The sequence below is a fragment of the Bacillus sp. LQ01 genome, from assembly GCF_057624735.1.
On the sequence record NZ_JBYEZL010000002.1, the window covers coordinates 1,377,184 to 1,434,854 of the forward strand.

Here is a 57,671-nt window from a genome sequence, read left to right on the forward strand (position 1 = left end):
GCTATGATGGCAACGATTGCCGCTTCATCTGCAGCAACATCTTCTGCTAGTAGTAGTTCATAATGTGTAAATCCTTTAATAAGGAAGGTAAAAAGCCCATCACTTTCTAATTAGTGATGGGCTAACTATTTTTACATAATCAGCATTATTTTTTCGACTCTTTCAAATGTTTGAGTTGTGTAACAATCATAATGCTAATAACAACGAGTAAAAACCATGAGCTGATTTTACTTAAGTGAACGAGATTCCAAGCTTCCCGTTGGTTTGGATATTGCCATGCACCGAAAAATGTTGCGATGTTTTCTGCAATCCAAATAAAGAATCCGATAAGAAAAAAGGAGAGAACGAGCGGCATTTTATATGTAACGCCTCGTAATGAAAATTCCACAAATGTTCGAAAGAAAACGATGAATAGAAGTAACGTTAAGAACCATCTAAAATCGTATAGAAAATGATGTGTGAAAAAATTGAAGTAAATCAGTGCTCCTAGAGGTATTACAAAAATAGCTTTCGGCCAATGATGCATTTGTAAATGCAATCTTCTCCACGCTTGGCATATGTAACTGGCAACACTTGCATACATAAAGCCGCTGTAAAGTGGAACTCCAAAAACCTTTGAATATGCCTCTTCCGGATAACTCCATGAACCGAAATGAACTTTATATATTTCTAGTAAAAGGCCGATGAGGTGGAAGACAGTAATTACTTTTAATTCGTCTTTCGTCTCAAGGCCAGTCTTGTACATAACCCACTGCATAAGAAGGCATACGATGAATATGAAATCGTAGCGGTATAACCCTGGGATCGAAACGATTTTTGAAAGGGCTAGTGTTAAGAAAATAACGACTGGGAATAAGCAGGATAATGCTTGTTCATAAGTAAAATAGAGTAGTTGTTTTATATATAACATTGCATCACCTTGGATGTTTTTATTTGAAAACTCAAAATAATGATTAAGTATACTACACTTTTAAAAATAAGCTAGTATTCTATTTTGCGTGTATTTGTAAGTTTTGGAAGGGAATTGTAATAAGTATTTTAATATTTAACGAAGTAAAAAAATAGTTTGCTATTTAAAAAAAGTGAGGATATAATATCTAAATGAAAATGATAATTATTATCAGTAATGGTTATAAATTAAAAATAATTATAAAAAACAACTGCATATAAAGGATGAAATGAAACATGTTACATAAGTCTACTATACATGCTGGCAATAACCGCTGGATACATATTAAGTTCATATGTTTTATGAGCTTAACAATTATATGTTTAATTGGATCTATATTTTTGGCCGTCGCATTTGGTGCAAAGGATATTCATTTGCAAACGGTGTGGACAGCGGTTTTTGATTACAATCCGAAATTAACGCAGCATCAAATCATTTACGAATTAAGGCTCCCAAGGGTAATTGGCGCAGCAGTTGTAGGAGCGGCTTTTGCGGTCGCTGGGGCTGTTATGCAAGGAGTAACACGAAATCCTTTAGCTGATGCAGGTGTACTTGGCATAAATGCAGGTGCGATGTTTGTAGTAGCACTTAGTTTTGCCTTTTTTCCGCATATGCCGTATTCCTATTTAATGATTGTCTCCTTTATTGGAGCGGTCTTAAGTACAGTACTCATTTTTATTATCGGATCGGCCACATCAGGCGGATTAACACCGATGAGATTAACGATCGCTGGGGCAGTTATGGCTGCGCTTTTACATTCGTTAAGTTCAGGTGTCGCGATTTATTATGACTTAAGTCAAGATTTAGCTTTTTGGTACGCTGGTGGTGTTGCAGGGGTTAAGTGGGAACACTTGAAATTTTTAGTTCCTATTATTCTCATAACAATTGTTTTTGCGACAATTTTAGGGCGGTCTATTTCACTCATATCAATGGGGGATGATGTCGCTACGAATTTAGGAGTAAAAACGAACCGAACGAGAATACTAGGGATGATTATAGTAGTCATTCTTGCAGGTGTAACTGTTTCAGCTGTTGGCTCTATTGGATTTGTAGGACTAGTTATCCCGCATATTGCTAGAAAATTAGTTGGTGTGAATTATCGACTCATTATTCCTATGTCAGCATTATTAGGTGCTATGTTATTAGTTTTAGCTGACCTAGGGGCAAGAACAGTAAACCCTCCTAAAGAACTGGCGATAGGAATTATGGTGGCTCTTGTTGGAGTTCCGTTCTTCCTCTATATAGCACGTAAAGTTGGGAGGGAGTTGTAAGTGAAGAAGATTTTAAACACAGATAAAACGAGAGCCGTTACTGTAACTACAATATTTGGTTGTATTAGTATCGCTGTCATTTTGCTTAGCTTAAATACGGGGACACTTAGCATTGCACCGCTCAAAGTAATTCAAACGCTTTTCGGTCATGGTGATTTTGAGAGTGCAACCGTGCTGTACGATTATCGTATGCCAAGAATTATAATCACAATGTTAGCTGGTATTGGCCTTGGGATTTCCGGTGCGATTTTGCAAGGGTTATCAAGGAATGCGTTGGCCGATCCTGGTATTCTTGGACTGCATTCAGGTGCATCTTTCGGGCTAATTATATTCGTTACTTTCTTTCATTCTATTAATGAGAATGCATCGATATTAATACCGTTATTTACATTTGGCGGAGGAGTATTAGCTGCATTTCTTATTATTTTACTTGCGAGTGATCGATCAAAAGGTTTACTTCCCATTAGACTTATTCTCGTTGGTATCGCGGTTTCAGCTGGCTTTAGTGCAATTTCGTTATTTTTCTCTCTCAAGTTAAATGATGAGACATATACATTCGCTTCTAGATGGTTAGTTGGTAACGTGTGGGGAAGGGATTGGATTCATGTCCTTGCATTATTACCTTGGATTTTCATACTAACTCCGTATGCATGGCTAAAATCTAAAACGTTAAATGCATTGTCACTCGGTGATAGTGTGGCAGCGGGACTTGGTGTTTCTGTTCAAAAAGAACGGTTACTCCTTTTAGCTACAGCGGTTGGATTATCTTGCGCGAGTGTATCGATGGCAGGAGGGATTGGTTTTATTGGTTTAGTTGCTCCGCATATTGCAAGAAAGTTAGTAGGTACTACGTATCAACATTTCCTTCCACTAGCTGGCATTATCGGAATGATTATTTTAGTGCTAGCAGATACGATAGGTCGTTCTATATTTGAGCCAAACTCTATTCCAGCTGGTGTAGTAGTGGCAGCTTTAGGAGCGCCGTATTTTCTTTATTTACTTACAAAAACAAAATAAATACTTCAAAGAGGAGAACATATGAAAAAGAAACTTACTATTTTATTTAGCATCATGTGTATTTTAGTACTAGCAGCATGTGGTCAAACGAAATCTAATGAAGAGGCAACGAAAAAAACGAAAAAAAGTAATGACCCAAAAATCGCCTCTATGTCTATTCATTTAACGAATGATTTACTTGCATTAGGAATTACACCAGTAGGTTCTGTTATTGGTGGAGATTTAAAAGATTTCTTACCGCACGCTAAAGAGAAGTTGAAAGATACGAAGAAGCTTGGTGTTGTAACAGATCCGAATATGGAAGCGTTACTTCAATTAAAGCCAACTGACATTTATGTTGATGAAAAATATGCTGGTAAAGATGTAGCGAAATACGAAAAAATTGCAAAAACGCATACTTTCAATTTAGATGAAGGTACATGGAGAGACCATTTAAAACAAGTTGGTAAACTTGTAAACCGTGAGAAAGAAGCGGATCAATATATTCAAGATTACGAAGAGCAATCAAAACGAGTAAAAGGTTTAATAGATAAAGAGCTAGGTAATAACGAAAAAGTAATGGCAATTCGCGTTACTGCAAAAGAATTACGTGTATTTAGTACGAAAAGACCGATGGGACCAATTTTATTCCAAGACTTAGGATTACAACCTGCAAATGGTGTAGAGAAAATCAATGGAAAACGTCCTTTCGAAGTCATTTCACAAGAAGTATTACCTGACTTTGATGCAGATGCGATTTTCGTTGTTGTAAATAGAGATGATAAAGCAAAAGCTGCATTTAAACAACTTCAAGAAACACCAATTTGGAAAGACTTAAAAGCTGTTAAAGGCAAGCATGTATATATTATCAATGACCAACCATGGCTTGACTATTCTGCTTTAGGTAACAAAATGGCAATGGATGAAGCAGAGAAAATGTTTACGAAATAATATAGTTTTGCTATTAGGAAAGGCCCTCTAAATTTGGAGGGCTTTTTATTATTGTTAGAATAAATGAAAAATTATACAATGAAGTTAATTTCGTGTAGAGGAGATGTGCCAATGTCAGCGCTTATTGTAAGTATCCCGTTTATAAAGCAGTTTATGGAACAAGGGGATAAATAGGCTAAAATAAGTATCCCCGTTATTAAAAAAGGGGGAGTTTGAAATGACGATGAATCTTTTTCAAAATAAAATTGTAAAATTATCCGCTATTAGAGAATCAGATGCTGTAGTAATGGTTATGTGGCAAGAGGATAGTGAGTATTTAAGAAATGTCGATACAGATGTAGCGTTTCCGCAATCGTTACAAGAAATAGCAAGTGATGAGTTATTAAAAGGACGGAGATCGAATAGTGTTTCTTTCATGGTAAGGACAGTTCAAGAAGATCGCTTAATTGGTTTTGTGGCGATTCATGGTATAGAGTGGAATAACAAAACAGGTTTATTAGCCATTGGTATAGGAGATGCGAATGATAGAGGAAGAGGATATGGGAAAGAAGCAATACATCTTATTCTAAAGTATGCTTTCTATGAATTGAATTTACACCGCATCGGTCTCGATGTTATTTCGTATAATAAACCTGCCATTGCATTGTATAAAAAGATGGGTTTTCAAATGGAAGGCTGTATGAGAGAAGCGGTTCAAAGAGATGGGAAGTGTTTTGACCGTATGATTATGGGGATATTGCGGGATGAATGGATAGAGCTGCAAGGTTAGAAAGTACATTCGAAATTATATATGTAGTATGCAGGAGATATAATGGTAATTGGCGAAAATTTACAGTGTGTTGATTGAATTTATAAGGAGTCATGTAAAATGAATTTAGAAAAGGCAAAACCAGTAAATGAAGAGGTCGCCGAATTAAAAGAACTTATTAAAGAGTTACACGGAAGTGTGCACCAACTTCAAAGTGAAGTGCAGCAACTAAGGCACGAAAGACCAGTTGTTGAAGTGAGAAAAGGTGTTCAATTATCACCAACAATTGTCGGACAAATTGGTGGTATGATTTTAGGTGGTTTAGCAATTATCGGTATATTTTGGTGATGAAAAAAGGTTTGCAGCACGGATGCTGCAAACCTTTTGTATTTGACGATATAATTTCATGCAATACAACTTTTACATTAAATAACGTAAATATATATAAGCATGTGATAACAAGAGTGCAACAATAGTTAATGGTAAACCAATTTTTAAGAAGTCCATATAAGAGAAGCCATGTCCTTCACGTTTTGCAATACCAGCAACGACTACGTTTGCAGATGCACCGATTAGTGTTCCATTTCCTCCTAAGCAAGCTCCAAGAGATAACGCCCACCATAGTACTTCGATTTGCGGAGAATCGACAGATAGTCCGAGTCCTGTAGCTAAGTCTTGAATAAGAGGAATCATCGTTGCGACAAATGGGATGTTGTCGATTGTCGCAGATGCGATGCCAGATACCCATAAAATAAGTATAGCTGCGAATCCGATGTCACCGTTTGTTACGTCGATTACTTCTCTTGCAAGTGAAGAGATAAGTCCGATATCAATTAACCCGCCAACGAGAACAAATAATCCGGCGAAGAAGAAAATGGTTACCCATTCAACATGGGCAAATACATCTTCAATATCATGTTCTTTCACGCCGATTAACATAAGAAGTGTAGCGCCTGTCATCGCGATAACAGCAGCGTCTACATGAATAATCGAATGAAGTACGAAGCCTAAAATAGTTAGTCCTAAAATCGAAATAGATTTTAAAAGGAGGCTTTGATCTTTAATGTAATCTTTTTCGTTTAATGCCATTAGTTTTTCGATTTGTTCAGGTGTTGTTTTTAGTTTGTTACGATACATGAAGTAAATAATGCCAAGTGTCACGATAGAAATAATAATTACGATTGGAGCTAAGTTAAGTAAAAAGGCGTTAAAGTCTAAATGCTTGTTTGCTGATCCAATCATAATATTAGGTGGATCACCGATTAATGTTGCTGTTCCGCCTATATTTGAAAACAGCACTTCTGAAATCAAATAAGGCACAGGATTTACTTTTAAAATACGTGTAATGGATAATGTAACAGGAACGATTAATAAAACAGTCGTTACATTGTCCAAAAATGCTGATCCGACAGCAGTTAATAGGGATAGTAATAATAAAATGCGAATCGGTTTTCCACCAGCTGCTTTTGCCGCTTTAATGGCCACAAATTCAAAGACGCCTGATTGACTCGTAATATGTACGAGAATCATCATCCCAATTAAAAGGGTAATCGTTTCCCATTGAATATGTGATGTGAAAGCAGTATGTAAATCTACAACTCCAAAAATAATCATAATAGCAGCACCGAATAGTGCGATTACAGCACGATTCAATTTCTCAGAAATAATAAATCCGTACGTGATTAAAAATACGGCAATTGCAAAATAATATTGCCAATTTGCTACTTCATGTGCTGACTGTTCCAATCATGTCACCTTCTTTAAATTATGTATTCAATTGTCGAAATGTATCTCGCTGCAATAATACGGGATAAAATATATTGTAGCAAATTCAAAAAAGAAAGAAAACTATTTAACAAAGTGAAGGAAAAAATGTATTTTTTACATATCATATAAAAAATATAAAAAACACAGTGCAAATTATTAGGAAAAGTGAGCGTTGTCCTCTAATATAGAGATAGCAATTTACATTATTTTTGCGTAAAATGGTTTAAAGAGGTGAATTCCGATGGAAATAGTAAAAGATAGTTCTCTTATTCAAAATGAAATTGAACGTTTTGTAAATAAAGATGTATATATTCATTTAGAAACGACAAACGGAGCGTATGCATCACACATAAATGAAAAGATGATGACAGTTGGTGCTTTCATTCGAAATGCGATTATCCGTTTTGAACGCGGGAAGATAACTGGAACAAATCCATACCGAGTTGGTTTGAAAATGGATCACGGTTGGGTATATGCTGAAGGTATTACGCACTGGGAAGTAGACGATCAAGAGCGTTTATTATTAGCTGGACATGATAATTTAGGTCGTCTAGCAGTTGCACTTGAGTTAAGCTTAACACCATTTAAGTAAGAAGGAGGGAAACTTATGGAGAGACATGTACTTGTTGTATTTCCGCATCCAGATGATGAAGCATATGCTGCGGGAGGAACAATTCGCTTATTAACAGATCAAGGAGTACCTGTAACGTATGCATGTGGTACTCTAGGACAAATGGGACGTAACATGGGTAAGAACGTATTCGCTAACCGTGAAACGATTCCACATATCCGTAAGAAAGAATTGAAAGATGCTTGTGAAGCGATGGGTATTAAAGATTTAAGAATGCTTGGCTTCCATGATAAAACGTTAGAATTTGAAGATGTTGATTTCGTTGCTGACAAAATTGAAGCAATTATTCAAGAAGTAAATCCATCTCGAATTATTACATTTTATCCAGAGCACGGTGTACATCCAGATCATAATGCATTTGGCCGCGCTGTCGTTCGCGCTGTATCACGTATGCCAAAAGAGGAGCGCCCAGTTATCCATGCTGTTGCGATTACGAAAAATCGTGAAGCAGTATTAGGAGAACCGGATGTTGTAAATAACATTAGTGAAGTATTTGATCATAAATTAACTGCATTAGGTGCGCACCGTTCACAAACAGAAGCAATGCTTGAAGACACGCATGCAAAAATAAAAAACAAAGATGCAGCAACATTAAAATGGCTGCAACTTGAACAGTTTTGGACTTATAAATGGGAGTAGGCTAGAAGGATACCTTCTAGTTGCTCTTACATAGAAAAAGCGCCGTCACTTGTGATGGCGCTTTTTCTTGTTGAAGACTATATATTTCTTAGGGTGCTTCAAAATTTTTAAATTAACGTGCAGTATAGCCTCCATCAACAAGAAGTGTTGTACCGTTAACAAAACTAGCATCATCACTTGCTAAAAATAAGACAGCTTTAGCGACTTCTTCTGGTGTTCCAAGTCTGCCTTGTGGATGAAGTGAAGCTAAATATTCTTTCTGTTCAGGATTAACACTACCAAGTAAAGGGGTGTCAATATAACCGGGGCACACCGCATTAATACGTATTCCATATTTAGCGTAGGCAGTACATAAATTTTGAGTTAATAGTTTCACACCACCTTTTGCAGAGGAGTATGCTGTTGGGGTAGGTAATGAAACAAAACTATGAATCGAACCAGCGTTAACGATGACACCACCTGTACCTTGTTTAAGGAATTGTTCAATCGAATATTTATCAGAAAGGAATACCCCAGACAAATTAATATCAATAGTTCTTTTCCACTTTTCATAGGATAATTCGTTTGCTGGTGCATCATCAGCAACGCCGGCATTGGCATACATAATATCTAATTTACCGTATGTACTTACTGTCTCATGAATTAGCTGTTTAATATCTGCCTCTTTTGTTACATCAGTTTTAATAAATAACGTATTATATCCATGTGCATTCAATTCATCTGATAGTTCTTTTCCACGTTCAGAAAAGTCAGCAATAACTACTTTTGCACCTTCTTCGATAAAAAGACGAACAGTAGATTCGCCAATTCCACTTGCACCACCAGTTATGATTGCTACTTTGTCTTTCAATTTCATATAAACCTCTCCATTCATCAATGAATTTAAGTCGAATTTTTAAATCTGGTTATATCACTATTAACCTTAAATAGTAAGTAGATCGAAGAAAAAGCTCGCGTTTACTTAATTGTGAGAGTGCTATTTTTTCTTTAGTGTACTTTTTGATACAGTTATGGACGAAAATATTAATTTGGTCAATTTTATCATTAGATTGAATATTTGGTAAAGAGCTCTCGAACAGAGCGAGTACGGATGCTGAAAAATTAAAATAAACATGCAGTATTATTTGTAGGGTAAGGAACAAGGGGGGAGAGAAGCATAACGAAAACTACTACTCTAGTTAAATAGGAAAAAGCCTTGCAGGGGGGCAAGGCTTTAAACAGGGTATTAAAAATTATTGATTTATTAAGAATAACTTCTTCTTGTGAATAAACTAATTTTAGCATGATAACTCATATGTATGTGTTACGAATTTGTGAATAAAAACTCAATGATAAAAGTATGAGTGAAAGGAAATAATGTATTTGAAATATGTATTATTACAGAAAGTTCAGTTGAAATAGTGAGGAAAATAAAAAAGTGCAATGAGCAAAATGATTAAGAGACGAATTATATGAAAGATTAGTTGAACGCCTAATATTTAATTTGTTTTACTATATTATTAATTCCGATGATACAAAATTCAAGAAATGACTTATCAATATAAAAACAAAAAGTCCTTAGAATCTACGGCTTTAATATGAAAAGATTTTAATCATTGGGCATAAGGGAATTCTATATTGATTGGTTGAAAGAGGGGATTTGTATATGTAATTTCTTTTTTCATTTAATTCTTTAGAACCTATTTTTAATAATGTATATAAGAAGCGTATATTTTGAATTATTTAATAGAATAATATATATTTATATTGATTTAGTGATTTTAGTTTGTTAAAAATGGGGAAATCGATATGAAGGTTAAATTTGCCGTAATAAAAGATGAGAGCTTTGATTGTAGTTTATTGGAAACAAAATTATTGAAAACTTTTAAAGAAGTAGATTGTGAAGCAGATATTGTAAAGGTTGAGGATGAAATTTTTGAAAACAATGATGTACAAACGCATTTATCAGAAATAACCATTCATGTTACTGGAAAAAATATTGGATATAGATCCGTTTCAGCCAGTATATTTATTGTTCTAGAGAGTTTATCAATACAGCTATTTCGTATTCATATTAGTATACTTTAAGCAGTTCAAAAATTGGCTTCTTCAGAAAATCATACTGATTATATGGAGTTGTAAATATGAAAACAATAGAAATTATCGTAGGTGCTCCCGAATGGTGGATTGCACCTTGTTTGTTGTTAAATAAACAAGGGATTCCTTTTCTAATTTTAATGTATCTCAACGCTAATTTATAAATAGAAGAATGGAAACATGTGAGTAATTCAATTAGATTGTACAAAAAATTTGGTACGCGGATATACGCAATGTATTCACAGGTAAGAGGGTTGTCTCATAATATATATAGATTTTTCTATTAAGATGAACAGAGGGTGTGAATATATGGAAGATGTTTACGCTAAAATTGACAATCTCAAGGCGGAGCAAAAAGAAATTATGAGAGACATTCGAAATTTAGAAACGCGTACCACTATTAATGAGAAAGACATAGCAACAATCAATAAGCAATTAGAAAAAATAAGTACAAACACTACTTGGATTTTGCGAATTATTATTAGCGCGATAATAATGTCAGTTTTAGGATTAATATTAAAAGGAATGATTTAGTCTTGTGAAATAGGACGATATAAAAGAAAGAGGGGAACTCCCTCTTTCTTTATGTAAATGAGAAACTATACCTTTTCCGTTTCCTTTTCGTCTGCATACTTATCCTCTAAGGAAATTAATAGAGGGATTGATATAGTTACTAGAATGATTAAAGTAGTTATAAAAGATTTAGAAAGAGAAAAAGAACCTTCAATTAAAGGTGATAAAAACTTGAATGAAAGTATACTTGTTATGAAGGAAATTACTAAAAAGCTAAAAAGAGAGATATTTTTATTCTTTATAGATGTTTCTATAAAGTCTTTAACACAGGTTATTACAACAAATATAGTTAATATGATAAGAGAAACAAAATAATGTGTTAAATTCGTCATACTAATAGTAGGATCGTCTATTATGTAAGCAAGTAACTGAGATACTAATATTCCTCCAAACAATAAAATAATAAAAGCAAGTAATCCTTCCGATATATAAGTGCTCAAATTGTCTTTCTTGTTAAAGAGTTTATAGTTTAGAGTAGATTGGGTTATTTGAATTAGGAATAGGCTAATAATCCATACATAATATACAATTGGTAATTCTCCTGAGAATAGAGAAATTAGAAAGTTTACTACTGTCCTTAAAATTTCAATCATTACGAAAGTCCTCCTACTTGTTCAACTTTATGACATTAGGAATATATGAGTCTATCATTTTATAATCAGGTTCATTAATTCAAACTATTTCTAATTATTCCATAATAAGGCGTTCATATCAAGTTGTTATCTTTTATGGCGTTTATTATTTGTTCACTAATATAAAAAGAGCATTCGAAATGATAATACTAGAAAAATAAAATTAATATGTAATATAATTGAAAAAGTATATTTAAAAATCAATGTTAATATTACCCTCCTATAAGTATTAACATACGTAATTGAGGTGTTTTCTTTGTTGTTTTATGACCGGATTTCTATAATGGCCCCTCCTGTTCCGTAGCTTAGGAAAGTCTTTTTACTTCTGAGATTTTCAAAGTTATAGGAGGGTATGAAAAATGAAAAAAGTCTCAGTACCATCACTTTTGTTAATGATTGTTCTTGTCGCATTTCCGCAAATTAGTGAAACGATTTACACACCGTCTTTACCGGACATTTCAAAGGCGTTACATGTAAGTAATAATGAGGTGCAGTTAACGCTTAGTGTGTATTTTGCTGGATTTGCTTTAGGTGTATTTTTTATTGGATGGCTATCAGATATAATTGGCCGTCGCTGGGCAATGTTATTTGGAATTGTTGTATACGGCGCTGGGAGTTTCTTGTGCTTTATTGCAAATTCCATTGAAGTTTTATTGGTAAGTCGTTTTATTCAAGCGTTTGGAGCAAGTGCAGGATCAGTTGTGACGCAAACGATTCTTCGTGAAAGTGTAGAAGGGCATAAGAGGCATGTTATGTTTGCTCAAATCTCGGCAGTCATTGCTTTTACACCAGCGATAGGACCGTTAATTGGTGGCTTTCTTGATCAAATGTTTGGATTTAAAATAGTATTTTTAAGTTTAGTAGTTATGAGTATCGGTATTTTTCTGTATACGTTTGTTTCTCTTCCTGAAACAAAAACGGGCTCAGTAACGAATAAAATAAATGTATTTTCAGTCTTGAAGAGGTTAATTACAAATCCGAAAGTGGTAACATATGGGTTGTTAATTGGAGGAGCAAATGGTGTTTTATTTAGCTATTACGCAGAAGCGCCGTTTATCTTTATTGAATATTTTCAATTATCGCCTAGTATGTATGGATTTCTAGGAATTGTTGTAGCGTCTGCTTCTATTGTTGGAGCGAAAATTTCAAAACGTTTACTTGCTACTTATAAACCAGAGAAAATTATATATATCGGTTGTCTCGTAATGACAGGAGGAGCTATCTTTTTATCTGTTATTACGTTTGTGGGATCAAATCCGAATGTAATATATATGGTTGTATTTTTAATAGCGATGTTTATATTGTTATTAGGGATTGGAGTAGCGTTACCTAATTGTTTAAGTTTAGCGTTAGTAGATTTTCAAGATGTCATTGGTACAGCTGGTGCATTGTTTAGTTTAGGGTACTATGTAATTGTAACGATGACAATTTGGGGAATGAGTCAGCTGCATACAGGCTCGTTAATGGTGATGCCACTTTATTTTCTAGTTATAGTAGTTATAATGGCAGTGTTTACTAGGGTGTTTATCTTTTGTAAGCAAACTTCGAAATCGATTTAAATATGAAATCATAAAAGAGTCTCATTTTTTAATGAGACTCTTTTATATTTTATCCCGTTGTTTTGAGGCAGAAAGGTTTCTGCCTCAAAATTTGGCTGGGGTAAAGAAGTTAGTAGTTTATTAATATATTAAATTTCTCATTGGTATATAAATTGAATGTGTGGGAAATTACGTTATTAACTATAAAGGTTGAAGTATTTGAGATATGAAACCGAGGAAGATAGCATCTCCTCGGTTATTTATATTGTAATAATATACATACCGGAATCATATTGAACAGATGTATTTTATTGTTAATTTAGTTAAAAATTAATCTTACTTATGTATAATAATTTATTGAAAAAATAATTGAATTTTTCAGATTAATGAATTAATATAAGGTAAGTAATTTTAAGATTTATAGAATATTGGAAGATGAAAGGTTTTGAGAATTTTATTAGGAGCGCAAAACGATTTTAGGATAGCTTTAAAGCTAGTGTAAAATGACGTTTGCTTCATCATTTTCAGGGCCGAAAGGAGTTAGGGGAAAGCATCTTGTGTTAAAATGCGGCTATGAATCATCTAAGAGGGGGAAGTGAAGTGGCAAACAAAGAATTGAAAAGAGGTTTAGAAGCACGTCATATTCAAATGATTGCTTTAGGCGGAACGATTGGTGTTGGTTTGTTTATGGGATCAGCCAGCACAATTAAATGGACAGGTCCGTCAGTAATGCTTGCTTATGCAATTGCAGGTATTTTCATCTTCTTCATCATGCGTGCCATGGGAGAAATGTTGTATATGGAGCCAAGTACAGGCTCATTTGCGACATTCGGTCATAAGTATATTCATCCACTAGCTGGTTATATGACAGCGTGGAGTAACTGGTTCCAGTGGGTTATCGTTGGGATGTCAGAAATTATCGCGGTTGGAGCGTATATGCAATATTGGTTCCCGGATTTACCAGCTTGGATACCAGGTATAATTGCAATGGTTATTCTTGGTGCAGCTAACTTAATTTCTGTGAAGTCATTTGGTGAATTTGAATTTTGGTTTGCGATGATTAAAATCGTTACGATTCTATTAATGATTATTGCAGGATTTGGCCTTATTTTCTTCGGAATTGGTAACGGCGGAGAAGCGATTGGCATATCTAATCTTTGGTCAAATGGCGGTTTCTTTACAGGTGGTTTTTCAGGATTCTTCTTTGCATTATCACTTGTAGTTGGAGCGTATCAAGGTGTGGAATTAATCGGTATTACTGCTGGTGAAGCGAAGGATCCAAAGAAGACACTTACAAGAGCGATTCAAAGTACAATTTGGCGTATTTTAATTTTCTACATCGGTGCTATTTTCGTTATTGTAACTGTGTATCCGTGGGATCAATTAAGTACAATTGGTAGCCCGTTCGTAGCAACTTTTGCGAAGGTTGGTATTACGGCAGCAGCTGGCCTTATTAACTTCGTTGTTATTACAGCAGCAATGTCTGGTTGTAATAGTGGTATTTATAGTGCTGGACGTATGCTGTATACGTTAGGTGTAAATGGACAAGCACCGAAATATTTCACGAAACTTTCTGGAAATGGTGTACCTTTATTCGGTACAGTTGGTGTAATTATCGGTTTAGCGGTTGGTGTTGTTTTAAGTTATATCGCACCGAAAAACTTATTCGTATATGTATATAGTGCGAGTGTACTTCCTGGTATGGTACCATGGTTCGTCATTTTAATTAGTCAAATTCGTTTTAGGAAAGAAAAGGGAGCAGAGATGAAAGATCATCCGTTCAAAATGCCATTTGCTCCTGTAACAAACTATTTAACAATTGCCTTTTTAATTATGGTATTAATCGGAATGTGGTTTAACGATGATACACGCATTTCATTAGTTGTAGGTATTATTTTCTTAGCTATCGTTACAATTAGTTTCTATGCTTTCGGAATAGGAAAGCGAGCTCCGTTAGACGTTCAAAATAATAAAGAAATTTCAAGTAAATAAAGAAGAGGCTGTTCATCTGGAACAGCCTTTTCTTATTGTTGTTATTTGTCGATAAATCGATATACCTTGTCGAATCGTTGATATAATTTGATTTGTGATAGATATATTCGAAAAATCGTTGATATATTGTACGTTATGATAGATATATTCGAAAAATCGTTAATATAATTTCACATACTACCTATCACTATCATGATTAAAATTTCTCTAATACGATTTTCCCAATGGTGTGCCCGCTTTCAAGTAGTGCATGTGCTTTTTTTAGTTTTCAGCGTTAATCGGTGTTAATGTTTCATTTAAAGTAAGAATCCTTTACTTCTATATTATAGTTGGTGAAATACTGCTATGTAAAAAAATACCCTCTTTTTTATGCAAGCTGCACTGATAGTCTAGAAGGAGTTTATTTCTAAAAAGAAGAATTTTTTAATGTATTACTTTATCCAAAACTAAATGTAAAGGTGGATACATAATGACAGTAAAGAAACTTTATTTCATCCCAGCAGGTCGTTGCATGTTGGATCATTCGTCTGTTAACAGTACGTTAACACCGGGAAAACTATTAAACTTGCCGGTGTGGTGTTATCTTTTGGAGACGGAAGAAGGTCCTATTTTAGTAGACACAGGTATGCCAGAAAGTGCAGTTAATAATGAAGGGCTTTTTAACGGTACATTTGTTGAAGGACAGATTTTACCGAAAATGACTGAAGAAGATAGAATCGTGACTATATTAAAGCGTGTAGGGTATGAGCCAGACGACCTTTTATATATTATTAGCTCTCACTTACATTTTGATCATGCAGGAGGAAACGGTGCTTTTACAAATACACCGATTATTGTGCAGCGAACGGAATATGAGGCAGCACTTCATAGAGAAGAATATATGAAAGAATGTATATTACCGCATTTGAACTACAAAATTATTGAAGGGGATTATGAAGTGGTACCAGGTGTTCAATTATTGTATACGCCAGGTCATTCTCCAGGCCATCAGTCGCTATTCATTGAGACGGAGCAATCTGGTTCAGTTTTATTAACGATTGATGCATCATACACGAAAGATAATTTTGAAGATGAAGTGCCGTTCGCAGAATTTGATCCAGAATTAGCTTTATCTTCAATTAAACGTTTAAAAGAAGTTGTGAAAAAAGAGAAACCAATTATTTTCTTTGGTCATGATATAGAGCAGGAAAAGGGTTGTAGAGTGTTCCCGGAATATATATAGTGCAAAAAAGTCATGAGTTCGCGTGCTCATGACTTTTTCGTTTAAATAATTTTTTTAAATAAATTATAAACTTTTTGTGAACTATCTTCGTTTAACTGATAGTACGTAAGGTTTACATCATCAGGAGTATCTTGCTGCGCAATCATCACTTCGCTGCTGTGATGATCAACTATCCATATGAAATATTTTTTATAAGTTCCATCCTCGAAAGTAATCCACATATCACAATCTATTAAATCTGATCCTTCTTCATCCAATGTTAATTTGCCTTTTTTTGCGGTATTCATACTGTTAATAAATGTTTTTAATTCATCTGTTTTTGTGAGAAAGATATCCTTTTTTGTTTTAATTGATTCTACATGTATATCTTTTATTTCCTGCTTTCCTAAAAAAACAGGGGGCTCATTTGGATCTCGCGAGCTTGAAATAATAGTAGCTTTCTTTTTCGGTTTGTTTGCAGTATAGAGATCTTGAATAGATTTTCCCGAGTTTACAAACCATACAATTCCACAAATAATTAATACGCTACCTAGCAATAAAATAATTTTTTTAATAGAGTTTTCTCCTTTCTATTATTTCGTGTGAAGAGCTTTTCTATTAATATATGATAGGTAAGCGTAAAGTATTATAGTTGAACTTGGTTATGCTTCACAGTTTTTATCGGGCGATCTATGAGTAAATTGTAAGTGAGCCCAATTAATACGAAAATGCCACCGATAACTTTACCGATTGAGAGTTCATTTGTCAGGAAGAAATCAATAATAGTCCCCGCAAATAATTGTCCGATAAAGATGAGTAATGTTAAATAAAAGGCTGATATTTTAGGAGTAATATAGTTGGATAATGAAATAACGATAACGCCTACTAATCCGCCTAAGTACACAGCAATAGGAATAGATTGTAACGTCTGCATTGGAATATACAATGAATCTGAACTGAAAATTAAAAATAACATAGAGAAAAATAATCCAGTAATATAATTAAAAAACGTGCCTTCCCAATTTCCGATTTTCGCTGCTAAATTCGCGTTAATAATTCTAGCAACAACGATAGAAACACCAGCTAAAATAGCGATCGTAATATATAACATTTTCTTGCCCCCATTAATAAATTGTCATGATTATAATTCCAGAAGAGATGAAACATAATCCAATTAGTTTTTTCTTTTCAAACTTTGCAACTTTCATTCCTAATAAGCCGAAATGATCGATAATGATGGAAGCAATGGATTGGCCGAGTAAACTTAATGCGATCGTAATAGAGGCACCAAGGACGGAGAAACTTATATTATTAAAAAGAACAGTGAATACTCCAATCGCTCCAGCGCTATATAAAAAAAGCGGAATACCTTTATCGAAATGAATTTTATGTTTGTTTAAGATTAAAACGAAAATAACTGCAATTAAACCGACAAGGTGAATGACAACGCTTGCTGTATACTTTCCAATTAACTCGGATAAAATTCCATTTAATGGAAGCATAACGGCGATGAGCACACCAATAAAGACAGAAAGAAAGTTATACAATGTAATATCCCCTTTATATTTCATATTTGTAATGACTGTATCATGCTGAAATTGTGTATTGTTATGACATATGTCATAGTGGAAGAAGAAAATTTTGATTACAATGGGGATGAGTTGTAAAGGTGGGGAACTATGAAGAAAGTATGTAATTCTATTAAATTAGCAGAGTATATAAAGCAAAATAATATTGATTCATTTTTTAGTCATGATATGAAGCCATATATGGAACTTATATTTTTTAAAAAGAATGAGTTTATTTGTAGAGAAAATGAAGAGATAGATTATTTATATTTCTTTGTTGAAGGAAAAGCGAAAGCGTTTAACACATTAAGTAACGGGAAATCGGTATTATTATGTTTTTACGATAGTTTGCAGTTACTTGGAGATGTGGAGTTAATTCATTCTCAAAGAATCACTTCAAACGTACAAGTGATGGCAGATTCGTATTGTGTGGGTTTACCTTTAGGAAAGGTGAGAAATAAGCTATTTCATGATGCGAAATTTTTAAGATGTATTTGCGGATCATTAGCACATAAATTAAACCGACTTTCCAAAAACAGTACAATTAATTTATTGTATCCGCTTGAAAATAGACTTGCGAGTTACATGTTAGCAGCAGGAGAACGAGCAGTTCAGCATGAAAATAGAATTGTGTTTAGTGGGAATTTAACGGAAATAGCGGAGTTGTTAGGAACGAGCTATCGGCATTTATTACGTACTTTGAATCTCTTTTGTGATAAAAATATAATTAACAAAAACAATGGTTGTTTTGAAGTAGTGAATGTAGAAGTTTTGCGGGAATTGGCTGCGGATGTTTATAAATAATATATTAAAGTAGGGATTAAGATGAAAATAGCTATAATTTCAGATATCCACGGAAATAGTCACGCTTTAAAATCGGTATTAAAAGATATTACACGTCGCAAGGTCGAAATGATAATAAATTTAGGAGATAGTGTGTATGGGCCGTTAGATCCTTTAGAGACAATCGATATATTAATGAGTAGCGAGATGATACATATTAAAGGTAATTGTGATCGCATGCTTTGGGAGACAATACAAGAGCAGTCTGCTACACTAACTTTTGTCCAAAATCAATTAACAAAAGATCATATAGATTGGTTAAAACAACATCCTTCACAATTTATTGTAGACGATATGTTATGTTGTCACGGTACGCCAACTTCAGATGAAGTGTATTTGTTAGAAGAGATGAATGAGAATGGTGCAATATTAAAGAATGAAAAAAATATAATGGATCAACTCCAAAATATAGAACAAAAAATAATAGTATGTGGTCATACACATATTCCTAGAGTTGTTTATTTAGCGAACGGAAAGATCATTATAAATCCAGGAAGTGTAGGACTTCCAGCATACAAAGATGAGTTACCTGTTATGCATAAAATGGAATCAGGAACTCCGCATGCAAAATATGTAGTAATAGAAAAGGTTTTGGGAGAATGGACAATTGAACAAATTTCAGTTTCTTATAATTGGGAAGAAGCTGCTGGATTGGCTGTTCAACAAGAAAGATATGACTGGGCACAGGCGCTAAAGACTGGGAAGATAGAATGAAGGGGAGTTTACTTTATGGTAAACTGCTCTTTTTTATTTTGAGTAGATATTGAATTATATAAAAATAAAATGTTATGATTATGGAAACGTATGAATATATGAACAAGTATTCATATGTAAAGGAAGGAGCGATTAGAATGAAAGACCTAATTATTATTGGAGCGGGTCAAGCTGGATTAACAATGGGATATTACTTGAAGCAAGAAGGATATAATTTTTTATTACTTGAGGCAGGAAACCGAATTGGGGATTCATGGAGAAATCGATATGATTCTTTGCAGCTTTTTACCCCAAGGTCTTACAGTAGCTTGCCGGGTATGGCGTTAATAGGTGAAAAAAATGAATTTCCATGTAAAGATGAAATTGCGACTTATTTAGAAGAATATGCAAGACATTTTCAATTACCGGTACAATTACAAACGGAAGTTCTAAAAATAAAGAAAGAAAAAGAAATATTTGAATTACATACTCCTACAGAAATTTTACAAACGAAAAAAGTTATTATTGCATCAGGTGGTTTTCAGCAACCATTTATTCCCTCAGTTTCAGCAAATCTATCATCACATATTTTTCAAATACATTCATCACAATATAGATCATCATCGCAAATTCCACAGGGGAAGGCACTTGTAGTAGGTGGCGGAAATTCAGGAATGCAAATAGCAGTAGAACTTGCAAAAACGCATGAAGTTATGTTGTCTATTAGTCATCCTTTAACGTTTTTACCGTTACAACTTTTTGGAAAAAGTATTTTTAATCTGCTAGAAAAAGTGGGTTTATTGTACGCTGAAATAAATACAAAGAGGGGAAGATGGTTTCAGAAGAGAAAGGACCCTATTTTCGGTTTGGAGGGTAAGAAACTTATTCGGAATAGAGCAATTAAACTGCAAGAAAAAGTAGTAAGTGCATCAGGAAATAACATCATGTTTCAGAATGGTGATACTTATAGTGCAGAAAGCGTTATATGGTCAACTGGTTTTGTTCAAAATTATAATTGGATTGAAATTGAACAAGCAGTGAATGAGAAAGGATTTCCTAATCATATAAAGGGAATCAGTCCAGTAAAAGGATTGTATTATATCGGATTGCCGTGGCAATCTCAAAGGGGTTCTGCACTTATTTGTGGTGTAGGAAAGGATGCAGCATATTTGCTTTCTGAAATCAAAAAAATAGATCAGTAGCGATAACTACTGATCATCCATATGTACATGAATTAGGAGAGGTCAAACATTTATTAACTTTATTATAATAGATTTTTATGGGGTTAAAAACTGAAAATTCAAATTTAATGTTGAGAAAGTTTTTTTGTATCGAAATATATGAAAAAATAGGGATTTTTATTAAAACAGAAAAAGATATTTCTATTTTAGTAAATTATGATATAGTCTAAATAAGCGTTTTTTTTCATAAATGTAATTATTTTCATTTTAGTTTTGTTTATATGAGGGAAGGAGAAGTAATTATGAAGTTTGATGATCAACGCTTATTAGGAGTCCGATTAGGTTCTGTACTTGTGACAGAGGAAAATCAATATTTAGTAATTAAGAAAAAAGATCATTATGCACTGTTAAATATACATAATTTAGAATGCACTCATGTTGAAGTGCAGTTAGAACATTTGGAAGAAATGTTGCGGGAAGATTTCCAAGAAAGTATAACGGAAATTATCGCACCAGAACATATAAAAATTGTTGCGAAAAATGTTATATAGATAAAGAAGCTGGAAGGAACAGCTTCTTTATTTTCATTATAAGGATAACGTTTTTACAACCTCACCAATGAAGTGTTTTCTTTTTTAGTTAGTTTGAAGTGAACTTTTGAAAAAATTTGTCTCGGTACATGTACATAACCCATGAGATTGTTATTAAAGAAATGATGATTTGTTTGTTTTTAATTGTTGCATTGAGAACAAGCCAACCAACTATATCAAATAATAAATGTAGCACGATTGACAGAACTACAAATTGAAGTAACGTATTTAAAAATCTTTTCATAAAGCGTCCCCCTAAAATAATAGGTTTTATTAACAGTTTGATATAGTGGTATTATACAGTAAATGTGTCTTGTGGTAAAATTTACATAAGTTAGTGAAATAAAATAAATGAAAGTTAGTAAGGGGGAACATTCATGGAATTCTGGATGGTTATACTAATATTAGCCTTTGGTTTCATTTATATCGCTGAAAAATTAGCTACAATTGAAAAGAAAAATGATGCGCGTTTAAAGAGAATTGAAGATAGATTACAATTAATTACGAAAGAAAAGGGAATTGTAGAAAGAGAACCTGAAATTAATAAAGAACTACGCCAGCTTGTAGAAGAAGGAAAAAAAGTTACAGCAGTTAAGAGAGTAAGAGAAGCTTTTGGTTTTTCCTTACTAGAAGCGAAGCAATATGTTGATAAATTATAAAAAAGATCATCCATTTGGGTGATCTTTTTCACTGCGCCATGCGTGTATTTACATAAGCGGCGATAATAAAGTGTCCAATTATATGGAACAAACATTTGAGATGAATTGTCTAATATAGGTAATAACTATTTAGCTTGAAAGAAAGGGTTGATAACATGAAAAAGAATACGTTGTTAAAAGTAGGATTATGTGTAGGTTTACTAGGAACAATTCAATTTGTTAGCACAATTTCTTCTGTACAAGCATCACAAAAGGTAGAGAAAACAGTAATAAAAAATGAGACGGGAACCATTTCAATATCTCAGTTAAACAAGAATGTATGGGTTCATACGGAGTTAGGTTCTTTTAATGGAGAAGCAGTTCCTTCGAACGGTCTAGTTCTTAATACTTCTAAAGGGTTAGTACTTGTGGATTCTTCTTGGGATGACAAATTAACGAAGGAACTAATAGAAATGGTAGAAAAGAAATTTCAGAAGCGCGTAACGGATGTCATTATTACACATGCGCACGCTGATCGAATTGGCGGAATAAAAACGTTGAAAGAAAGAGGCATTAAAGCGCATAGTACAGCATTAACTGCAGAACTAGCAAAGAAAAATGGATATGAAGAACCGCTTGGAGATTTACAAACCGTTACAAATTTGAAGTTTGGAAATATGAAAGTAGAAACATTTTATCCAGGGAAAGGGCATACAGAAGATAATATTGTCGTATGGTTACCGCAATACAATATTTTAGTTGGAGGCTGTTTAGTGAAATCTACGTCCGCGAAAGATTTAGGAAACGTTGCGGATGCTTATGTAAATGAATGGTCTACATCGATTGAGAATGTGCTGAAGCGATATAGAAATATAAATGCAGTAGTGCCTGGTCATGGAGAAGTAGGGGACAAAGGATTACTTTTACATACATTGGATTTATTAAAATAAGAAATTGTAGAAATACAAAAGAGAGGAGAAATAATTTTCTCCTCTCTTTCTTCTAACTATATTTAAATGCTGAATCTGTTGATTACGTCAGCATATATTACTGAGATTTTAATTCCAAGTATACAAATACTAGTACTGTCATAATTGCTATAATAACATAAGTAGCATCAAGCATTATAAGTGTTTTTAAAGTTTCAGTCATCGTAATTCACCCCTGTTATAAAAATATAACATGATCTTTTTATTGATTAGATAAGAGATCATAAAGATAAAATGTATATGAAATTTCTTAAGTAGCTTCTATATAAATATATCATATAAATAATGTAAGTAATGTTAAGATAATGTAAATGTATTGTAAATAAAAAGGTTTACAATAAAGACTTTAATAAAAAATGATAGTTCCTTAAAATGACAAATGCGCTCTTCTTTCTATTGAATGATAGAAAGAAGAGCGTATTTTTATATCTATTTCATATGTGATGAATTGCAACTATTTGTACATTTGATTCAAAAATTTTTTTCGTTGTATATATTTCTCCAAATTAATTAGCTATTTAAAAGTATCGAAAGATGTGTGTACACTAATGCATATTTTTTAGTGTTAATAAAAATATTATGTCAACAATATGAACTGTCACAAATCTTTATATATTATTGTGATTGATATCACATCACTTTTTTTCAATGGGTATTATGCTTAAGGTGTAATGAATGATTGGGAGAGGGTGGGATGATATGTTTTGTTATCAATGTGAACAAACGCCAGCAGGCGGATGTAAAGTAATGGGTGTGTGCGGCAAGAATGAAACGATTGCGAGTTTACAAGATACGATTGTGTTTGGGCTAAAAGGAATTGCAGCTTATCGCACACATGCTGCTCAGCTAGGATATACGGATGCATTTGTAGATGCTACAACACAAGAAGCTTTATATATGACATTAACAAATTCTAACTTTAACGAACAAGAGCATATTGATATGGCTATGAAAGTGGGGAAATCAGCTTTACGGGTGATGGAATTATTAGATGAGGCACATACGAATCATTTTGGTGTGCCAGAGCCTGTACAAATTACACAAAATCGTGTAGAAGGTAAAGCAATTGTAGTTACGGGTCATAATTTATTTGCACTAGAAGAACTATTAAAGCAAACAGAAGGAAAAGACATTAATATTTATACGCATTCTGAAATGCTACCAGCACACGGATATCCGCAGCTGAAAAAATATAAACATTTAAAAGGAAACATCGGTAAGGCATGGTATGATCAAAGACGCCTTTTTGAAAAATTTACTGTTGCCATATTAGCTACAACAAACTGTGTTATGCCAATTAAAGGATCGTACTCTGATCGATTCTTTTCATATGACATTGCAGGTTTAGAAGGTGTACAAAAAATTGAAAATGATGATTTTACACCATTGATTCAAAAAGCGCTAGAACTTCCAGAAGTACATATGGAGTCAGATGAACAGTTAGTGGCAGGCTTTCATCATAATACAGTATTGTCATTAGCTCCAGAAATTATTGATGCAGTAAAAGAAGGGAAAATAAAGCGTTTCTTTGTTATCGCCGGTTGTGATGCACCGGGAAAAGGCGGAGAATATTATCGTGAATTAGCAACGTCGCTTCCGCAAGAAACGGTTATTTTAACAACTTCTTGCGGGAAATTCCGCTTTAATGATGTGGATTACGGTGTTGTACCTGGTACGGAAATTCCGCGTTACATTGATTTAGGACAGTGTAATAATTCCATTTCTACAGTGAAAATAGCGGCTGCATTAGCTGATGCTTTCCAATGTGAAGTGAATGAATTGCCAGTAAGTATTGTGCTATCATGGTTTGAACAAAAAGCGGTTGCCATTTTACTCGGGCTATTTAGTCTTGGGATTCAAGATATTCGCATCGGTCCAAAGGCTCCTGAATTTATTTCACCTGGCGTGCTTGATGTATTACAAGAAACATTTGGTTTAAAACTAATTACAAATGCAGTAGAAGACATGGCTATGATGTTATCGTAACGGAAAAGATGTTTTCACTTAATTGTAGCTTTATAAATCATTTGTATGTGTGTGAGTAAACGTACATACAAATGATTATTAATAAAGAAAATCGCTATATCTATAAATTTTATAAAGCTTTTAAAGTGTAACACCACATGCCCATCACCTTAAGATTTTAAGTATCCCCAAAACGAAATTTCTACATGAATATCTATAATTTTACCTCTTTTTCATTTGATTTGAAAATAAGCTTTCTATTTTTAAAAACCAACGATACCACCTCAAATTATATGAATAAAATCCATTCATTTATTAGGAAAATGGATTGAAAATAATAAGGTAGACTAAAAAGTAAAATATTATTTATGATAATCATTCTTTTATAAAATTTAAATTGGAAATAGCCCTACTCATTTTGATTGCGCATTTTCAAAATGGAGGGGCTTTTCTTACTGTAAAATCAATAACTGCAGCTTATTTTGTTGAAAAAATTCTCATTCTTATTTTGAAAGTGATATGGGTACATTTACATGCACATCAATCTTTTATGATGAAGTGGCCCTTGAATATATTATTTTTTATTGACAGACATAAAAATGATTTATTTGCTATATTGATAATTTATAGACGTTATAATAAAACGTTTACGTATATGTAAACTTAATTTATTATTGTTTGGTTTTATTGTGAGGTTAGGCAGTGTTAATAACAATAAAATAATGAATATATCACCTGCAAAAAGAATGAAACCAATACGGAGAAGATGATTTCGTTAAAAATTCGAAAAATAAGCGTTATTAGCTCTTGAAGAAAAATGACTAGAAAAATTATAAGCATATGGAAAATAGGGTTATACAAAAAGTCCTAAAGGGGGACGGAATTATGGAGAAAAGAAAGTATTCAGTAACACCACAAGATCGAATGAATTATGTATTAGGTCTTTATTCTGCAGATCAACAAATTAATGCAGTTCTTTATTTTCCTGTAGGTATATCAAAGGATATACTTGAAGAATCAGTAAGGATAACGTTGCAATTGCAACCAGTTTTGAACAGCCGGTTTGTAGAAAATGATATTCCTTACTGGGAGGAACATTCATCTGACACTAACTCATCTATTTGCTTTTTTGCAGAAGGAAATAATCAAGAACTTGAAATAATGGCAATAGATTTTATTAAGGAACCTGGTGATCGTATTCAGGGGCCTATGGTTCAAACGAAATTATTACGGGGCACTACAACAGATATGTTAGTTGTGAAATTGTCTCATCTATGTTCAGATGGTGCAGGAGTCAAGGAATATATTAAATTGCTTGGAATGATATATACTCACCTTTCATTGGGACGGTCTAAGAAGCAAATTATAAAGGAATTTGATAAGGGAAATGAGAGTTGTCGAGATCAATCACATGTATTCAAATACGCTGGAATATCGGACATAAAAAGTGCGTATCGTCCTAACCAAGAACAACAGGCATCGTTATGGTCTTTTCCATCTCAACCTAACAAAAATAAATTTCCCCAAATGTCCGTACGGCGATTGAGCCATGAGCAAACTCTACGTTTAACCCAATGGACAAAAGCTCAACAGGCTACCTTGAATGATGTAATCATGACTGCATACTTCCGAGCTTTATCACATTTCACTGTGTATGCAGAACCTCGCACTGCAGAAAAAATGATTGGCTTGACAATTGATTTACGTCGATATCTGCCTAATAATACAACTGGTGCTATTTGCAACTTATCCGGTATGGAAATGCCAGTGATTAAAATGGAAGACGATGAAACATTTAAGCAGACTCTTGTTCGAGTTAAACAATCAATGGATAAAATAAAGTCTCAAAATCCAGGTCTTTCTTCAGCAGCAGGAATGGAGTTACTGGCAGAAATGAAGCTATCTACAGTGAAGGAAATGTATAATCAGCAATATGAACAGGCTGTACAGATGGGGATGGCGTTGCCATTACTGACAAATTTGGGAGTAATCGCTGAGGAACCTATTCAGTTTGGTGAAATTCAAGCTGAGGACGGGTATATGACATCACCTATTATGTATGCACCATTCTTTTCAATGGGAGCAAGCTCTTATAATGGAAGGCTTACATTTACGATCGGTTATCATGCGCCGGATACATCAAAAGAAAAGGTAGAAAAATTTTTAGATAGTGTTGCTAATCAACTATCAGAAATAAAATAAAAGAGAATATAGAGAACAGATTTCTAATAGAATTGTATTTTGGGGGCTCGTATCATGTACGGATAATCTCTGGAAATTTTCTCTGACCGCACTTGCCTTTATGCTATATATGCAATGGGAATGGTAGGGAGAAACAGTTTGTATCGTGAAAAAACAAGATATAACGGTATGAAAACAATAAAGCAGAGCTGATTTAAATTACACTTTGAATCAGCTCTGTTTTACTAGTTTGATGGCCCTTACAACAAAAAAGGAGGCTGTATCCGGTTAGGGTAAAGCGGATTTTTAATTTTTTTGAAAATAAAGTTGACATCCACAACTACTTAGTCATACAATGTAGTTGTAATAAGTGATACTGAATAGTGTGGTTTTACTCAAAAGCTATTCAGTAAAAAAATTCGCCTTAGTACTCTGTGATACTGAATATAAGTCAGACAGAATAGGGGGTAAAGGAGGATCAGGACATGGAAAATTTAACTGAAATGCTAAAAGGTTCACTGGAAGGGTGTGTACTGGAAATCATCAGTCGCCGTGAAACGTATGGCTATGAGATTACCCGCCATCTGAATGATCTTGGGTTTACCGAAGTTGTGGAAGGTACGGTGTATACCATCCTTGTACGATTAGAGAAGAAAAAGCTTGTGAATATTGAAAAGAAACCATCAGATATGGGACCGCCTCGTAAGTTTTATTCATTAAATGAAGAGGGCCGCCAAGAGCTTGAATTGTTTTGGAAAAAATGGGATTTTGTATCGTCAAAAATTAACGTCTTGAAGTCAAAATAGGTTCATAAGATAAAATGTTCCGGTCGATACTTTGGGAATTTCTTGTTCGGTTTTATAAAAAAGGAGGAAAATAAGATGTTAGAAATGTTTAAAAAGTTAATTGGTGATAAAAAAGAGTACAAAATGATGATGGCACGAGTTGAGGCTCTGCCAGAGGACTACCAATTTGTATTTAAGAAAATTCAAAACTACATGTGGAATTTCTCAGCGGGTAACGGGATGGATATGTTACACATACAGTATGAATTAATCGATTTGTTTGAAGCTGGTGCAGCAGAAGGAAGACAAGTGCTTGACATTACTGGGGATGACGTGGCTTCCTTTGCTGACGAACTAGTGGCAAATGCTAAAACTTACGTCTCCAAGTATCGTGAAGATTTGAATGAAAGTATTATGAAGAAATTGAGAAAAAAATAAATGGAATAAGTAATACCGACTGATTAGCTGGTTACACATATGAATTGCCACCATAGCTATTCAGTTATATTTTTAGCTCGGTACTAAGTGATACAGAATATCAGTGGTACTAAATAGATAGAGGTAAATAAATTATCTCCGCAAAACATTTTTATAGGGAGGAAAAAAGTATGAGTAATGCAGCGATTTCTATAAAAGGCTTGAAAAAATCCTTTAAAGACAAGGAAGTTTTAAAAGGGGTAGATTTTGAGGTGCAGCGTGGAGAAATTTTCGCGCTGCTAGGCTCAAATGGAGCGGGAAAGACGACAACGGTCAACATCCTTTCGACACTCATGAAGCAAGATAGTGGTGAAGTAAGTATTTGCGGATTTGATGTACAGCGTCAACCAAATCATGTTCGTCAAAGTATCAGTTTGACAGGGCAGTTCGCAGCTTTAGACGGTATGCTGACTGGGAGGGAAAACTTGATAATGATTGCTAGGCTACGTGGTGTTTCCAATCCCGCTCAAGTTGCTGACAATCTACTTGCAAGATTTAGCCTGACTGATGCGGCAAACCAAAGGGCAGATCAGTATTCAGGTGGGATGAAGCGCCGGCTTGATATCGCGATGAGTTTGATTGGGGCGCCAGCAGTTATTTTTCTTGACGAACCAACGACTGGACTCGATCCTGAAGCGCGGATCGAAGTGTGGGATACAGTCAAGGAACTTGCTGATAGTGGTACAACTATTTTGCTTACGACTCAGTACTTGGAGGAAGCAGAACAACTGGCTGATCGTATCGCAATTTTGCATGGCGGAAAAATTATTACGACAGGTACTCTTACTGAACTGAAAGAGATGTTCCCACCGGCAAAAGTGGAGTATATCGAGAAGCAGCCTACATTGGAAGAAATATTCCTTGCGATCATTGGCAAAAAGGAGGAGATGTAAATGAAAAGCAAAACAGGGGTATTACTTGGGCGCTTAATGCGCAATATTATGCGTAGTCCAGATACAATTATTACGGTAGCGATTACACCGATTATGATGATGCTATTGTTTGTATACGTATTTGGTGGGGCTATACAGACAGGAACAGATAACTACGTCAATTATTTATTGCCGGGAATTTTGCTAATGGCTATCGCATCCGGTGTAGCTTACACTTCCGTGCGACTCTTTACGGATGTAAAGAGTGGGCTGATGGCACGTTTCATTACGATGCCTATTAAGCGCTCATCGATATTGTGGGCTCACGTTCTAACCTCTCTTGTTGCTAATGTACTTACTATCGTGGTGGTTATTCTTGTTGCGCTCTTAATGGGTTTCCGTTCCAGTGCGAATATTCTAGATTGGCTTGCAGTAGCTGGGATACTAGGAATGTTTACGTTAGCGCTAACATGGTTGGCTATCATTCCAGGGCTGACGGCAAAATCTATGGAAGGGGCGACAGCCTACTCGTACCCACTAGTTTTTCTTCCATTTATTAGTTCAGCCTTCGTACCTACCGAAACGATGCCAAAAATTGTTCGTGTGTTTGCGGAGAATCAGCCTGTAACTTCAATCGTGAATGCGATTCGTGCTCTTTTATATGAAGGAACTGTTGGAAACGATATTTGGATTGCGCTCGCTTGGTGCGTCGGAATTATGGTTATTGCTTGCTTCTTTGCTAGTAAAGCATTTAAACGTCAGCTAGGGTAAGTGAATGAAATCATCCGGAATAATATATTTTTTTGAAAAAGCACGGGAAGATTTTCCGTGCTTTAATAATTCATTCATACTTCGCTTAATTGTAGTAGTTTTAAAGTAAATAGGAGAATAACAAATTGAATACACATGCCTGTATGGTATGTTAACACTTAACTAAAATGACTTGTTAATAAACGGAATATTCCGTGTAAATATAGAGGTTATCGTAGTGATGTGTTATATTTATACTTATAAGGTATATAATGTATAAATTAATCGTTTAGGGGATGAAAAAGGGAGAGGTTCAAATGAAATGGTATTTATATACTCTCAAAAACTATGCGAAATTTAGTGGGAGAGCTACGAGAAAAGAGTACTGGATTTTTACTTTATTTAATAAGGTTACGTTTTGGTCATTAATATATTTGGCCTCTTATTCTTCGTCGGCCTTTTACTTAAGAGCCAATATTACCTTGCTATATATAACAATTTTTATCGTTCCTACTCTGGCAGTGGAAGCTCGTCGATTACATGATAGTGGAAAAACAGGATGGTGGCAGCTATTAAATTTTGTGCCATTTGGAGGAGCGGTTCTACTTGTGTTTTGTATCATTGAAAGTGATGAAGGTGAGAATAAGTATGGACCAAATCCACATTCAAATCTTAAACAAGCAATTTAATGTGTTTATAGAAAACTCTAATATAAAAGGTATGAACTAAAAGTTAGTTCCTACCTTTTTTGTTGTATTATTCATAGAAGCCTCGTTAAGTAGTGATCGCTTAAACTCAATATTTTGAGGTTTAACTGATCACTACTTATGGGGAATATAAACATAATCGCTCTTGTAAATCTTTTAATATTTCTTCAGGCATTTCCCTAATTGTAATATCCTTCCCTAGAAAAAGCAGCCAATTTATTATTTCCGTCACTTCATCGGGATTGTTAACATTGATAAAAGTTTTTAAAATGGCTGTGGATTGGTAAGGATTAGTATAAGATATTGAAATTTTTAAAGGATGGTATTTTTTGAACTGGGCAATTGCTGTCGGACCAAGTTCAAGTACAAGGTTAATTGCTTCAGCCTTCTTACTTAGTTTTTCTAAAATCTTTTTCTTATTGAGCCTTTTATTCGTCGTGTATGGTTCGATATTGATGAGATCATCGACAGGAAACATTAACTTCTTTTCTTCTTTTAAGTCAAATCCTTCAATAATCCAATGGCTTTTTTCTTGATAAAGGTGTAATAGATAAATTGGATAAGACTTAATTTCTTCATCTTTTTTAATGGTAATCAATAAATGGTTATCCAAAAGAAGGATTTGAATGAGTTTTTCTAACATAGGATGGGGGAGATCAGAAAGCTCAAGTAGATCGGGATTATGAGGATTAGTTCCTTGGAACAGCAAGAGTTGATTTAAAAGAACAAGGTCATCCTGCTGGGTTTCTGAGATGAGTCCTAGTAGTTTTTCGGCTAAAGATTGACGACTCTTTAGGTAGGGAAGTTGTTGATTCCTCGTAGCCATAAAGGCAATAAAAAGAGCTTTCACTTCATTATCAGTAAAGCGAACAACGGGCAGGATAGAATTATGCATAACAAAATATCCACCCGTTCTCCCAACTTCAGCGACAAGTGGCATTCCCATAGCTTCAATTTCTCTAATGTCTCTAATAGCTGTCGATCGTGATATGTCAAATTCTCGTATGATTTCAGAAATTGTAAAGTGAGAGCGGTTGTTAATATATCGCATAATTGTATTGATCCGTTCAACTTTTTTCATTTTGGTCTCCTAAACAGTATCATTTTTTGACATGGTTTAAAGATATTATAAACGTATCAGATGAAAAGATAAATCGTTTGATTAATAAAAAAAGAGGCAGGTTTTGTATATGAAAAATTATACTATAGAAGAAAAAGATAGCTTTATTGTGTTAGGTATTGGAACTGAAATTAAGAGTGAGTACACAGACTTTGCTGGAATAAATAAAGAAAAGGAAGACTTTTGGTCGGCTGTTAAAGAAGATGGAAGGCTGGACACTTTAAAAGCTTTAGCGACAAATGAATACATTTTTTCTGTGAGCGAAGCGGTGAATAACAAAATGATGTATTATGCGGGTGTCATGACAGAAGCACAAATAGAAGAAGAATCTAGAGTGATTCAGTTTCCGAGGGGAGAATACTTAGTAGTAAAAGGGGAAGACAAAACAGCTGAAGAGTTAAGTAATAAGTTGACTGGCATCGCCTTCGGTCAAGCTTTACCAGATGCAAATGAGTTTGCTTATGTTGGTGGACCAAATACGACGGTTGAGATGGGGAAAAGAAACGGCTTAGTGTTTGGTGAAATGTGGATTCCAGTTGTAAGGAAGTAAAGTGATAAAAGATACGAATATGGGAAGTAGAGGCTAACAATCTTGGATTGTTGGCCTTTTTAACATGAATATAATATTCATATGTCTATTGTATTTTTTGCGGCAAGATTAAATAGCTTTTTTGTTACTTTACAATAAAGTATACTTAATATCAGTAATTCATATAATTAGGAGTGGTTTCTATATTTAGAGAAAATACAAAAAGGATACTTCTGTCATTAGTAACAAATCCAATACTAATAATTGTATACGGGATCTTTTGCTATGAGTTGGCCTTATACTGTAAGTACGGAAGAATGAATTATAATATTTACATTTTGTTATTATGTATAGTACTTTTTATATCCATAACTACATTTACTACAATGCGGGTGATAAAAAATAGAGAATATGAATCTAAAAAATTAACAAATTCAATAGCATGGAGATCCATTTCTATTATCATTATTGTTGCAATTACATCATTTTATGGGATGCAGATTTATAAAAGTGCAATAAATTACAATGGCAAATTGGCATGGTTTATAGAAAAGTTAAAACATGAAAGGTCAGTTAAACTTAAACATAATAATATATATAAATCTGGAGTAGAAGGTATTTTTGAAGATATAAATAAAAAATATCCTTTGCCAAAGAAATTGTATATGGCAACTGATTTTGATCTTACATTTCATTCAGATGGAACAATCACAGCGTTTGATACATTTGTTTATGGGAAAAATGTTGATGGGAAAGAAGAAACTTATTTAATCTCTTATAATAAGAAGAAATCAGAAGATATTACTATAATACGAGATGGATATGCAAAGCCTGATTATAATGATGATAAATTAGTAGAACCTTTAATTAAAACGGTTAAGGCGATCCCAGTTAAGCAAACGGTCAAAAAATGGAATGAAAGTAAGTATGGGTTGATTTATTATGGAAAAAGAAATTGGGGATCCAATACAGAGGGAATTATTAATATTACTGAGGATGGTAAGAGGCAGAGTGTTAAAGAAGCAGCTTCTGATATCATTGGATATACTGTATCTATATTTGTCCCTGGAAAAGAGAAAGAGCTAGTCCCTGCTAGATATAATTTAATAAGTGACGCAAGTTGGAGTAAATCAAAGACGCCTCCAAAAGAAGATATGCTTAAAGAGAAGGAACAACAAGATTTAAAGAATGAAAAAGAACAGTTTTTCCTATCGAAAGAAGTTGGTTATAAACTAAATATGACAGATAAAGCATTAGGGAGCGCTTTTTATTCATTAAGCAAGACTAGTGATGAAGGGAAAACATGGGAGGTTATCAATCCAGACCCATTTAATGGGGGGATTGGTAGTGTATCAGGAATCATTTTTATAAATGATAAACTTGGGTTTTTAGGAGCAATTAGGCCTTCTGGTAATGAAGGAGAGTTATATCGCACAGATGATGGGGGAGTATCTTTCAAAAAGGTAGAATATCCGCCGCATGAAGTGAAATTAGATCATACACAGTCCACAATAAGTCCTTTTGATTCTCCTAGTATGCCATATGAGAAAGATGGGGTTTTTAATATGTTAGTTGGACAAGGGGCAGATGGAGACTACAATGGCGATAGTAGTGCACTTTATCAATCAAAAGATAACGGAGAGACATGGGAATTTGTAGAAGAAGTGAAAAAGAAATAATCAGAATGTTTTTTTAAAAATAAGGTAACTACTCAGCTATACATTTCATGACGGACAGGAAGAATTTACGAGTGAAATAATTAAAGTTCTTTCTCATGCTGGAGGTTGGTTAATATGGTCTACTATTCTTGCATCTTCCATCATGTATACTGTTACTTTATATAAGAATCATCCAGATATCAGAAAAATTATACATGCTCGTTTTGAAGAAATAAAGCAACGAATAAAATATTAATGTAACTAATAAAAAACGTTATTCTTTCTAGTAATTTTGCTTATTTAGAAAGAATAACGTTTTTATTTTTTAATACTCAAGTAATAGTTTACCTGCAGTTCCTATCATATAATTTATTGAATTTTAATATACGTTATGTATAACAGATATTTACCTTATAAAATAAGGGGGGCATATTATGACTGAGACAAACGAATCTTCAGGAGTCAATTTGAAAAAAGATGTGAAGTTTTCTATTATAATTCCTGCACACAATGAAGAAAAGTACATTAGAAAATGTTTAGATTCAATTGCAAAGGCATCAGAGGCATATAAAGAGCAAACGGAAGTTATAGTTGTTTTAAATCGTTGCACAGATAAAACAGAGGAAATAGCAAAATCTTATAATTGTGTTACATTGAAAAATAACGATAAAAACTTATCTAAAATTCGAAATGCAGGGGCTAAAATAGCTAATGGAGAAATAATCGTCACTATAGACGCTGATACCATAATGACAGAGTCTATGTTGTTTAATGTAGATAAATATTTAGCTTCAGGTAAATACATTGGTGGTGGGGTAAATGGAAAGTTTGAAAGAATATCTTTAGGAATATTTCTCTCCGCAATGTTAATAATCATCCCCTTACTTTTTAAGTACGGTGCTATATCTGTAGGGATTTTTTGGTGCTATAGAAAAGACTTTATGGCAATTAACGGATTTAATGAAAACATGCTTATGGCAGAAGATGCAGATTTCGCTAAACGGTTAAAAGAATGGGGAAAGAAAAATAATAAGAAATTCGGTACTATTAAAAATGGAATGATAACTTCATGCAGAAGATTTGATACATATGGAGACTGGACTTTACTTAAAAATCCAAAAGTAATTTTAGCTTATCTAAAAGGAAATGATAGAAAATACGCAGATAAGACATATTATGATAACCAAGAAAGATAAAAATGGAGAAAACCAGTAGAAAATAGTTAGTGCTTTTTTAGATATAATGAGAATCCAACTTAATTTAATAGATATTATAAGAAAACCATCAATTTGATTACCCTTTTTCAAATTGATGGTTTTTATTTTTGAAATAAATATGTATTTTTTTATGAAAATATTTTTTGACCCCCATAAAACTTTGTACTCCTCCGAATATGTATAGTGAAAAAAATAAATAGAAGAAAAATGACTATGAAAGAATATAGAAGTATTAATAAAATTACTAGATTAAGTGGCATCCAAAATGGAAGGATGAAATTACCAATTATATAGAGAAGAGTTATTCAAGGATTGCAGATAAAATAGAAAGAGAATAAGCAAAACGAACGGTAGAAAATAAGAAAGTAGATAAAAATACAAACTTAACTTTAGTGCCGAGAGAAAAGGAAAATTATTAAGAAAACGTTGGGAAAAGTTAGACTCGAAAAATATAACTAACAGCAAGAAAACAAGACCGAAGAAAAGTACCAAGAAAATCTGGTTAAATGGTCACTTGTGTAGTGGCCATTTTGCTATTTGAAGGAGGCTGGGAGATTACAAGTGTTGAGTTTAGTAATGAAGATCTTAAGAAAACCGAAAATAGAAGATATCGTATGTAACATACAAAACAACGAAGAAGACAAAGAAGCGTTTATCGTACAGTATCAGCCTTTTATTAGAAAATCAATCTCATCTGTCTGCCGTCGATATATTACAGAACAGGATGATGAATATAGCATTGGATTGTTTGCCTTTAACGAAGCAATTGAACAGTATTCCTATACAAAAGGAAAATCCTTTTTAGCGTTTGCTGATCTTCTTATAAAAAGAGATGTAATTGACTATATACGTAAGGAGTCTAAACATAACTTTGTCTTTTTAAAAGAAGATGAGCAAGAGGAAATGTTAGAAATGCAAGTGTCGCTTACGGAGTATATGAAAGAGATGGAAAATAGTAACCGTAAGGAGGAAATTCTTCATTTTCAAAGTGTGCTAGCTGAGTTTAAAATCACATTCTCAGAGCTTGCTAAAGAATCTCCTAAGCATCGTGATACACGTGAGCACTTAATAGAAATTGTGAAAATAATTATAAAAGAAGAGGAAATGATGGAAGAGCTGTTCCGAAAGAAAAAGTTACCGCTTAAACAGATTGAACCGCGTGTTAGGGTAAGTCGTAAAACGTTGGAACGACATAGAAAATACATTATTGCAATGTGTATTATTTTTGCAAACAACTATACATATATTCTGGATTACATAAGAGGGGAAAAGCATGATGAATAAAGGAATTGTGATGGATATAAAAAAGCATAGCGTAGTTGTTTTAACACCAAATGGAGAGTTTATTACGTGTAAAAGAAAAGGGGATTCTTGCATAATCGGGGAGGAAATCTCGTTTGATGAGCAAGAACAAAAAGCATCGTATTTTTCGATTCCTTCCTTTTTAAAGCCTGCATCAATACTTGTTGCTTGTTTTCTATTTGCAGTGCTGTTTTTCTACAACCAACCAGAAGAAAAAGTATTTGCTTACGTCTCAGTTGATATAAATCCAAGTTTAGAGGTGAGCGTAACAAAGGATTTTCGTGTTATAGATTTGCAGGCTTGTAATGATGATGGAAGGCGTATTTTAAAAGAATTGAAGCAATGGGAAAATAAACAATTACAAGAAGTAATACGTACTATTATAAAGCAAAGTCAAGAGGATAAGTATTTAACGAATGATAAGCAAGTTATGCTAACAGCTGTTGCAAAGGACAAGGCACTAGAACCACTTTTGGAAAAGGCAATGAAAGAATTAAAGAAAGAATATGAGCTAAAACATATTACAGTTGAATATCAAAGTAGCACAATGCAAATACGAGAGAATGCTAGAAAAGCTGGAATTGGCACAGGTGTTTATATAAAGCAAGAGAATGAGAAGAACAAATCACTTACGCCTCCTGTCACCCCGTCTAATCCGGTGGAAAACGAAGAAGAAGTGCAATCACACCCGGAGTCATCTCCTGATGCAACACTCGATTTGTCTCCTGTAAAAGAAAAAAAATATGAAAAGCAAGAGCAGAAAGAACAAAAGAAAACAGAGGAACAGCCATCGAAGCAAATAAAAGAAAACAATGGAAGAGGATCTCAGCAAGAAAATAGAGGGAATCAACAGGAGAATAACAGTAGAGAAGCTCAACAAGGAAATAATGGGAATCAGCAAGGGAACAACGGAAGAGGATCTCAACAAGGGAATAATGGAAATGGGAAAGGGAACAACGGAAGAGGATCTCAACAAGGAAATAATGGAAATGGGCAAGGGAACAACGGAAGAGGATCTCAACAGGGAAATAACGGAAACGAGCAAGGGAACAATGGAAGAGGATCTCAACAAGGAAATAATGGAAATGAGCAAGGGAACAACGGAAGAGGGTCTCAACAAGGGAATAATGGAAATGGGCAAGGGAACAACGGAAGAGATCCTCAACAAGGAAATAATGGGAATCAGCAAGGGAACAATGGAAGAGGATCTCAACAAGGGAATAATGGAAATGGGCAAGGGAACAATGGAAGAGGATCCCAGAAAGAAAATGACGGAAACGAGCAAGGGAACAATGGTAGGGGGTCTCAACAAGAAAATAGAGGCCACCAGCAAGGGAATGAAAAGAAGAATCAATAGAATATGGAAGTGAGAGATTCACTTCAAAGCTAAAAGGATTTATTCCGCTATTTGCTGGGCAGGCCGATTGGTGAGGGCTGATGATTAGTGGGGGATGAACAAAACCCCCACTGATTAAAGTTGCACTTTAATATTCTATAGTTCTATTAAGAAGGAGTATGTGAAAAATATAATGGAGAAAAACATTCAACAAGAGAAAGATAAAGAAAAACCTGTTTTTTATGATCCGAAAGGAAGGAGAAACATAGCCTTTATTTGGTTTCTATGTATCTCAATAGTTAGTGTAAGTGTTGTATTTTATTTTTTCTTTCAAAGTATTTTTTCAACACCAGAAATTCCAAATATGAATACCGCTGTACAACAAGATACTAAACTTGTACCAATTAATCAAAAACTTAGTGATCAGCAGTTAAAGAAGGAAGCATTTAACCCAAATACCGAAACAAAGGATAATAAAAATTTGGTGAATCCGCCGAAGGATAGTAAACATCCTAAAGAAGTGTATGGTTTTTATGTAAACTGGGATGAAAATAGTACCGCTTCTTTAAAAGAAAATATCGATTCATTAACTACGTTAGTACCAGAGTGGTATCATTTAAAAGCAGATTTAACGATTAGAAGTGAGATAAAACCTGAGATAGTAAAGTTGGCAGAAAAAAATCAAGTGAAGATTATGCCTTTGCTTACTAACTATACTGAGGAAGCTTCTGGTCCTGATAGTGGGCTAATTCATAAGTTACTGAGTTCCTCAAACGATGTAAAGACAAAGTTTATTAATGATTTAGTAATCCAAGTTAAAAAAAATCAGTTTTCAGGTATTAATATTGACTTTGAGGCCGTACCTGAAAGTGATAGAGAAAACTTAACAAATTTTATGAAAGAACTTACTAAGGAATTTCATGAACATGATTTGCTCGTTACACAAGATGTTCCAGCTAATGATAAGGCTTTTGATTATAGTGCGTTAGCAAAAATAATAGATCGAATGATTGTAATGATGTACGATGAGCACTATGGAGCGGGGGAACCAGGACCAATTGCTTCAAATAAATGGTTCCAACATACATTAAAAGAACTGAATATTCCGTCTAATAAACTTATAGTTGCTTTCGGTAACTATGGATATGATTGGGAAGTAAATAGTAAAGAAGCTGCAAAGTCTATGACTTTCTCAGAAGCTATGGCAATGGCTCATGATTCAAATATAAAAATTCAATGGGATAAGGTGAGTGGAAATCCGTATTTTAGATATAAAACAGGAGAGAAAGAACATACTGCTTGGTTCTTAGACGGTGTTACTCTTTATAATCAAGTGAAAATCGCAATGGACAATCATGCAAAGGGGTTTGCGCTATGGAGATTAGGAGCAGAAGATCCTACAATATGGAAAGTTTTAAAAAATCCTATTGAGGTACAAAAAAATCCTAATGTATTACATAAAATCAGTAGTTTAGATGAAGTGAATTATTCTGGACAAGGTGAAATTTTACAGATTGAGAATGAAAGAAAAAATGGATTGAGAGATTTTAAAGTAGGCAAAGATGATTATATTACAGATGAAGTATATCAATCCTTACCATCTGCATATGAAGTGCAACGATATGGAAAACCAAATGGGAAACAAGTAGTATTAACATTTGATGATGGACCAGACCCGAAATATACGCCAGAAATATTAGATATATTAAAAGAGAATCAAATAAAAGCTGCTTTTTTTGTACTTGGTGAAAACGCGCAACTAAATACTAGTATTGTAAAAAGAATATACGATGAAGGGCATGAAATTGGCAATCATACTTTCAAGCATCCTAACATAGCAGATACGTCTTTACTACGAACGAAAGTAGAACTTAATACGACGCAACGTTTAATTCAGGAAGTAACTGGACATTCTACGGTTTTATTTAGATCGCCATATGAAGCGGATGCTAACCCGGATTCAACAAATGAAATATTGCCTATTTTACGTGCACAAAATATGAACTATACAATGGTAGCGGAAAAAGTTGATCCCGAAGACTGGGCAATACCATCAACAAATGAATTAGTAAAGCGTGCTCTTAATCCCATTTATAAGGGAGAGGGAAATATTATTCTTCTCCATGATGCGGGAGGGAACCGTACACATACAGTAGAGGCGCTCCCAATTATTATTAAAGACCTAAAAAAGCATGGATATAGTTTTGTAACAATTTCAGATTTAATGAATAAAGAACGAGATGAAATCATGCCTCCTGTTTCTTCTGAGGGGAAGCAATATTTGCTTTACAATAAAGCTGTCTTTTCAGGGGCAGGATACTTTAAGCATATATTAACAACTATTTTTTATATTGCTATTGGATTAGGGATTTTTCGATTTTTATTCTTAATTTATTTTGCATGGAAGCAGAAAAGAAAAACGTTATCTCGCTATATTAATTCGTCCTATCAACCTTTTGTTAGTGTTGCCATAGCAGCATATAATGAAGAAAAGGTGATAGCCAAGACAATTCACTCAATTTTGGATAGTAATTATAGAGAATTTGAAGTTATTGTTGTGGATGACGGATCGACAGATGGTACGTCAAAAGTAATGAAAGAAACATTTTATAAACACCCTAAAGTTCGTTTCATTCAGAAAGAAAACGGCGGGAAATCATCGGCAATGAACCTAGGGTTTCAACAATCGCGAGGAGAAATCATTGTCACTTTAGATGCGGATACTATTATTGCGCAAGACGCCATTTCTCTAATGGTTAGACACTTTGAAAATCAGAATGTAGCTGCAGTTTCAGGTAATGTCAAAGTGGGGAATAGACGGAATTTGTTAACTACTTGGCAACATGTTGAGTACATTACAGGGTTTAATTTAGAACGTAGAGCTTTTGATGAGTTAAATTGTATTACAGTAGTTCCAGGAGCTATTGGGGCGTGGCGCAAAAAGAATGTAGTTGAATCTGGATATTTAAGCGAAGATACGTTAGCAGAAGATACGGATCTTACTATTACATTTTTACGTCAAGGGCATAGAATTGTATATGAAGAAAAAGCGCATGCTTTTACGGAATCACCTGAAGATGTGAAAAGTCTCATTAAACAGCGGTATCGTTGGTCATATGGTACACTTCAATGTCTTTGGAAACATCGAAAAGCGTTATGTAATCCAAAGCATAAAACATTAGGATTTATTGCACTGCCTAATATGTGGTTATTCCAATATGTGCTGCAATTCATTGCTCCTTTTGCAGATATATTAATGATTATAGGACTATTTAGTAGTAATCCGCTAAAAGTTTTAGGATTTTATCTTGTTTTCTTTTTAATGGATCTTCTCGCTTCTCTGTTCGCATTTAAATTAGAGGAAGAGAACCCAAAACCATTGGCATGGTTAATTTTACAACGTTTTATTTATCGCCAATTTATGACTTATGTTGTCATTAAATCTATATTCTCATCGCTTCGAGGAGTAGCGGTAGGGTGGAATAAACTAAAGAGACTGGGGAGTGTTAAACATTCCACGGAACATAAGGAGGCATCATAAAAGAGCAGACTATCTGCTCTTTTTTTCATTGGTTTTAGTTAGTTGAATGTAGAGTTGTAGTATAAAAACTGCTGCTTCTATAATGAGATTCCTATTCATCATTAATGGTGAGACATTATGTTAAGCTAATCCTTTAGTTTCGGATTAAAGTTTTTTTATATTTTTTTAAAATGACGGACACAAAAACGCATATACCTTCGAATTATATATATGGATAACATAAATATGTATATAAAAGGGGAGAAATAAGATGAAAGAAAAAAAAGAAATGTTTCAAGAAATCGCTGAGGTGTTAAAGGTATTGGCGCATCCAGTTCGTCTATCTTTAGTAAAAATAATGCTTGCAAAAGGTCCTACTAATGTAACAACAATGTATGGGGATTTACAAATGCCTCAAAGTACAATTAGTCAACATTTATCTAAACTAAAAGCTGCTAAAATGGTTACAGGTACTCGGAAAGGATTAGAAATTTATTATGAGGTAACTGACAATCGCACAAAATCAATATTAGCATGTTTAGTTTAAATGATGATTTCTATTTCAAAATAAAAAGCGCTATTCTTTTCTATGATTTTACAGAGAGAATAGCGTTTTTTATTTTTAAGGAGTATCTTTTTATTAGCTTGATGGTGAAAGGGTATTATCTCTAAAATACAAAAATATTGATTTCGCTTTTATTCTTTCTCAGGGGTTTGAGCTCAAAAGGTCGACTATCACTTTGTTTCCAATGAACTGGACAGTGGAAGAACTTATATTTTTGAATAGAGGGCATTCTATGTTTTTGATATATTAATAGTTGGGGAACAGAAATAAGGGGGATATAGAAATGGAATTATTTGATTACTATAAGCGAAAAGGAAAGATGAAACTGTTAATTGGGACGGGTATTTTTATTCTTGCTTTATGCGCTGTATATGAAGATTGGGGACATATTAATTGGGGGCAGTTTATATTTTTTGTTATCGCTGCTTCTATCTTTTTGGGAATTGGATTTTGGCAGTTAAGAAAAGGAAAGTTGATACAAAAGAATATGATAAAAAGTAATGCAACATTTTGGGATGTTGATACTTTAGTTGTATTAGAATTACCAAAACGAAACAAGCAATTTGGTTTATATCATCCTGATGGTAAGTATATAGCAGGAACAAAGATGGTTTCATCAAATATTCTTTTTTCAGTAATACCTTTTTTACATAATAAAGATGTTTACGGATTAGAAACGAGTAGCGGGGAAATTCTAGCTTATTTTCATACTGAAGTGGACGGATATGATTGGGTAATTTATGACTCGAATTATAACCAAATTGGTATGTTTAAAGAAAAAATGATACAAGGATTTACTATGATACGAGGTACTTTGATGACAGATAAAGCCACAAAATTGTCAGATGTAGAAGTTGAGTTTGATTTTATTCAAAGTACTCTCCGTACAATAGACGGACGTACATTAGCGATTGGTAAGCAGGGATATATGCCTATAGAATGGAGTGAAAGGTTCATGGGTTTAAATGTACCTACTATTACCTTAGGTTCTAATGCGTCTAATAATGAAAAAATTCTCGGTTTAGGGGTGCTTCTTTATAGCTTACGTACAATTGAGATTAGAAAAAGTAGAGCGAGCGTTTAATGAGGCGGAAGTAGTGTTTATATGCGAAACTTTATAGAAATCTCATTTTTCTAATTGTATCTTTTTAGATTGATGGATGTGGGGTCACGTCCATCAATCTAAGAAAACAAGTTAGCTAAAAAATGATGAAAATAAACTTTATAGAAATAAAAAATATGAACGTAGAGGATTAAACAAAGTATATAGTGCTTTTTTAGTCATGTAATCTTTTAATCTGATGATCTTTTCCCCATTCAAACAGATTATCCATTATTTGCATTAAAGATTTTCCGTATTCACTTAGTGTGTACTCAACCTTTGGTGGAACTTCTTGATATACGGTACGATAGATAATCCCATCAGCTTCAAGTTGCCGAAGTTGTTGTGTAAGAACCTTTTGTGTAATGTTTGGGATTTCTCGTTTAATTTCATTTGTTCGCATTTTTCCATCCGACAAAATACATAAAATATGAACTTTCCATTTTCCACCGATTACATCGAGTGTTGTTGCAATTGGGCAATTATCATTTTGATTCATATAACACCTCCACAGGTACTTTAAGGTTCCTATAGCACTTTAAAGTACGTACTTTTCAATTATATGTGACTCATTCATACTAATACGTAAAGGGTTGAATAATTTATAAAGGGGATGAAAAAAGATGAAAACACTTGTAATTGTAGCACATCCTGATATTGAAAAATCAAAAATTAATAAAAGATGGATTGAAGAACTTGAGAAATATTCGGATGAAATTACGGTGCATGAATTGTATAAAGTGGCACCGAATTGGGAGTTTAATATTGAAGAAGAGCAAAAGTTATTAGTAGAACATGACAGATATATATTTCAATTTCCACTTTACTGGTACAGCTCACCACCATTATTAAAAAAATGGTTCGATGATGTATTAACATATGGATTTGCGTACGGATCTAAAGGAGATAAAGTGAAGGGGAAAGAATTTGGTGTAGCTATTTCTATAGGTGGATTAGAAAAAGACTATGAAAATAGTGGAATTACAATGGATGAGTTGACGAAACCATTCCAAGCTACATGCTTATACACAGGTATGGAATTTATACCTTCCTTTTATTTATATGGTGCAGAATATAAACTAAGTGATGAAGAGATTGATAAAAGTGCACCTGAGTATGTGCAATATGTGATGAACAAGAAGTATTCTAATATATAATGGGAAATATCCATTTACTTGTAAAGTAAATGGATATTTTATATTCTTTTTATATTCACTAAGTGTAATCTTTAGTAAATTAATAGTTAATCTGGTAAAATAAAAAACCTAACATATATAAAGGGGAGTTTTACTTGAGAACGATGCGACAATTATTACAAAAGAGAGCAATGCAATCACCAAATTTGGAAGCGCTTGTAGGGGGGAAGAAAAGATATTCGTTTCAGCAATATAATGAACGAGTAAATCAGTTTGCACATTATTTGTTATATAATGGTGTGCAAAGAGGAGATCGTATAGGAATACTATGTAAAAATAATCACCCATTTCCAAGCGTTATGATGGCAAGTTTAAAAATTGGAGCGGTATTTATTCCGCTAAATCATCAGCTGACTGTTTATGAATTAGAAACGATTGTAAAAGAAGCGAAATTAAAAGTGTTAGTTATTGATGAAGAATTTAATGAAGTGTTATTAAAGGTTGATGCTGTTAAAGAAATTCCTTATGTAATTCAAACAACAAAAGAAGGCTTTGGTTCATTTGAATTAGAGTTGCAAAAACAGCCAACGACAGAACCGAACGTAGAAGTTCATGAAGAAGACGATGCCATTTACTTGTTTACATCAGGAACGACTGGACAGGCAAAAGCATGTGTAATTGGACATAAAAACTTACATCATTATTTTGCTGAAATTGCGGGACAAAGAGAAATCCCAGCAGGTGAACGCTTTTTATCTGTGCATCCATTGTTTCATATGAGTGGCGTGCTTTCTATTTTAAATTGTATTTATCATGGCGTTACGATGATCTTCTTAGCTGATTCGAATCCTGCTCTTATTTGGGATAAGATTGAAGAAGAGAAAATTACTACGATGCTTGCTTTCCCAGCCGTTTATAGTTACATGCTTGATGAACTAAATAAAAAAGAACGTAACATTTCAACCTTTAAAGTAGCACAAAGCGGTGGTACAAAAGTGCCAGAAACACTCATTCAAAAATATATGGAAAAAGGCATATATATGGTGCAAGGCTATGGTAGTACAGAAGGTTGGGTTGTAACCTCATGGCATCCAATGATGGGAAAAGAAAAGATGTCTTCTGTAGGAAAGACCTTGAAAAATGTAGAGGTGAAAATTGTTCATCCGGAAACAGGACATGAACTAACAACAAATGAAGTTGGAGAGATTCATGTGAAAAGTCCATACATGTTTAAAGGATATTGGAATAATGAAAAGGCGACAAAGAAGGTAGTAAAAGATAACTGGTTTAACATGGGTGATGCTGGCATGATAGATGATGATGGATTCCTGCATATTATGGGAAGATATAAAGACGTTATTATACGCGGTGGTGACAACGTATATCCAGATCAAGTAGAAGATGTTATTCATGAAATACATGGTGTTTTAGAAGTTGCAGTAGTTGGAGTTCCAGATGACTTTTGGGGAGAGGTTCCAAGAGCTTACATTGTGAAGGATGGCGAAACAACATTAACAGAAGAAAGTATTATTCAGTATTGTAAGGAGAAGTTAGCAAGTTACAAAATTCCAGAAGTGGTATTCTTAGAAGAGTTACCGAAAAATGCTTTAGGGAAAGTGTTAAAGAGGGAATTAAGAGAAAATGTACTTGTAAAATAAAAAACATTAGATAATGAGGAATCCAGTTATGTACAAAGCATAACTGGATTTTTTGTTTATGGTTCTGTTAGTAGATATCATAAAGATTTTAAAAATTTTGTGTTTTTGGTGTAATATTGAAAATAAAGGGATCTAACTAATTTCAGTACAAGGGGGAGAAAAGATGGCTATAAAATTAGAAACTGAGCATTTATGTATAGAACCTTTTACCAATGATGATGTTTTTAGAATTAAAGAATTGGCTAATGACAAGGAATTAGCTAATATTCTTGGGCTTCCGCATCCATATAAACTGGAGTTCGCGCAAGATTGGGTTGATATGCAACCAGAACTTATTAGGAAAGGAATCGAATATCCTTTAGGAATTGTCTCTAAAGAATCAAGAGAAATTGTAGGTACAATTACACTAAGAATTGACAAGGGTAACAATAGAGGTGAACTTGGTTATTGGATTGGTAAGAATTATTGGGGAAAGGGTTTTGCAACTGAGGCTGTAAACAGAATGATTCAATTTGGCTTTATCGAATTAGGTCTAAACAAAATTTGGGCATCTGCCATTTCCAGAAATAGATCGTCGATTAAAGTATTAGAGAAGTCGGGTTTACGTAAAGAAGGCACATTGAGACAAAATAGACTTTTATTAAATACATATGAAGATGTTGATATTTATGGAATATTAAAGACAGAATACAACGTTTTAAATTACAGATAAGTTTGGTAGTGTGATGACAAAAGGAAACCCTTTAGAACAGGGTTTCCTTTTGTATTTTAATAGAAGCATGTTTATCAAAAACATAATAATTTACTAGATTTTGTATTTTGTGTAAGATAATAAAGAATATTCAAATATCAATCAAGGGAAGAGATGTAAATGAAGCTGCCGCTATTACAGATAGAGACAGAGAGACTCATGATCCGTCCGTTCCAAAATGATGATTATGAAAGTTGGTTAGATGGATTTAATAAGAGGCTGCCATCTCAGTATAAATACGACGATGGTTATCAAGTTATGGCATCATCAACAAAAGAATGGTTCACGGAATGGATTAGAGGATTTGATGAAGCAGCACATCGAGATGAGATGTATGTATTAGGTATTTTTCGTAAAGAAGATGGGGCTAATATTGGAAAGCTAGAGCTAATAAAAATTTTACGTATGGACTATCAATGGGCGATGATGGGATACTCCATACATAATCAATATTGGAGAAATGGATATGGTGTTGAAAGTGTGAAAGCTGCGTTACCGTTATTTTTTAGTAGCCTTGATTTTCATAGAATCGAATTACATATACGTGTTGATAATGAGCCATCGGTTCGTCTTGCGGAAAGAGCAGGCTTTTCATTTGAATGCAAGAGAAAGGCGTTTTCATTAGAGAATGGTAAGTGGATGGATTTTCTTATTTATTTTAAAAATAAGGAGATGAGTATATGAGAGTGGTTATTACGGATAGAAATTGTAGATTGGAGGTGCAGTGGTGAAGTACGATCTTACAGTCATCAAAAACTTATTTGGCCCTTCTAAAAAAATATTAAATGGCTTACCAAAGGCAGTAACGATTGAAGAAATAGAAGAAGATGTTTTGTATAACGTACAAACATATAAAGAAAAGATAAGTAGATTGGAAGAGGTTTGTTTTAATTGGGAGTTAAAAAGAGCGAGTATTGTATTAAACAAAAGGTTTAGTAGTTATAACTCAAGTGTGAAAGTGTTACTTGATGCCGGTTTTTCTTTGTATGCCGCAAAGATAGAAGTATGTAGAGAATTGAACAATGTAGAAGAGCTTGAAAGACAATATACATATCGATCAATAGCAGAAGGAACGTTATCGGAAAAAGAATTTAAATATATTTGGGAACAATGTATGTCGGGTTCAGGGAATCAAACTTCAATTTTAACTATCAATGAACATTTTTATTCAGTGCAAACAGAGTTAGGTACGGGCTGGGAAAAGTCATGTATTGTTTTTTATGATAAAAATGAGCCGATTGGTATGTCCATACCGCATATAGAAACTGGAACAGAAAGTGAAGGACGGTTATTTTATTTTGGGGTAATGCCTTATTATCGGGGGAAAGGAATTGCTTCCCATATGCATTTTCAATCGTTGCATATGTTAAAGGAAATAGGGGCTACTTATTACATTGGAAGCACACATACTTCAAATGAAAAGATGCAGAGGATATTTTGGAGAAATAATTGTTCGTTGAAAACGGAGATAGAGCTGTATTATAAAATCTTTAAAGAAGGTTAGGAGAAAAGAAAATGAAGACTATAAATGTATTTCATTACGACGCATTTACGAATAAACCAAATAAGGGAAATCCAGCAGGTATTGTATTAGAAGCAGATGGATTAACGGAAGAGGAAATGCAAATTATTGCTGAAAAAGTTGGATATAACGAAACAACTTTTGTTCTTTCCTCAGAAGTAGGAGATATAAGAATGCGCTATTTTACACCTGGTTTTGAAATGGATTTATGTGGTCATGGGACAGTAGGGTCGATATTTGCCTTGCGCGAAAAAGGTTTATTAGAAGAGAAAAGTAACCTTACGATTGAAACGAAGGCTGGGATTTTACCGATACAAATAGGTGTAAATGAAAATGGAGAAACCTTTATTAAAATGAGACAGGCAGCACCTCAGTTTAAAGAATTTACAGGTTCAACAGAAGAATTAGCTCATAGTATCGGTTTAGAAATAAATGATTTAGATGTAAGTTTACCGATTGTATATGGAAGTACTGGTAATTGGACTGTAATTGTACCGATTAAAAATCTTAATGCATGTGAGAGAATGAAACCTAATAATGCTGCATTTCCATCAGTATTAAAAGAAATACCTAATACTTCTATTCACCCAATTTGTCTAGAAACTTATGATGAACTAGCACAAATGCACGGCCGTCATTTTTCATCAGCTTACGCTGGGACGATTGAAGATCCAGTGACAGGAACAGCTTCAGGTGTAATGGGAGCGTATTATGCGGAGTATTTAGAGAAAGGTTTTGAACATGAATTGAGTTTAATCGTTGAGCAAGGACAGGAAATAAATAAAGATGGTCGTGTAACTGTTTATGTAACGAAAGGGATAGAAAACGAGAAGTTACAAATAGATATTGCTGGAACAGCGGTGTATGTGAAAGAGTTTGAAGTTTCAATATAAAGTGAAACTTTAATCAGTGGGGGTCTTACTGCCCGGTGAATAGCGGGATAAAAAGAAAGCCCGGAATACATCCGGACTTTCATTATCTGTTCAATACTTCAATGTACGAAGCATTTCCAGTTGTTCTTAAAGCGGAGCGGAAATTATTATTTTCTAACGCCTTAGCAACTTGTTGTAACTGCTGTGCATCATCATGATGAATAAGTAAGCTGTCAGCACCGCTTTCCTCTATATGAATGTGTTCGACATTTCCGATTGCATCATGTACAGCTTTTAAAAATTCAGGTTTCATATTGTCCTCCTATATGTATGTAACGTTGTAATTTAGTATTTCCTTATTTATGAAATATAAAAGTAAATGAAAGGAGAAATAAAAATGAATATAAAGCAGTTTAATGAACATATAACATCACTATTTGGAGAGCATCTTCATAAATATGGCGATGATGAATATGGTTTTACTTATATAAGTAAAGATGAATTTCACAAAATCGGTTACACAACAAATTTAACGTTAGAAACTATTGAAGAAGCGTATCGAAATGGAGTCGATATGATAGTTACACATCATGCGCCGTGGAGTTTTTTATTCGGTATGGAAGAGGCTTGTATTGAGAAATTGAAGCAATATGAAATGAATCATTTTTGGATTCATTTGCCGTTAGATTTTGTAAAGTTTGGCACGTGTACATCGTTATTTAACGAAATTGGGATAGATACAATACTGGAATATTCAACCTATGAGGAAGAAGAACTACCGGGAATAGGAGAATATAAAGAAGCGATTCCTTTTTCAAACTTAGTTGGAAAACTTGAAGAAAAAATGGAAGAGAAAGTGAAGAGCTGGAGAAATCACGATAAACCAGTAAAACGGATTGCGATCTTAACCGGTGCAGGAAACAATACAAATTTGATTGAACGTGCATTAGAAAAAGGATGTGACACGTACATAACAGGTGAAAAAACATTATATACAGTGCAACATGCGAAATTTAAAGGAATTAATTTAATTGTAGGCAGTCATACGTTTACAGAAGTGTTTGGTGTAGAAAGTTTGGCTCATAAATTACAAGACAGAGACCCTGCAATAGAAATTATTAGAGTATATGAAGAGCATTTAGAGTGATAAAATCACGTTATCATAAATGGAATATTGAAGAAAGTCATTGTAATAAAATAAAATAAAATTGTTGTTTGTTATATCAGGGCGATTGAAAGGATTTTACTTTTGTTTGTCAAATGATAGTAAAGTTGTCTTTTGAATTAAGGAAATATTCGGAGTTGAAGGGTGAGAGAATGGACATTTCAATAATCACTGCACAACTAGTTAAGGAAAAAGTTATTTCACATTATCCAAATAGCGTAAAAGCATTAAACGGGGGAACGACAAGTACTATATATTTGTTAGATGAACAATACGTTATAAAGTTGAATGAATCGGATGTCATACGTGAAGAAGCTTATTTTCTTCAGTTTTATAAAAAGGACGAATTATTTCCAAAGCTTTTATATAAGGAACCTTTAAATCGCTATATTGTTTACTCATTCCTTGAGGGCACAACTTCTTGCAAACTAGGCCATAAACGGAGTGTTCTTAGTAAACTTGTAAAGGAAGTTATCAATAAGTATGAAGTAGCTACAGAGGTTGATGGCTGGGGATGGAAAGAAAGCCCAGTTCAATCTTGGAATGAATTTTTAACGACAAATGTGATGGAAGCTCATGAAAATGTAAGACGTTACATAAGTGAGGAAGAGTATAGAACGGTTTTTAAGTTAGCAAATAGTCCAAGTAGGGGGACTGGAATAAATCAGCCATTTTTATTGCATGGTGATCTTGGATTTCATAATTTTATATTTCAAGAGAATGATCTGTATGGTGTAATTGATCCTTTACCAGTGTTAGGAGATCCTATATATGATTTAATTTATGCGTTCTGTTCAACTCCGGAAGATTTAACAAAAGAAACGATTGGTTATGCGATGAAACAATGTGTATTTCATAAAAATGACCGTGATTTATATGAAGAAATAGTCATAGGATTATATTTGCGTATAGATACATGTTTACGGCGCCACCCGAAAGATTTAGAAGATTATTTAGAAGCTTGGCGTTATTGGATGGACGAGGTTGAGGTGACTTTATAGTACAAATATTTTGGGGGAGATAGTGAGATGAATGTTGCAGAAGCCAAAAAGGATTTACTGTAATTCCATTGTCAGTTACAGTTGTTTATTTACTTACTTTTATAAGTTTATTAATTGAAAATAAAAAAGTAGATTATTATCAACAAAAATCAGTTTAATAAAAATATAGGGATAGGGGGAATTATGATGAAAAATTACGTTTGTACAACGTGCGGTGTGCAGTATGCAGCGAGTGTAGAGGAACCGGTGAGTTGTCATATTTGTGATGAAGAGAGGCAATATGTGAATCCGAAAGGGCAGTCTTGGACGACTTTAGAAAATTTGCAAACAGATGATACATATAAAAATGTAATAATCGAAGAGGAAAATGGACTTTATAGTATTACGACAAAACCAGGATTTGCGATCGGTCAAACGGCATTTATAGTGAAAACAGAGTCATATCGTTTACTATGGGACTGTATTACGTATTTAGATGAAACGACAATTGCGAAAATAAAAGAGCTTGGTGGATTAGATGCGATTGCATTGTCTCATCCTCATTATTATTCAACGCAAGTAGAATGGGCAGAGACATTTGATGTACCAATTTATATACACGAAGATGATAAAGAATGGGTGATGCGCCCAAGTAGTCGTATTATTTATTGGTCTGGTGAGTCTTTACAATTAGCGGATGGGATTACTGTACATCGTCTTGGAGGACATTTTAGTGGTGGTTCTGTATTGCATTGGGAAGAAGGTAATGATGGAAAAGGGATTTTGTTAACAGGTGATATTATTCAAGTTGTAGCGGATGAGCGGTGGGTAAGTTTTATGTATAGCTATCCAAACTTAATTCCATTACCAGCGAGAAAAGTGGAAGAAATGGTGAACCGAGTGAAGCCGTTACAGTTTAATCGTTTATACAATGCTTTTCATCGAGTAGTAAAAGAAAATGCAGATGAGGCAGTTGAACGTTCTGCTGAAAGATATATAAAAGCAATAGAAGGAAAGTTGTTTCATACGTAAAAGGAGAGTAGCTTAATGAAAACGTTAGTATGCTTTGGAGATAGTATTACAGCTGATGAAACATTTTTTGATGGAATGCCGAGATTAACACCACGTTTGCAAGAGATGTTTCCGAAGTGGAAAGTAGTGAATGCAGGTGTTCCAGGGGATAATACATTCGATGCGTTAAATAGGATTGAAGAAGATGTAATATCATATAAACCAGATTTCGTAACAGTTTTTCTTGGTACGAATGATGCAGTTTCTTTTTCTCAAGTGTCATTACAAGCATATAAAGAAAACTTAGAGAAGATTGTGAACCATATTTCATCAGATAAAGTACTACTGATTAGTCCTGCACCAGTTGATGAAGAAAGACAGCGTAATAGAACAAATAGAGTGCTTGGTCAGTATGCAGACGTGGTGGAGAAAGTGGCGAGGGAAACAGGAAGTTATTTTCTAAACGTATTCGCTGAAATGATTCAAGAACGGGATTATAAAAGATTTGTAGAAAATGGTGAAAAAGATGGATTACACTTTGGACCAGAAGGCTATGAGTATGTAGCGAGGTTAATTGGTGAAAAGTTAAAAGGAATTTTATAAGGAGCAAAGCACTTAGTGTTTTGCTTTTTCTTGTTTTTTTGCAGTCTATAAACTTATTCACCGCTGTAATTTGCACAGATATTTTGTTTTTTTATATGCGTAAAAGGTTAGCTCTGTTTTAAAGTAATATAAATTTATTTTTAAAAATTTATATTTCGTAGTTGAAAATCAATAAAGGTGTAACTATAATAGTTACAGTGAGTTTGTTATTTTGAAATATACACATTGAATTACAAGAATGAAAGGAGTTTTTATGTAAATCAAAAAGTTATAAAAATCTATTAATTTTTATAATAAGATAAAAAGCTTTTCGGTTCATACACATTATTAAATATGTTAATTCTAATAGAAAACTAGAGGTGGAAAGATGAAAAATTTTAAAGGTATGTTGATATCATCACTTGCAATTACAACTTTTGCTGGGGTAGGTACGACATTTGTAACAAATACAGTACATGCTGCCAATAACGATTCTAGTAAAATACAATTTCGTTCTAATAAGAGTATAAACACAACAACTAGCTCGAGATTGCCTGTATTATCAATCAATCCTTATGATGAACCTAGATTTTCGAGACAGGGATATCTTGAAGAGGCACCTTTAGGAATTAATGCTCCTTATGCTTGGGGAATTAAAGGAGGAGATGGTCAAGGAGCAACCTTTGTAGATTTGGAAGAAGGCTGGTTATTAAATCATGAAGATTTAGTCGGTCAAAATATTGAATTTATGTCTGGAAAAATGAGTAATGATCTTTCTCACGGTACTTCAGTTCTAGGTGTTGTTTCTGCAGCTGACAATCGGATTGGGAACATTGGGATTGCACCAAAAGCAAAGGCAAAAGTAATTTCAGTGATCCGAGATAATGGGAGAATCGATGTAAGAGATGCTATTTTAAGTGCCGTAGATTCTTTACAGGCTGGAGATGTTTTATTAATAGAGGAATCCTTTAAATATGATGGATATGGAGATGACCCTTTACCAGTAGAAGTATACCCGAGTATATTTAACGCAATTCGCAAAGGTACAGATAAGGGCATTATTATTGTAGAAGCAGCTGGTAATGGTGGGATTGATTTAGATGAATTTAAAGACCGTAATGGTAAACAGATTTTAAATCGAAATAGTCCAGACTTTAAAGATTCAGGAGCTATTATAGTTGGAGCATCTACTGCAAGAGTTCCTCATAAACGTTTAGGTTTCTCTAACTATGGTAGTAGAATTGATGTATATGGTTGGGGAGAGTATGTTGACACATTAGATACATATCAAAATCAAAATAGTAAAGGACAAAAAGTTACAGATCAGAGTATAATGAATCGTTATACTTCTAATTTCCGTGGTACTTCTAGCGCTTCGCCTATAATCGCTGGGGCTGCTGTATCAATTCAAGGGATTGCTAAAGAACATTTAGGTAAGGCATATACACCAAAAGAATTGAGAGCAATTTTAAGTAATCCTAATACAGGCACAAAGTCTAATGACCCATCATCTGATAAAATAGGGGTTTTACCAGATTTAAAAGCGATTTTGTCTAACCTTGGTTTTCATAGTGATTTGACTACCAATGATTCTATGGTATTTCCAGATAACGTAGAAAAAAATGAAGGAAAAGAAAATTCAACTTTCGTATTTCCAGGTGAAGAAACAAAAAAAACAGGGGATAAAAATTCAACTGTAACATTCCCAGAAGAAGATTTAAAACAGGAGGAAAAAGAAGAGGGATTAATTGTTTTTCCTGATTAATAAAAAAATACTACCTTCCATTTGGAGGTAGTATTTTTTATTTCTTGTCATTAACAAGCAGGCATGAAATTTGTATTTGTTTATCTTTCATAATGAACTTAACCACAAAGTCGAATGTTTGACTGTTAATTAACTTTTTCGTCTCAATCAATTACATGAATCAATCTAGAAATGCTTGCTGCAATGCTTTCAGTCCATCGCTGTATATACCATGAAACAGATTTATTGCCTCTTCATCACTAACCGCAACAGGAGTGAACGTACCAGACCACTCTACTAACGATGTGTTACTTTCAGTACCTTCTTTAACTTGGATTGTAGATAAATAATTAGTGACCGGGAACGGTGCATTCATGATTGAATACGTGTAGTAGCGTTCCTTATCATTGAATACTTCTAAGCGTTCTATAATTGTTTCACCATCTGGATTAGCTAGATGACGTACACGACCGCCTTCAGTTAATTTACTGCTAGGTATATAAGGTAACCAGTCTGGAAGGGAGTTGAAACCTCCGATTAATTGCCATACTTGTTCAGTTGATCCGAAAATTTCCATAGATATAGTAGTATATGCCATGTTCATTACGCTCCTTTTCATCCCGGTATTTACGGGTAAATAATCAGTAGAGAATAAATCGCCCCACTGATTAAAGTTTCACTTTATAGGTCCATAACTTATAGTGAGAACGAATTTTATCGTGGATTTTTTATTTAATATATAATTATAAAGTTAAAACTATATACTTTTAATAATTAAATTATATAATAAATATAGAAACGAAAATTTATGAGCAAGGAAGTTGAAAAATATGACATTAACAATGGGCTTTATTGGATTTGGAAAGTCAGCTAACCGCTATCACTTACCTTATGTAAACACGCGTAATAATATAAAAATAAAAACGATTTTTGTACGTCAAATAAATGAAAAATTAGCGGCTCCATATAAGGAAAAAGGTGTTTACTTCACTACTGATTTGGACGAATTGTTGAATGACAAGGAAATTCAAGTGGTGACGGTCTGTACGCCAGCACATACGCATTACGAATTAGCGAAAAAAGTTATACTTGCTGGAAAATCAGTTATCGTTGAAAAACCATTTTGCGATACAGTGGAACATGCGAAAGAATTATTAGCTTTAGGACGAGAAAAAGGTGTAGTAGTTATGCCTTATCAAAACCGCCGTTTTGATGGTGATTTTTTAGCTGTGAAGCAAGTAATTGAACAAGGATTCCTTGGTGATATTATTGAGATTGAATCACATATTGATTATTTCCGTCCTGGTTCAATCACTCATGAAGCTCCAAAAGAAGAAGGTTCATTTTACAGTTTAGGTATTCATACGATGGACCGTATGATTTCACTATTCGGCCGTCCAGATACGGTGACATACGATATTCGTAATAATGAAATGGAAGGTGCGGTTGATAACTATTTCGATGTTGGTTTACATTACGGAAATCAGTTGAAGATTAAGCTGAAAACGAACCATGTCGTAGCAAAAGATTATCCACGCTTTATCGTCCATGGAACAAATGGATCATTTATTAAATATGGTGAAGATCAGCAGGAAAATGATTTGAAAGCGGGGATTATGCCTGAGAGTGCAGGGTTTGGTGAAGATTCACCGATGTACTATGGAGTTGCTAAGTATCGTAATGCAAATGGTGACTGGATTGAAAAACAAATTAAAACGCCACTTGGTGATTACGGTCGTTTCTATGATGCCGCGTATGAAACAATTATAAATGGTGCACCAAAACTTGTGAAAGACGAAGAAGCGGTAACGAATATTGAAATCTTAGAAAATGGATTTGCTGCCCCATCACCTTCAGTTTACAAACTTGAGGCTTTACATTTGAATGAATAGAAGAGAGTTTGCAGTATAAAGGAGGTATGAAAATGGCAAGCGGATCAACACAAGTAAAATACCTCGGCATTTATCAAAAGATTAAACAGCAAATTTTAGATGGTGAATATAAAATCAACGAAAAAATTCCGAGTAGCCCCGTCCTTGCTGAAGAATTTGGTGTTTCAGCCCTTACTATTAAGAAAGCGCTGGATCTATTAGTTAGAGATGGCTACATCATCCGCCGGCGCGGAAGTGGAACAGTGGTGCAAGATTGGCGTCAACAGGAAAAGGCACGAATGATTCAAACTTTAACGGGTACGAAAGCTGTATACGGCAGTGAGGTAGAAAGTAAAATTATCGAGTTTGCGATTGTTGGGGCTGATGAAGTAGTTGCTGAGAAATTGGGAGTTTCAATCGGTGATTTCGTCTATAAAATCATTCGCCTCCGCATCATTCACAGCATTCCGACGATTATGGAGCATACATGGATGCCAATTTCGGTTATCCCAGGTGTTGAGGCTTCTGTTTTAGAGGAGTCGATATACTCACATATTCAAAATAAACTTGGTCTTGAGGTAGGGACATCTGTTGTCAGGGTTAAAGGAATTCGCCCAGATGATAGGGGAAAGCAGTTTATGAACTTAACAAATCAGGATTTCCTAATGCGAGTTGAACAAGTAGCTTACTTAACGGATGGACGAACTTTTGAATATTCTTATGCAGATCATCTACCCGAAACATTTGAGTTTGAAACAGTCATTACTGCAAAAAATTATAAAGAGATATAAAAATCGGTTGAGGCAAGTATTGTCTCAACTGCTCCTATTATACGTTAATAGAATGAAGCCAAGACTTAACATTTGATTTATAGAACTGTAAAGTTTAAAATTACAGTATAGTTTTTAGAAGTGAGTTGTTATCGTCTGTAAAATGTAGATAAATTAAATATTCTCGAATAAATAATATTGCTTGTATTTGATTCTAAACTGTAATTTTTTTTAATACATTTCAATAACCGATGTTTAAAATGTACGTTTCATAACATTAAAGGAGTGAGTTAAATATGGTAATTCTATATACAACAGCAAGCTGTGCCTCATGCCGAAAAGCGAAAGCATGGCTTGAAGAGCATCAAATTGATTATATTGAAAAAAACATCGTATCAAATTCTATGACAGTTGATGAGCTTAAATCGATTCTTCGTTTAACTGAAGAGGGGGCTACTGAAATTATTTCAACTAGATCCAAAACTTTTCAGGACTTAAATATAAATATTGAGGAGCTCTCGCTCAATGAATTTTATACATTAATAATTGAGCATCCACTAATGTTACGTCGCCCAATTATGCTGGACGAGAAAAGATTGCAGATTGGTTTTAATGAGGAAGAAATTCGTAAATTTTTACCACGTAGCGTTCGAACGTTTTTGAACATTGAATTGCAAAAATTGGCCAATTAATAAGTAGTAATTTTTAGGAAAAGTTTTTTGAAAGGAGGAAGCAGAAGATGATTGAAGTATGTGTTACAGTTAATTATAATGATAGAAATTATCAAACAAATGTTATTGTGAGTAAAGATACGATTTGGACAAAAATTAAACAACTGGCAGAAGAACAAGTGAAGAAACAGTGGAGTGTTTAATTTTATTTTCAACTTAAAAAGCTAAATGAAGTTATCAGATATAGGTGGGACCGGATAGAATATAAGAGAATTAATTTTTTATGGCAAGAAGTATTCTATATGTTTTAACTTTCTAACCTATCTGTAATATTTATGGCTACAGTTAATATATGAGAAACAATATTTTTGATCGTAGGAGGAAAA

Annotated in this window: 61 protein-coding genes and 3 pseudogenes (1 of these 64 running past the window's edge); 51 read left to right on the forward strand and 13 right to left on the reverse strand. The window is 33.9% G+C overall.

Annotated features, from left to right (window positions below):
* Positions 1 to 63, forward strand: partial view of a DUF4003 domain-containing protein gene (locus AC22L0_RS19465; protein WP_002196760.1) — the 3' end only. The gene continues 975 nt to the left of window position 1, outside the view; the window shows 63 of its 1,038 coding nt (coding positions 976-1,038); its start codon lies beyond the left edge, outside the window; the stop codon is at positions 61 to 63.
* A gap of 82 nt (positions 64 to 145) precedes the next feature.
* Here the strand turns inward: AC22L0_RS19465 and AC22L0_RS19470 are convergent, their stop codons facing one another.
* Positions 146 to 910 carry a DUF817 domain-containing protein gene (locus AC22L0_RS19470; RefSeq protein WP_087965029.1) on the reverse strand — a complete coding sequence of 255 codons (765 nt, stop codon included), beginning with the start codon at positions 908 to 910 and terminating at the stop codon, positions 146 to 148.
* Positions 911 to 1,185: 275 nt separating this feature from the next.
* Here AC22L0_RS19470 and AC22L0_RS19475 point away from each other — a divergent pair, with 275 nt between their 5' ends.
* From AC22L0_RS19475 to AC22L0_RS19495, 5 genes are all read left to right on the forward strand, one after another.
* Complete coding sequence (locus tag AC22L0_RS19475) at positions 1,186 to 2,220, forward strand: FecCD family ABC transporter permease (protein ID WP_087965027.1); 1,035 nt, start codon at positions 1,186 to 1,188, stop codon at positions 2,218 to 2,220.
* Positions 2,221 to 3,237, forward strand: a complete 1,017-nt coding sequence (locus AC22L0_RS19480; protein ID WP_048568281.1) for a FecCD family ABC transporter permease — start codon at positions 2,221 to 2,223, stop codon at positions 3,235 to 3,237.
* Between the two features lie 21 nt (positions 3,238 to 3,258).
* Entirely contained in the window at positions 3,259 to 4,167 is a 909-nt protein-coding gene (locus AC22L0_RS19485) for an iron-hydroxamate ABC transporter substrate-binding protein (protein ID WP_000728198.1), read from the forward strand.
* A gap of 217 nt (positions 4,168 to 4,384) precedes the next feature.
* A complete protein-coding gene (locus tag AC22L0_RS19490) occupies positions 4,385 to 4,936 on the forward strand; it encodes a GNAT family N-acetyltransferase (protein WP_000178468.1) in 552 nt (183 codons plus the stop codon).
* A gap of 99 nt (positions 4,937 to 5,035) precedes the next feature.
* Positions 5,036 to 5,263 carry a coiled-coil domain-containing protein gene (locus tag AC22L0_RS19495; RefSeq protein WP_001047304.1) on the forward strand — a complete coding sequence of 76 codons (228 nt, stop codon included), beginning with the start codon at positions 5,036 to 5,038 and terminating at the stop codon, positions 5,261 to 5,263.
* A 72-nt stretch (positions 5,264 to 5,335) separates the two neighbouring features.
* On the opposite strand, the gene AC22L0_RS19500 is transcribed toward AC22L0_RS19495, so the two are convergent.
* Positions 5,336 to 6,661: an ArsB/NhaD family transporter gene (locus AC22L0_RS19500; RefSeq protein WP_000437992.1), complete on the reverse strand. Its 1,326-nt coding sequence runs from the start codon at positions 6,659 to 6,661 to the stop codon at positions 5,336 to 5,338.
* Between the two features lie 262 nt (positions 6,662 to 6,923).
* On the opposite strand from AC22L0_RS19500, the gene AC22L0_RS19505 reads away from it, so the two are divergent.
* A complete protein-coding gene (locus tag AC22L0_RS19505; RefSeq protein ID WP_000407045.1) occupies positions 6,924 to 7,274 on the forward strand; it encodes a YojF family protein in 351 nt (116 codons plus the stop codon).
* Positions 7,275 to 7,289: 15 nt separating this feature from the next.
* Positions 7,290 to 7,952, forward strand: coding sequence for a bacillithiol biosynthesis deacetylase BshB2 (gene bshB2 / locus AC22L0_RS19510; RefSeq protein ID WP_000439483.1), 663 nt, complete (start codon positions 7,290 to 7,292; stop codon positions 7,950 to 7,952).
* Between the two features lie 112 nt (positions 7,953 to 8,064).
* On the opposite strand, the gene AC22L0_RS19515 is transcribed toward bshB2, so the two are convergent.
* Positions 8,065 to 8,808 carry an SDR family NAD(P)-dependent oxidoreductase gene (locus AC22L0_RS19515; protein WP_000768017.1) on the reverse strand — a complete coding sequence of 248 codons (744 nt, stop codon included), beginning with the start codon at positions 8,806 to 8,808 and terminating at the stop codon, positions 8,065 to 8,067.
* Between the two features lie 932 nt (positions 8,809 to 9,740).
* Here AC22L0_RS19515 and AC22L0_RS19520 point away from each other — a divergent pair.
* Positions 9,741 to 10,019, forward strand: coding sequence for a hypothetical protein (locus AC22L0_RS19520; protein ID WP_000865018.1), 279 nt, complete (start codon positions 9,741 to 9,743; stop codon positions 10,017 to 10,019).
* A gap of 318 nt (positions 10,020 to 10,337) precedes the next feature.
* Positions 10,338 to 10,562, forward strand: coding sequence for a hemolysin XhlA family protein (locus tag AC22L0_RS19525; protein ID WP_000390458.1), 225 nt, complete (start codon positions 10,338 to 10,340; stop codon positions 10,560 to 10,562).
* 65 nt (positions 10,563 to 10,627) lie between these two features.
* Here AC22L0_RS19525 and AC22L0_RS19530 read toward each other — a convergent pair whose 3' ends face one another.
* Positions 10,628 to 11,194 carry a DUF5823 family protein gene (locus AC22L0_RS19530; protein ID WP_087965025.1) on the reverse strand — a complete coding sequence of 189 codons (567 nt, stop codon included), beginning with the start codon at positions 11,192 to 11,194 and terminating at the stop codon, positions 10,628 to 10,630.
* Positions 11,195 to 11,592: 398 nt separating this feature from the next.
* Here AC22L0_RS19530 and AC22L0_RS19535 point away from each other — a divergent pair, with 398 nt between their 5' ends.
* Together AC22L0_RS19535 and AC22L0_RS19540 are read left to right on the forward strand one after the other, a co-directional pair.
* Positions 11,593 to 12,792, forward strand: coding sequence for a multidrug effflux MFS transporter (locus tag AC22L0_RS19535; RefSeq protein WP_087965023.1), 1,200 nt, complete (start codon positions 11,593 to 11,595; stop codon positions 12,790 to 12,792).
* A 579-nt stretch (positions 12,793 to 13,371) separates the two neighbouring features.
* Complete coding sequence (locus AC22L0_RS19540; protein ID WP_001284405.1) at positions 13,372 to 14,763, forward strand: amino acid permease; 1,392 nt, start codon at positions 13,372 to 13,374, stop codon at positions 14,761 to 14,763.
* Between the two features lie 196 nt (positions 14,764 to 14,959).
* On the opposite strand, the pseudogene AC22L0_RS19545 reads toward AC22L0_RS19540, so the two are convergent.
* Positions 14,960 to 15,066, reverse strand: a pseudogene (locus AC22L0_RS19545) (zinc-binding alcohol dehydrogenase family protein); the annotation flags it as partial.
* A 166-nt stretch (positions 15,067 to 15,232) separates the two neighbouring features.
* Here AC22L0_RS19545 and aiiA point away from each other — a divergent pair.
* Entirely contained in the window at positions 15,233 to 15,985 is a 753-nt protein-coding gene (gene aiiA / locus AC22L0_RS19550; protein WP_487272410.1) for a quorum-quenching N-acyl homoserine lactonase AiiA, read from the forward strand.
* Positions 15,986 to 16,026: 41 nt separating this feature from the next.
* Here the strand turns inward: aiiA and AC22L0_RS19555 are convergent, their stop codons facing one another.
* The 3 genes from AC22L0_RS19555 to AC22L0_RS19565 form a co-directional block, all read right to left on the reverse strand.
* Positions 16,027 to 16,521 (reverse strand): YhfM domain-containing protein, encoded by a 495-nt coding sequence (locus AC22L0_RS19555; RefSeq protein WP_087948614.1) that lies wholly within the window; start codon positions 16,519 to 16,521, stop codon positions 16,027 to 16,029.
* 89 nt (positions 16,522 to 16,610) lie between these two features.
* On the reverse strand, positions 16,611 to 17,075 hold the full coding sequence (locus AC22L0_RS19560; protein ID WP_000965802.1) for a DMT family transporter: 465 nt from the start codon (positions 17,073 to 17,075) through the stop codon (positions 16,611 to 16,613).
* A gap of 13 nt (positions 17,076 to 17,088) precedes the next feature.
* A complete protein-coding gene (locus AC22L0_RS19565; protein WP_002103413.1) occupies positions 17,089 to 17,535 on the reverse strand; it encodes a DMT family transporter in 447 nt (148 codons plus the stop codon).
* A gap of 108 nt (positions 17,536 to 17,643) precedes the next feature.
* On the opposite strand from AC22L0_RS19565, the gene yeiL reads away from it, so the two are divergent.
* From yeiL to AC22L0_RS19585, 4 genes are all read left to right on the forward strand, one after another.
* A complete protein-coding gene (gene yeiL / locus AC22L0_RS19570; protein ID WP_000754825.1) occupies positions 17,644 to 18,336 on the forward strand; it encodes a transcriptional regulator YeiL in 693 nt (230 codons plus the stop codon).
* A gap of 21 nt (positions 18,337 to 18,357) precedes the next feature.
* Positions 18,358 to 19,089 (forward strand): metallophosphoesterase family protein, encoded by a 732-nt coding sequence (locus AC22L0_RS19575; RefSeq protein WP_000684250.1) that lies wholly within the window; start codon positions 18,358 to 18,360, stop codon positions 19,087 to 19,089.
* A gap of 137 nt (positions 19,090 to 19,226) precedes the next feature.
* Positions 19,227 to 20,270, forward strand: a complete 1,044-nt coding sequence (locus tag AC22L0_RS19580; RefSeq protein WP_000653879.1) for a flavin-containing monooxygenase — start codon at positions 19,227 to 19,229, stop codon at positions 20,268 to 20,270.
* Positions 20,271 to 20,551: 281 nt separating this feature from the next.
* Positions 20,552 to 20,800 (forward strand): hypothetical protein, encoded by a 249-nt coding sequence (locus AC22L0_RS19585; RefSeq protein WP_000666948.1) that lies wholly within the window; start codon positions 20,552 to 20,554, stop codon positions 20,798 to 20,800.
* A gap of 88 nt (positions 20,801 to 20,888) precedes the next feature.
* Here the strand turns inward: AC22L0_RS19585 and AC22L0_RS19590 are convergent, their stop codons facing one another.
* The gene (locus AC22L0_RS19590) at positions 20,889 to 21,083 is read right to left on the reverse strand and encodes a hypothetical protein (protein WP_025117965.1); all 195 of its coding nucleotides are present in this window, start codon (positions 21,081 to 21,083) and stop codon (positions 20,889 to 20,891) included.
* Between the two features lie 133 nt (positions 21,084 to 21,216).
* Here AC22L0_RS19590 and AC22L0_RS19595 point away from each other — a divergent pair, with 133 nt between their 5' ends.
* From AC22L0_RS19595 to AC22L0_RS19635, 9 genes are all read left to right on the forward strand, one after another.
* Entirely contained in the window at positions 21,217 to 21,498 is a 282-nt protein-coding gene (locus AC22L0_RS19595; RefSeq protein WP_000397715.1) for a hypothetical protein, read from the forward strand.
* Between the two features lie 155 nt (positions 21,499 to 21,653).
* The gene (bla2, locus tag AC22L0_RS19600; RefSeq protein WP_000742468.1) at positions 21,654 to 22,427 is read left to right on the forward strand and encodes a BcII family subclass B1 metallo-beta-lactamase; all 774 of its coding nucleotides are present in this window, start codon (positions 21,654 to 21,656) and stop codon (positions 22,425 to 22,427) included.
* Between the two features lie 738 nt (positions 22,428 to 23,165).
* The gene (gene hcp / locus AC22L0_RS19605) at positions 23,166 to 24,452 is read left to right on the forward strand and encodes a hydroxylamine reductase (RefSeq protein ID WP_087965057.1); all 1,287 of its coding nucleotides are present in this window, start codon (positions 23,166 to 23,168) and stop codon (positions 24,450 to 24,452) included.
* Between the two features lie 864 nt (positions 24,453 to 25,316).
* The gene (locus AC22L0_RS19610) at positions 25,317 to 26,633 is read left to right on the forward strand and encodes a condensation domain-containing protein (protein WP_087965021.1); all 1,317 of its coding nucleotides are present in this window, start codon (positions 25,317 to 25,319) and stop codon (positions 26,631 to 26,633) included.
* A gap of 464 nt (positions 26,634 to 27,097) precedes the next feature.
* The gene (locus AC22L0_RS19615) at positions 27,098 to 27,418 is read left to right on the forward strand and encodes a PadR family transcriptional regulator (RefSeq protein WP_000429488.1); all 321 of its coding nucleotides are present in this window, start codon (positions 27,098 to 27,100) and stop codon (positions 27,416 to 27,418) included.
* 75 nt (positions 27,419 to 27,493) lie between these two features.
* Complete coding sequence (locus tag AC22L0_RS19620) at positions 27,494 to 27,835, forward strand: DUF1048 domain-containing protein (protein WP_000891986.1); 342 nt, start codon at positions 27,494 to 27,496, stop codon at positions 27,833 to 27,835.
* Positions 27,836 to 28,005: 170 nt separating this feature from the next.
* A complete protein-coding gene (locus tag AC22L0_RS19625; protein ID WP_087965020.1) occupies positions 28,006 to 28,767 on the forward strand; it encodes an ABC transporter ATP-binding protein in 762 nt (253 codons plus the stop codon).
* A complete protein-coding gene (locus AC22L0_RS19630; RefSeq protein ID WP_087965018.1) occupies positions 28,768 to 29,517 on the forward strand; it encodes an ABC transporter permease in 750 nt (249 codons plus the stop codon).
* A 296-nt stretch (positions 29,518 to 29,813) separates the two neighbouring features.
* The gene (locus AC22L0_RS19635; RefSeq protein ID WP_070756828.1) at positions 29,814 to 30,185 is read left to right on the forward strand and encodes a DUF805 domain-containing protein; all 372 of its coding nucleotides are present in this window, start codon (positions 29,814 to 29,816) and stop codon (positions 30,183 to 30,185) included.
* Positions 30,186 to 30,321: 136 nt separating this feature from the next.
* On the opposite strand, the gene AC22L0_RS19640 is transcribed toward AC22L0_RS19635, so the two are convergent.
* Complete coding sequence (locus AC22L0_RS19640; protein ID WP_087965016.1) at positions 30,322 to 31,284, reverse strand: helix-turn-helix transcriptional regulator; 963 nt, start codon at positions 31,282 to 31,284, stop codon at positions 30,322 to 30,324.
* Between the two features lie 109 nt (positions 31,285 to 31,393).
* On the opposite strand from AC22L0_RS19640, the gene AC22L0_RS19645 reads away from it, so the two are divergent.
* From AC22L0_RS19645 to AC22L0_RS19685, 9 genes and pseudogenes are all read left to right on the forward strand, one after another.
* On the forward strand, positions 31,394 to 31,873 hold the full coding sequence (locus AC22L0_RS19645) for a GyrI-like domain-containing protein (protein ID WP_000801038.1): 480 nt from the start codon (positions 31,394 to 31,396) through the stop codon (positions 31,871 to 31,873).
* Positions 31,874 to 32,046: 173 nt separating this feature from the next.
* Positions 32,047 to 33,531, forward strand: a complete 1,485-nt coding sequence (locus AC22L0_RS19650) for a WD40/YVTN/BNR-like repeat-containing protein (RefSeq protein ID WP_023901655.1) — start codon at positions 32,047 to 32,049, stop codon at positions 33,529 to 33,531.
* A gap of 40 nt (positions 33,532 to 33,571) precedes the next feature.
* Positions 33,572 to 33,766: pseudogene (locus AC22L0_RS19655) on the forward strand (hypothetical protein); the annotation flags it as partial.
* Positions 33,767 to 33,944: 178 nt separating this feature from the next.
* A complete protein-coding gene (locus AC22L0_RS19660) occupies positions 33,945 to 34,706 on the forward strand; it encodes a glycosyltransferase family 2 protein (protein ID WP_000141004.1) in 762 nt (253 codons plus the stop codon).
* A gap of 582 nt (positions 34,707 to 35,288) precedes the next feature.
* A complete protein-coding gene (gene sigI, locus AC22L0_RS19665) occupies positions 35,289 to 36,011 on the forward strand; it encodes an RNA polymerase sigma factor SigI (protein WP_002101143.1) in 723 nt (240 codons plus the stop codon).
* Positions 36,001 to 37,386: an anti-sigma factor domain-containing protein gene (locus AC22L0_RS19670; RefSeq protein WP_087965014.1), complete on the forward strand. Its 1,386-nt coding sequence runs from the start codon at positions 36,001 to 36,003 to the stop codon at positions 37,384 to 37,386. The genes sigI and AC22L0_RS19670 overlap by 11 nt, the downstream gene beginning before the upstream one ends.
* A 172-nt stretch (positions 37,387 to 37,558) precedes the next feature.
* The gene (locus AC22L0_RS19675; protein ID WP_487272413.1) at positions 37,559 to 40,906 is read left to right on the forward strand and encodes a trifunctional glycoside hydrolase family 18/polysaccharide deacetylase/glycosyltransferase family 2 protein; all 3,348 of its coding nucleotides are present in this window, start codon (positions 37,559 to 37,561) and stop codon (positions 40,904 to 40,906) included.
* Between the two features lie 250 nt (positions 40,907 to 41,156).
* The gene (locus tag AC22L0_RS19680) at positions 41,157 to 41,432 is read left to right on the forward strand and encodes an ArsR/SmtB family transcription factor (RefSeq protein WP_000660066.1); all 276 of its coding nucleotides are present in this window, start codon (positions 41,157 to 41,159) and stop codon (positions 41,430 to 41,432) included.
* A 301-nt stretch (positions 41,433 to 41,733) separates the two neighbouring features.
* Positions 41,734 to 42,534 carry a hypothetical protein gene (locus tag AC22L0_RS19685; RefSeq protein ID WP_044584716.1) on the forward strand — a complete coding sequence of 267 codons (801 nt, stop codon included), beginning with the start codon at positions 41,734 to 41,736 and terminating at the stop codon, positions 42,532 to 42,534.
* Positions 42,535 to 42,727: 193 nt separating this feature from the next.
* On the opposite strand, the gene AC22L0_RS19690 is transcribed toward AC22L0_RS19685, so the two are convergent.
* Positions 42,728 to 43,051, reverse strand: coding sequence for a winged helix-turn-helix transcriptional regulator (locus AC22L0_RS19690; RefSeq protein WP_001072981.1), 324 nt, complete (start codon positions 43,049 to 43,051; stop codon positions 42,728 to 42,730).
* A 124-nt stretch (positions 43,052 to 43,175) separates the two neighbouring features.
* Between AC22L0_RS19690 and AC22L0_RS19695 the strand changes: the two genes are divergently transcribed.
* From AC22L0_RS19695 to AC22L0_RS19720, 6 genes are all read left to right on the forward strand, one after another.
* Positions 43,176 to 43,709, forward strand: coding sequence for an NAD(P)H-dependent oxidoreductase (locus tag AC22L0_RS19695; RefSeq protein WP_000855231.1), 534 nt, complete (start codon positions 43,176 to 43,178; stop codon positions 43,707 to 43,709).
* Positions 43,710 to 43,852: 143 nt separating this feature from the next.
* The gene (locus AC22L0_RS19700) at positions 43,853 to 45,346 is read left to right on the forward strand and encodes a class I adenylate-forming enzyme family protein (protein WP_087965055.1); all 1,494 of its coding nucleotides are present in this window, start codon (positions 43,853 to 43,855) and stop codon (positions 45,344 to 45,346) included.
* A 163-nt stretch (positions 45,347 to 45,509) separates the two neighbouring features.
* Positions 45,510 to 46,058, forward strand: a complete 549-nt coding sequence (locus AC22L0_RS19705) for a GNAT family N-acetyltransferase (protein ID WP_000985517.1) — start codon at positions 45,510 to 45,512, stop codon at positions 46,056 to 46,058.
* Positions 46,059 to 46,217: 159 nt separating this feature from the next.
* Positions 46,218 to 46,781: a GNAT family N-acetyltransferase gene (locus AC22L0_RS19710; RefSeq protein ID WP_000775353.1), complete on the forward strand. Its 564-nt coding sequence runs from the start codon at positions 46,218 to 46,220 to the stop codon at positions 46,779 to 46,781.
* 43 nt (positions 46,782 to 46,824) lie between these two features.
* Positions 46,825 to 47,601 carry a GNAT family N-acetyltransferase gene (locus tag AC22L0_RS19715; protein ID WP_000872889.1) on the forward strand — a complete coding sequence of 259 codons (777 nt, stop codon included), beginning with the start codon at positions 46,825 to 46,827 and terminating at the stop codon, positions 47,599 to 47,601.
* 11 nt (positions 47,602 to 47,612) lie between these two features.
* Complete coding sequence (locus AC22L0_RS19720) at positions 47,613 to 48,512, forward strand: PhzF family phenazine biosynthesis isomerase (protein WP_087965010.1); 900 nt, start codon at positions 47,613 to 47,615, stop codon at positions 48,510 to 48,512.
* Positions 48,513 to 48,594: 82 nt separating this feature from the next.
* On the opposite strand, the gene AC22L0_RS19725 is transcribed toward AC22L0_RS19720, so the two are convergent.
* Positions 48,595 to 48,804, reverse strand: coding sequence for a hypothetical protein (locus AC22L0_RS19725; protein WP_000801651.1), 210 nt, complete (start codon positions 48,802 to 48,804; stop codon positions 48,595 to 48,597).
* Between the two features lie 84 nt (positions 48,805 to 48,888).
* Here AC22L0_RS19725 and AC22L0_RS19730 point away from each other — a divergent pair, with 84 nt between their 5' ends.
* The 6 genes and pseudogenes from AC22L0_RS19730 (at position 48,889) to AC22L0_RS19755 (ending at position 53,994) form a co-directional block, all read left to right on the forward strand.
* A complete protein-coding gene (locus AC22L0_RS19730; RefSeq protein ID WP_001022448.1) occupies positions 48,889 to 49,638 on the forward strand; it encodes a Nif3-like dinuclear metal center hexameric protein in 750 nt (249 codons plus the stop codon).
* 170 nt (positions 49,639 to 49,808) lie between these two features.
* Positions 49,809 to 50,657 (forward strand): aminoglycoside phosphotransferase family protein, encoded by an 849-nt coding sequence (locus AC22L0_RS19735; protein ID WP_000355250.1) that lies wholly within the window; start codon positions 49,809 to 49,811, stop codon positions 50,655 to 50,657.
* A 41-nt stretch (positions 50,658 to 50,698) separates the two neighbouring features.
* Positions 50,699 to 50,815: pseudogene (locus AC22L0_RS19740) on the forward strand (DUF7010 family protein); the annotation flags it as partial.
* A 25-nt stretch (positions 50,816 to 50,840) separates the two neighbouring features.
* Complete coding sequence (locus AC22L0_RS19745) at positions 50,841 to 51,668, forward strand: MBL fold metallo-hydrolase (RefSeq protein WP_080024542.1); 828 nt, start codon at positions 50,841 to 50,843, stop codon at positions 51,666 to 51,668.
* A 15-nt stretch (positions 51,669 to 51,683) separates the two neighbouring features.
* Entirely contained in the window at positions 51,684 to 52,250 is a 567-nt protein-coding gene (locus tag AC22L0_RS19750) for an SGNH/GDSL hydrolase family protein (RefSeq protein WP_000855202.1), read from the forward strand.
* 367 nt (positions 52,251 to 52,617) lie between these two features.
* Entirely contained in the window at positions 52,618 to 53,994 is a 1,377-nt protein-coding gene (locus AC22L0_RS19755) for a S8 family peptidase (RefSeq protein ID WP_000787686.1), read from the forward strand.
* A gap of 160 nt (positions 53,995 to 54,154) precedes the next feature.
* Here AC22L0_RS19755 and AC22L0_RS19760 read toward each other — a convergent pair whose 3' ends face one another.
* Positions 54,155 to 54,571, reverse strand: a complete 417-nt coding sequence (locus tag AC22L0_RS19760; protein WP_000332044.1) for an SRPBCC family protein — start codon at positions 54,569 to 54,571, stop codon at positions 54,155 to 54,157.
* 232 nt (positions 54,572 to 54,803) lie between these two features.
* Between AC22L0_RS19760 and AC22L0_RS19765 the strand changes: the two genes are divergently transcribed.
* The 4 genes from AC22L0_RS19765 (at position 54,804) to AC22L0_RS19780 (ending at position 57,488) form a co-directional block, all read left to right on the forward strand.
* Entirely contained in the window at positions 54,804 to 55,865 is a 1,062-nt protein-coding gene (locus tag AC22L0_RS19765; protein ID WP_000176642.1) for an oxidoreductase, read from the forward strand.
* Positions 55,866 to 55,897: 32 nt separating this feature from the next.
* The gene (locus AC22L0_RS19770) at positions 55,898 to 56,635 is read left to right on the forward strand and encodes a GntR family transcriptional regulator (protein ID WP_000146280.1); all 738 of its coding nucleotides are present in this window, start codon (positions 55,898 to 55,900) and stop codon (positions 56,633 to 56,635) included.
* A 275-nt stretch (positions 56,636 to 56,910) separates the two neighbouring features.
* Positions 56,911 to 57,306, forward strand: a complete 396-nt coding sequence (gene spxA, locus AC22L0_RS19775) for a transcriptional regulator SpxA (protein ID WP_000236190.1) — start codon at positions 56,911 to 56,913, stop codon at positions 57,304 to 57,306.
* 47 nt (positions 57,307 to 57,353) lie between these two features.
* Positions 57,354 to 57,488: a BA3454 family stress response protein gene (locus AC22L0_RS19780; RefSeq protein ID WP_000573532.1), complete on the forward strand. Its 135-nt coding sequence runs from the start codon at positions 57,354 to 57,356 to the stop codon at positions 57,486 to 57,488.
* Positions 57,489 to 57,671 lie beyond the last annotated feature (183 nt).

Coding starts and splice junctions, on each gene's coding strand:
- AC22L0_RS19470 (WP_087965029.1), bottom strand. CDS start 910: ATGTTATATATAAAACAACTACTCTATTTTACTTATGAACAAGCATTA.
- AC22L0_RS19475 (WP_087965027.1), top strand. CDS start 1,186: ATGTTACATAAGTCTACTATACATGCTGGCAATAACCGCTGGATACAT.
- AC22L0_RS19485 (WP_000728198.1), top strand. CDS start 3,259: ATGAAAAAGAAACTTACTATTTTATTTAGCATCATGTGTATTTTAGTA.
- AC22L0_RS19490 (WP_000178468.1), top strand. CDS start 4,385: ATGACGATGAATCTTTTTCAAAATAAAATTGTAAAATTATCCGCTATT.
- AC22L0_RS19495 (WP_001047304.1), top strand. CDS start 5,036: ATGAATTTAGAAAAGGCAAAACCAGTAAATGAAGAGGTCGCCGAATTA.
- AC22L0_RS19505 (WP_000407045.1), top strand. CDS start 6,924: ATGGAAATAGTAAAAGATAGTTCTCTTATTCAAAATGAAATTGAACGT.
- bshB2 (WP_000439483.1), top strand. CDS start 7,290: ATGGAGAGACATGTACTTGTTGTATTTCCGCATCCAGATGATGAAGCA.
- AC22L0_RS19515 (WP_000768017.1), bottom strand. CDS start 8,808: ATGAAATTGAAAGACAAAGTAGCAATCATAACTGGTGGTGCAAGTGGA.
- AC22L0_RS19520 (WP_000865018.1), top strand. CDS start 9,741: ATGAAGGTTAAATTTGCCGTAATAAAAGATGAGAGCTTTGATTGTAGT.
- AC22L0_RS19525 (WP_000390458.1), top strand. CDS start 10,338: ATGGAAGATGTTTACGCTAAAATTGACAATCTCAAGGCGGAGCAAAAA.
- AC22L0_RS19530 (WP_087965025.1), bottom strand. CDS start 11,194: ATGATTGAAATTTTAAGGACAGTAGTAAACTTTCTAATTTCTCTATTC.
- AC22L0_RS19535 (WP_087965023.1), top strand. CDS start 11,593: ATGAAAAAAGTCTCAGTACCATCACTTTTGTTAATGATTGTTCTTGTC.
- aiiA (WP_487272410.1), top strand. CDS start 15,233: ATGACAGTAAAGAAACTTTATTTCATCCCAGCAGGTCGTTGCATGTTG.
- AC22L0_RS19560 (WP_000965802.1), bottom strand. CDS start 17,075: ATGTTATATATTACGATCGCTATTTTAGCTGGTGTTTCTATCGTTGTT.
- AC22L0_RS19565 (WP_002103413.1), bottom strand. CDS start 17,535: ATGAAATATAAAGGGGATATTACATTGTATAACTTTCTTTCTGTCTTT.
- yeiL (WP_000754825.1), top strand. CDS start 17,644: ATGAAGAAAGTATGTAATTCTATTAAATTAGCAGAGTATATAAAGCAA.
- AC22L0_RS19575 (WP_000684250.1), top strand. CDS start 18,358: ATGAAAATAGCTATAATTTCAGATATCCACGGAAATAGTCACGCTTTA.
- AC22L0_RS19580 (WP_000653879.1), top strand. CDS start 19,227: ATGAAAGACCTAATTATTATTGGAGCGGGTCAAGCTGGATTAACAATG.
- AC22L0_RS19585 (WP_000666948.1), top strand. CDS start 20,552: ATGAAGTTTGATGATCAACGCTTATTAGGAGTCCGATTAGGTTCTGTA.
- AC22L0_RS19590 (WP_025117965.1), bottom strand. CDS start 21,083: ATGAAAAGATTTTTAAATACGTTACTTCAATTTGTAGTTCTGTCAATC.
- AC22L0_RS19595 (WP_000397715.1), top strand. CDS start 21,217: ATGGAATTCTGGATGGTTATACTAATATTAGCCTTTGGTTTCATTTAT.
- bla2 (WP_000742468.1), top strand. CDS start 21,654: ATGAAAAAGAATACGTTGTTAAAAGTAGGATTATGTGTAGGTTTACTA.
- hcp (WP_087965057.1), top strand. CDS start 23,166: ATGTTTTGTTATCAATGTGAACAAACGCCAGCAGGCGGATGTAAAGTA.
- AC22L0_RS19610 (WP_087965021.1), top strand. CDS start 25,317: ATGGAGAAAAGAAAGTATTCAGTAACACCACAAGATCGAATGAATTAT.
- AC22L0_RS19615 (WP_000429488.1), top strand. CDS start 27,098: ATGGAAAATTTAACTGAAATGCTAAAAGGTTCACTGGAAGGGTGTGTA.
- AC22L0_RS19620 (WP_000891986.1), top strand. CDS start 27,494: ATGTTAGAAATGTTTAAAAAGTTAATTGGTGATAAAAAAGAGTACAAA.
- AC22L0_RS19625 (WP_087965020.1), top strand. CDS start 28,006: ATGAGTAATGCAGCGATTTCTATAAAAGGCTTGAAAAAATCCTTTAAA.
- AC22L0_RS19630 (WP_087965018.1), top strand. CDS start 28,768: ATGAAAAGCAAAACAGGGGTATTACTTGGGCGCTTAATGCGCAATATT.
- AC22L0_RS19635 (WP_070756828.1), top strand. CDS start 29,814: ATGAAATGGTATTTATATACTCTCAAAAACTATGCGAAATTTAGTGGG.
- AC22L0_RS19640 (WP_087965016.1), bottom strand. CDS start 31,284: ATGAAAAAAGTTGAACGGATCAATACAATTATGCGATATATTAACAAC.
- AC22L0_RS19645 (WP_000801038.1), top strand. CDS start 31,394: ATGAAAAATTATACTATAGAAGAAAAAGATAGCTTTATTGTGTTAGGT.
- AC22L0_RS19660 (WP_000141004.1), top strand. CDS start 33,945: ATGACTGAGACAAACGAATCTTCAGGAGTCAATTTGAAAAAAGATGTG.
- AC22L0_RS19670 (WP_087965014.1), top strand. CDS start 36,001: ATGATGAATAAAGGAATTGTGATGGATATAAAAAAGCATAGCGTAGTT.
- AC22L0_RS19675 (WP_487272413.1), top strand. CDS start 37,559: ATGGAGAAAAACATTCAACAAGAGAAAGATAAAGAAAAACCTGTTTTT.
- AC22L0_RS19680 (WP_000660066.1), top strand. CDS start 41,157: ATGAAAGAAAAAAAAGAAATGTTTCAAGAAATCGCTGAGGTGTTAAAG.
- AC22L0_RS19685 (WP_044584716.1), top strand. CDS start 41,734: ATGGAATTATTTGATTACTATAAGCGAAAAGGAAAGATGAAACTGTTA.
- AC22L0_RS19690 (WP_001072981.1), bottom strand. CDS start 43,051: ATGAATCAAAATGATAATTGCCCAATTGCAACAACACTCGATGTAATC.
- AC22L0_RS19695 (WP_000855231.1), top strand. CDS start 43,176: ATGAAAACACTTGTAATTGTAGCACATCCTGATATTGAAAAATCAAAA.
- AC22L0_RS19700 (WP_087965055.1), top strand. CDS start 43,853: ATGCGACAATTATTACAAAAGAGAGCAATGCAATCACCAAATTTGGAA.
- AC22L0_RS19705 (WP_000985517.1), top strand. CDS start 45,510: ATGGCTATAAAATTAGAAACTGAGCATTTATGTATAGAACCTTTTACC.
- AC22L0_RS19710 (WP_000775353.1), top strand. CDS start 46,218: ATGAAGCTGCCGCTATTACAGATAGAGACAGAGAGACTCATGATCCGT.
- AC22L0_RS19720 (WP_087965010.1), top strand. CDS start 47,613: ATGAAGACTATAAATGTATTTCATTACGACGCATTTACGAATAAACCA.
- AC22L0_RS19725 (WP_000801651.1), bottom strand. CDS start 48,804: ATGAAACCTGAATTTTTAAAAGCTGTACATGATGCAATCGGAAATGTC.
- AC22L0_RS19730 (WP_001022448.1), top strand. CDS start 48,889: ATGAATATAAAGCAGTTTAATGAACATATAACATCACTATTTGGAGAG.
- AC22L0_RS19735 (WP_000355250.1), top strand. CDS start 49,809: ATGGACATTTCAATAATCACTGCACAACTAGTTAAGGAAAAAGTTATT.
- AC22L0_RS19745 (WP_080024542.1), top strand. CDS start 50,841: ATGATGAAAAATTACGTTTGTACAACGTGCGGTGTGCAGTATGCAGCG.
- AC22L0_RS19750 (WP_000855202.1), top strand. CDS start 51,684: ATGAAAACGTTAGTATGCTTTGGAGATAGTATTACAGCTGATGAAACA.
- AC22L0_RS19755 (WP_000787686.1), top strand. CDS start 52,618: ATGAAAAATTTTAAAGGTATGTTGATATCATCACTTGCAATTACAACT.
- AC22L0_RS19760 (WP_000332044.1), bottom strand. CDS start 54,571: ATGGCATATACTACTATATCTATGGAAATTTTCGGATCAACTGAACAA.
- AC22L0_RS19765 (WP_000176642.1), top strand. CDS start 54,804: ATGACATTAACAATGGGCTTTATTGGATTTGGAAAGTCAGCTAACCGC.
- AC22L0_RS19770 (WP_000146280.1), top strand. CDS start 55,898: ATGGCAAGCGGATCAACACAAGTAAAATACCTCGGCATTTATCAAAAG.
- spxA (WP_000236190.1), top strand. CDS start 56,911: ATGGTAATTCTATATACAACAGCAAGCTGTGCCTCATGCCGAAAAGCG.
- AC22L0_RS19780 (WP_000573532.1), top strand. CDS start 57,354: ATGATTGAAGTATGTGTTACAGTTAATTATAATGATAGAAATTATCAA.